Raw genomic sequence first — 56,860 nt, 5'->3', positions numbered from 1 at the left:
ACCCTCGTTCTGGCAGGCTGCTCGGCCTCCGACCCCGAGACGTCCGACGGCCGCGTCCACCTGACCTTCTGGCACGGGTACACCGAGTCCGACGGCGACGTGCTGAACCAGATCGTCGACGACTTCAACGCCTCGCAGGACGACGTCGCCATCTCCACGGAGGTCAACCCGTGGGACGTCATCGACGACACGGTGCTGCCGGCGCTGTCGGCGGGCACCGGGCCGGAGATCGTCGCGATGCCGGCCGAGCGCCTCCCCGTCTACGCCGACCGCCGCGCGCTGGTGAACCTCGACGCCTATTACGCCGACGAGCCCGCCACGCCCGACCTGCAGCCCGGCGCCCTCGACATGGTCACCACGGACGACGGCGCCTACGGCGTGCCCACCGGGTTCGTCCCGCTGACGATGTTCTACAACAAGGCTCTCTTCGACAAGGCCGGCGTCGAGGTCCCGACCACGTGGGACGAGTGGGTGGCCGCGGCGAAGGCGTTGACCGTCGACGCCGACCACGACGGCACCCCCGAGCAGTACGGGCTCGCGCTCGCCGACCACGCCACCGTGGGCAACGGCGTGTGGCCCACCCTCTTCTACGGCAACGGCGGGGGGATCGTCGAGGACGGCAAGGCCGTGATCGACACGCCCCAGAACGCCGAGACGCTCCGGTTCTGGCACGACGCGATCGCCGCGGACTCGATCAGCCCCACGGGGCTCGACGGCGTCAAGGGCGACAGCCTCTTCGCCGGCGGCCGCGTCGGGATGTACGTGGGCGGGCCGTGGATGGCCTCGGTCGCGAAGGAGAACGGCGTGGACTACGGCATCGCCCCGGTCCCGGCCGGTCCCCAGGGGCAGGCGGCCTCGGCGATCGGCGTCGCGATGGCGCTCACCGTCCAGGCCGACGACGAGCAGCGCGCGGCGGCCCAGCAGTTCTTCTCCTACTTCCTCGCCCACGAGCAGGCGGTGACGTGGTCGCTCGGGTCCGGGTGGCCGCCGCTGCGCACCGACGTCGGGCCGGACGACGTCGCGGAGAACCCCGTCGTCGCCGAGCTCACGACTCAGGCGCACCTCGCGCGCCCGCTGCTGCCCGGCGTGGTGAACAACACCGACGTGCTCGAGGAGGTCGACAAGCTCACCCAACGGGCGATGGCCGGTGAGCCGGTCGACGGGCTGCTGGCCGAGGCGCAGCGCGAGATCCAGGCGGCGCTGGACGAATGACCGCCCACGCCCCGCACCCCGCAGGCCCGGCGCGCCCGGGCACCCACCCGACGTCCGAGAGGCATCCGTCATGAGCACTGCGCAGGCCGTCGGCCCCCGCAAGCAGGGCTTCCGGGCGCCCGCCCCGCTGGGCGGGCGCAGGCCGGCACCACGCGGCCGGAGCTCCCGCGGGCGCAGCACCCGCATCGCCTTCACCTTCCTCGCCCCCGCGCTCGTCGTCCTGGGCGTGTTCGTGGTCTGGCCCATGGTCTCGGCGCTGCAGATGTCGTTCACCGACGCCAGCGGGTTCGGGCAGGCCCAGTGGGTCGGCTGGGACAACTACGCCCGGATCTTCACCGACTCCGACGTCCGTGACGCGGTCGTCAACACCGTGGTGTACGCGGTGCTGTTCACCCCCACCGCCGTGGTGGTGGCGCTGGCGCTCGCCCTGCTGCTGAACGACCCGCGGCTGCCGTTCCGCGGCCTGTTCCGCACGGCGCTGTTCCTGCCGTTCATCATCTCGCTGGCCGTCGCCGCCCTGGCCTGGTCGTACCTGATCGACCCGCAGGTGGGGCTGCTGCACTACTGGCTCCGCGGCATGGGGATCGACCTGGGCAACGTGCTGCAGGACCCGACGCTCGCGATGCCGGCCGTCGCCCTGGTGGCCGTGTGGAAGAACTTCGGCTTCTACATGGTGATCTTCCTGGCCGGCCTGCAGGACATCCCCGGCTCGCTGTACGAGGCCGCGAAGATGGACGGCGCCGGCGCCTGGTCCCGGTTGCGGCACATCACGCTGCCGATGCTCTCGAACACCACGGCGTTCGTGCTCATCTTCGCGATGATCGCCGCGCTGCAGGCCTTCGACCAGATCTACGTGATGACCGGCGGCGGCCCGTACGGCAGCACCCAGACCGTGGTCATGGAGATCTACGAGTCCGGCTTCCGCCAGCTCGAGCTCGGCTTCGCCTCCGCACTCTCGTACGTGCTGCTCATCGCCACCCTGCTGCTGAGCGTCGTCCAGTTCGTGTTCTTCGGGCGCCGCGAGGAGGAGTCCTGATGTCCACCGCCACCGTCCGTCCCCCGACGTCGACGCCGCCCGCCCTGCGCGCGCCCGCGCGCCGGCGCCGGGTCCGCGGGTCCACCGTGCTGCTCACGCTCGGCGTCGGCGTCGCGACCCTGGTCGTGCTGCTCCCGCTGTTCATCGTGCTGTTCACGGCGTTCAAGCCCTCGGCCGAGGTCAACGCCTTCCCGCCCACCCTGCTGCCGCAGGAGTGGACGACGGCGAACTTCGACCGGATCTTCTCCGACCTGCCGTTCGCGCGGCTGATCGCCAACAGCTTCGTGTTCGCCGGCGGGGTGACCCTGTTCGCCCTCGTGTTCGACTCGCTGGCGGCCTACGCGCTGGCCCGGATCGACTTCGCCGGGCGCAAGGTGCTGCTCGTGGGCATCGTCGCCACGCTGATGATCCCCTTCCAGGCCACCCTCATCCCCGTGTACCAGATCGTCAGCGACCTGGGCTGGGTCAACACGTTCACCGGGATGATCGCGCCCCGTGCGGCCGACGCGTTCGGGATCTTCTTCCTGCGTCAGTTCTTCCTGTCCCTGCCCCGCGACGTCGACAACGCCGCGCGCATCGACGGCGCCTCGGAGCTGCGCGTCTTCTGGCAGGTCGTGCTGCCGAACGCCCGGCCGGCCCTCATGACCCTGGCGATCTTCGTCTTCGTCAACAACTGGAACGACCTGCTCTGGCCGCTGGTCTTCACCACCGAACAGGAGATGAGCACCATCACCTCTGGACTGACCCTGCTCACCGGCCCCGGGGGCATCGTGCCCTACGGCGTCATGATGGCCGGCGCGCTCGTCGCCGTCGTGCCGCTCGTGCTCGCGTTCATGCTCGTGCAGCGCAAGTTCATCGAGTCCATCGCCACGACGGGGCTCAAGTGACCGCCCCCGCGCGCGCACCGCGCTGGTACGAGGACGGCGCCCTGCACTTCGGCCTCGGCATCGAGGACACCTTCGTGCCGCAGGCCCGGCCGGGCGAGCGGGCCATCGACGAGTACGAGCTCACCGACCACTACCGCCGGTTCCGCGAGGACCTCGGGCTGGCCGTCGACGCCGGCGCGACGTTCCTGCGCTGGGGCGTGCCCTGGTACCGGGTCAGCCCGGCCCCCGGCCAGTGGGACTGGTCGTGGGTGGACCGCGTCGTCGACCGGTTCGGCGAGCTGGGCCTGCGCCCCGTGATCGACCTGCTGCACTACGGCACGCCCCTGTGGCTGGACGACCAGTTCGCGCACCCCGACTACCCGAAGGTGGTGGCCGAGTACGCGGTCGCCTTCGCCGAGCGGTACGGCGACACGGTGACCGACTACACGCCGGTGAACGAGCCGATGATCCACGCACTGTTCAGCGGCGCCTACGGGTACTGGCCGCCGTACCTGAGCGGCGACCAGGGCCTGACCACGATGGTGCGCGCCCTGGCCGAGGGCTTCGTCCGCACGCAGCAGGGCATCGGCGACGTGCTCGGCGACCGTGCGACGTTCCTGCACGTCGACGCGTCGATGCGCTACGCCGGCGACGTCACCGGCGAGCACCGCCCGCAGGTCGAGCAGCTGCGGCACCAGGCACACCTCGTGGAGGACCTGGTGACCGGACGGGTCGACGACGCGCACCCCCTCGTCGGGCTGCTGCGCGCCGAGGGCCTCGACGACGCGACGCTCTCGTGGTTCGCCGAGCAGGCCGTGCGCCCCGACGTCATGGGGATGAACTACTACCCGCGCATCTCGACGGAGGTGTTCGAGGAGGGCGTGCACCACGGCGGCGGATTCGCCGACCCGCGGCCGACGCAGGACGCCGGGGTCGCCGGGCTGGTGGAGGTCCTCACCGAGGCGGAGCGCCGGCACGGCGTGCCCGTGATGCTCACCGAGACGTCCGTGACGGCGCCCGCCGCGGACCGGGTCGCCTGGCTGCACGAGTCCGTCGCGGCGATCCGTCGACTCCGGGCCGACGGCCACCAGGTCGTCGGGTACACCTGGTGGCCGGTGTTCGACATGTACGAGTGGACCTACCGCCACGGCACCGGCCCCCGGGAGGACTACCTCCTCACCATGGGCCTGTGGGACCTGGTCGAGGACGGCTCCGGCGGGCTCGACCGACGCCGCACGCCCGTCGCGGACACGTACCGACAGCTCGCCACCGACCGGGAGGCCAACTCGGTCCCGGCCTGATGACGGTCCGCGTCGAGGCGTGGGCCGTGGCGACAGGTCGGCAGGTCGGCGACCGGAGGCGCGACGGCGCGCGGGCCCCGCACCCTGAGGGTGCGGGGCCCGCGCGTCGTTCAGCGTCGGGTCATTCGGCGTCCGACCCGCGACGCCGGCGGGCGCCCAGCACCAGGCCGGTCCCCGTCAGCACGATGAGCGCGCTCGCCGCGAGCAGCGCCGGGTCGCTCCCGGTCTGCGCCAGCCGCCCGGGGGCGGTTGCCGCCGCCTGGGGTGCCGGTCGCGAGTCCGACGAGCCGAGGTTGGTCGGGTCCTCCGCGTCCTCCGCGGCGACGACGACGCCCTCGTGGCTGACGTACACCGGCGCGGTCGGCGTCGCGGTCGCGGGATCGACCGTGCCCCGCTCAGCGGCCGGGCCGGCCGGGTCCGCCGGGCCGGCCGGGTCCGCCGGGTCCGCCGGGTCCGCCGGGTCCGGCGTGCCCGGCTCGACCGTGGGGTCGGTGGGGTCGGTCGGGTCGGTCGGGTCCGTGGGGTCCGTGGGGTCCGTGGGGTCCGTGGGGTCGGTCGGGTCCGTGGGGTCGGTCGGGTCCGTGGGGTCGGTCGGGTCCGTGGGGTCGGTCGGGTCCGTGGGGTCGGTCGGGTCCGTGGGGTCGGTCGGGTCGGTCGGGTCGGTCGGGCCTTCAGGCTCGTCGGCGAGGGTCACGCCGATCCAGTCCCAGGCCGTCGACGGGCGGTCCAGCTCGCCCAGGCCGATGAACCAGTGCTGGAACTCGGGCTGCTTCCACTCCCCCGTCTCCGGGTCGGTCGTGCCCGTGCCGTTGTTGTTGTGGTCCCAGCCGGTGTAGAAGTGCGGGCTGCCCTGCTCGGTGCCCTCGGCGGAGCCCCACAGCTGGAACGGCGGCAGGTCCGCCACCTTCGTCCCGGCGGGGACGCGCACGAAGACCTTCTGGCCCGGGGTCACGCTGTCGACGACCCGGCCCCTCGCGTCGACGAGGACGACCCCCTCGGGGAGCGGCGCGCCGTCCGCCGTGCGGAGCTCGACGTGGACGTCTCCGGTGCCGCCGACCAGCGAGGCGGTGAAACCGTAGTCGGTCGAACCGTCGGCGTTGCGCACGTAGCCGTTGCTGGTGAAGCCCGGCTGCGGCATGACGACGTTCGTGGTCAGGCCCTGCTCGATCAGCCACGCCGCGGTCTGCAGCGTCGCCTTCCGGTCGCTGTTGTAGCCCTGCTCCCAGTTGCGCGTCCAGTCCTCGTCCGACGCCTCGAACTGCTGCAGCGCCTTCTCGGACACGGTGACGTGGTTGTTCTCGTCCACGTCGAAGAGCATGCCCATGACGTCGTGACCGGTGCTGAAGTACCAGACCGCGAACTGGGTGGCCTCGTACGCGGTGTAGTCCATGCGCCGGTCGCGCTCGGAGTCCGTCTGCTGCTGCCACCAGTCGCGCACCTGGTCCTCGGTGTAGGTGCCGTCGTCGATCGACGCCTGGTACCAGCCGCGGTACGTCTCCCACGTCGTGCTCGGCGTGACCGTCACACCGGCCCGCTCGAACAGTCGCTGGGCGTCGGCCCCGCGCGCGGACATGTCGTTCCCGCCCTTGTACCCGTTGACCAGCACGGTCTGCTGGGCGGACGTGTTCTCCCAGTGGATGCCGTCGGCGTCGGGCGTCACGCTCTCGTCGCCCGACCACGCGTGGTACCAGGAGCCGGCGATGTCCCGGTCGTAGACCATGTGGACGGTGCCGTCGTCGTCCACCAGCGTGTGGTGGAGGATGTGCAGCTGCGGCTGCCCGCCCCACCCGCTCCAGTCCTTGCCGGACCCGCCCTCGGCGGGCTCCAGGAAGTACCAGTAGTCGCAGCCGAAGCCGTCCTGGCCGCCGTCGTGCCAGTGCGGCTCGTAGGCGGGGTCCGGGTACGCGGCGGACGTGCCGGCGAGCAGCGACGCCGACGGGCTCGCGGCAGCGGCCCGGGCGGCCGTCGGGGCCGTCGACCCCTCCTGCGCGCTCTCCTCCGCGGCCGCGACGTCGTCGGCCTGCGCTGCCTCCTCGGCCGGCGCCCCGGACGCCGCGTCGTCGGCGGCCGGCTGGTCCACCGCGGGCTCGGCGTCCTCGACGGAGGGCTCCTCCGGGGTCGCCTCCGCGGCGGCCTCCTCGGGCCCGGCCTCAGCCGTCCCGCCCTGCTCGGCGGGGGAGTCGGTGGCCTCGTCGGGCGCCGGGGCCACGACCGGGTCGACCGGCTCCGGGGCGGGCTCCACGTCGGTGGTCGTGGTCTCGCCGGGCTCCGACGCGCCGCCGGTGGCGGCGGGCTCCTCCGTGTCGTCGGACGTCTCGGCGCCAGACGCCTCGGTGCCGGGCTTCTCGGTGTCGCCGGCCTCCTCGGCGGGCGCGGACTCCACGGCGGGGGCGGCAGGCTCCGGCTGAGCGGCCGTCGAGGTGTCCCCCTCGCCGGCGAAGGCCGCGAGCGGCGCGCCCAGCGCGAGGGCGGCGGAGACGGCGGAGACGGTGGCGGTGCGACGGACCTTCATGATCGTTCCCTCGATGTCGGTGGGCTTCCTGATGCCTCTACCGTCCCGCCGGGAGCAGGTCCTCCGGCACGCCCGAACGATGGCTGTCGATACCGTCGAACGTCGGTATCTGCGGCCGTCGCCCCGGCCGCCGGTCCCGGTCGCCGTCGCGCGCAGGCTGACTACGCTGAGGTCGTGGACCCGGCCCGGACGCGGATCGACGTGCTCGTCGCCTCGGTCTGCGCCGCGGGCGGCCTGCTCCTGGTGCTGCTCCGCGCCAGGTCCGGCGTCGGCTGGGCGCCGACGTGGGCCGAGATCGCCATCCAGGTCGGCGCCGCGGCCCTGCTCCTCGCCCGGTCCCGCCACCCGCTGCTGGTGCTCGCCGGGTGCGCGGCGGCCAGCGTCGTCTCCCCCGTGGTCGCCACGCTCGGCGCGGCCCACGCCGCCGGTCTGTACGTCGCGTCGTCGCGGACGAGCATCGGGGCGATGCTCGTGGCGGTCACCGTCACATGGCCCACCTGGCTGCTCACATCCGAGAGCACCGGGCCGAGCGCGCTGTGGGCCGGGATCGTCGTCCTGCTCTTCGCGTACGCCGCGGGCCGCCTGCAGCGGATCCAGCAGGACGCGGACGCGGAGCACGCCGCCCGGGCGGAGGCCGACGCGAGGACGGCCGAACGCTCGGCGCTCGCGAGGGAGCTGCACGACGTCGTGTCCCACCGGATGAGCTACGCCGTCGTCGAGGCCGAGGTGCTCGGGACGACCACGACGGACGACGGCGCCCGACGCGTCGCGCAGGAGATCGGCGCGAGCTGCCGGGCCGCCCTGGCCGAGATGCGGACCGTGCTCCGCGCCCTGACCGCGGAGGGCGACACGCCGGTCGGCGGTGCCGGCACGACCGACCTCCGGGCCGAGCTGGAGGCCCGCGTTGCCGAGGCGAGGCGAGCGGGACAGCCCGTGCAGGTCGTCGGCACCGTCACGTCGCACACTCCCCCCGACGTCGTCGACCGGACGGTGCTGCGGGTCGTCGGCGAGGGGCTGACGAACGCCCTGCGGCACGCCCCCGGCGCTGCCACGGCGGTCGCGCTCGCCGACGGGGACGGCGAGCTCCGGGTCTCCGTGGAGAACCGGGCGCCGGTCCGCCCGCCGACAGGGCTCACCACCGGCGGCTTCGGGCTCGCCGGGCTGCGCGAGCGGGTGGCGTTGCTCGGCGGCAGCCTGGACGCCGGGCCGACGGCAGAGGGCGGCTACCTGCTCCGTGCCGTCCTGCCGAGGAGGCCAGCATGATCCGCGTGGTGGTCGCCGACGACGAGGCGCTCCTGCGCGCCGGCATCGTGCAGCTGGTGGAGTCGGCGCCGGACCTCGAGGTGGTCGGGCAGGCCGGTGACGGCGCGGAGGCCGTGCGGCTCGTCCGGGCCCACGGCCCGGACGTCCTGCTCGTCGACATGCAGATGCCGGTCATGGACGGCCTCGATGCGACGATCACGGTGCACCGGGAGCACCCCGAGACGGCCGTCGTCGTGCTGACGAGCCACCTGTCCGACGACTACGTGCTCCCCGCCCTGCGTGCCGGCGCGACCGGCTACCTGCTCAAGGACTCGACCCCCGAGGAGCTGCACCACGGCGTCCGGGCCGCCGTGGCGGGCGACGCCATCCTCTCGCCCGCCGTGGCCCGGCACCTGCTCGCCGCCGCGGGGGACGACCTCTCCGGGCGCCGGGCCGAGGCGCGCCGCCGCCTGGCGGGCCTGGCCCCCAAGGAGCGGGAGGTGGTGGAGGCGCTCGCGGAGGGGCTCTCCAACGCCGGGATCGCCGGAAGGCTCTTCCTCGCGGAGTCGACCGTCAAGGCCTACCTCGCCAGCGCGATGGGCAAGCTGGGGACGACGAACCGCACCCAGACCGCGATCCTCGCGCACGAGGCGTCCCACCCGTAGGCTCCGCCGCCCTTCCGCCGCGAGGGACGCGTCAGTCGCCCTGCTCGCCGTCGAGCAGCGTCCCCGCCGCGTGCGCCTCGAACAGCGCGGAGGCGGCGTCCGGGTCGCCGTCGTCGAGGACGTCGAGCAGGCTGCGGTGCCAGTCGGCCACCTGGTGCCAGTCGCCCGTGAACTCGGGGTCGCCGAGCAGGTGCATGGACCGGAGGCTCGGCTCGATGATGTCCCACATGCGCGGCAGGTAGGTGTTGCCGCTGGCCTCGATGACGCCGCGGTGGAAGCCGAAGTCGAGCTCGCGGAACGCGGGCAGGTCCTGGGCGTCGACGGCGCCGTGCATCTCGTCGATGACCTTCTCCAGGGTGGAGCGCGTCTCGGCGGGCAGGCGGCCGCAGGCGAGCCGGCCCGCGAGCGCCTCCAGGGCGACGCGCGCCTGCTTGGCCTGCTGCGCCTCCTCGTCGGAGTACTGCGCGACGAAGTTGCCCTGGTGCCGCACGTGCGTCACGAGGCCCTCGTGCGCGAGCCGCTTGAGCGCGTCGCGCACGGGCGCCTGGCTCACCTGCAGGCGGCGGGCCAGCTGCGACTCGACCAGCTGCTCCCCCGGGGCGAGCTGCGACGTCTTGATCATCGACTTCACGAGGTCGTAGATCTGGTCCGAAAGGAGCCCGCGCTCCAGGCCACCGATCGAGCTGAGCGCGTCCGTCATCCTCGCAGCCTAACGCCATTATCGAGAATCGTTTGTGCGTCGCCCGAGGCGCCCGCGTAGGCGCGCAGCCACGCGTCGGCGATGATCCGCGTGCCCGCGGGGGTGGGGTGCACGCCGTCCGGGGCGAGCGACGCCGCCCCGGCGTCCTCGGCGGCGCGGGTGAGCAGCCCGTGCAGCGGCACCAGCGCCGCCCCGGCCTCGGCCGCGAGCCGCGTCACGACGTCCCGCTTGCCCGCGAGGTCGTCGAGCCAGCCGTGCTGCTCGTCGCGCACCGGCAGCAGGTACGGCTCGACGAGGACGAGGCGCGGGCTGCCGGGTACGCGGTCGAGGAGGCGGCGGTACGTCGCCTCGAAGGACTCCGCGCTCGTCGGGTCGTCCCTGTCGAAGCGCCGCCAGGTGTCGTTGACGCCCACGTACAGGGTGAGGACGTCCGGCGCCGTGCCGGCGACGTCGCGGTCCCACCGGGCCTCGAGGTCGACGGCACGGTCGCCGCCGACGCCGAGGTTGCGCACCTGCGCGTCGGGCAGCTCGCGTGCGACGAGGCCGACGTAGCCGTCGCCGAGCGACGCGGCGTCGTCGCGGTCGCGACCGGCGTCGGTGATGGAGTCCCCGACGAAGACGAGGCGGTCGGGGGTTCCAGGGCTGGTCATGAGCTCTCCTTCGAGTGACGGACGGGTCCGACCGTAGCGGTTCCGCGCCGCTCCCACACCGTTGTCAGCGATTATCGATTAATGTAATGTCGCTCACGCTGCCAGCCGCGGGCCCTCGCGCCCGCCGTCCGTGACCATCACCGAAGAGGTCGGAGCACTCGCAATGAAGCGACATCTGTCAGCCTTGCTCGCCGCCGCCGTCGCCACGTGCGTCGTCGGCGCGGCGGCCACCGGCGCGTCCGCCGCCACGACGCACGACGGGGCGCAGCACGCGTCCGTCACGACCGCGAAGCACGACAAGGGCACGCCCGGCCACTACAAGCCCAAGCCCGGCAAGCACAAGCCGGGGAAGCCCGGCAAGCCGCACAAGCCCGGGAAGCCGGGGAAGGGGAACGAGGTTCCGGGGTCCGACGGCACGCTCTACGTCGCGCCCGACGGCGACGACGGGGCCGCCGGCACCGAGTCCGCGCCGCTCGCCACGCTCGAGGCGGCGCGCGACGCGATCCGCGCCCTCCGGGCCGGCGGCGGGCTGCCCGCGGACGGAGTCACCGTCTACCTGCGGGAGGGGACCTACGAGCGCTCGGCGTCGTTCACCCTCGGCGCGGAGGACTCCGGCACCGCGGACGCCCCGATCACCTACCGCTCCTACCCCGGCGAGACGGCGACGATCTCGGGCGGCACGGAGCTGCCCTACGACGGCTTCTCCCGCGTCACCGACCAGGCGGTGCTCGACCGGATCATCGAGACCTCCGCGCGCGACGACGTCCTGGCGATCGACCTGGGCGCGCTCGGCATCGACGACTACGGGCAGCTCAGCCGGCACGGCTACTGGAAGGCGAACGACGTCTCCGAGACCCCGCCGATGGAGCTCTACGTGGACGGCGAGGACATGACCCTCGCGCGCTGGCCCAACGCCGGCGCGGCGAAGGACACCGTCCAGATGAACAAGATCGTCGACGCCGGCCCCACCAAGGACGACGCCGACCTGCAGGAGCGCGGCGGCACGTTCAGCTACTCCTACGACCGCCCGCAGTACTGGGGCCAGGCCGACGACATCTGGCTGGACGGCATCTTCGGCCAGAGCTGGGAGTGGTCGTACAACAAGATCGAGTCGATCGACACCGACGCGCGCACCATCACGCTGCGCTACGGCGAGATGTCGGGCCTCATGAAGACCTGGTACCCGGACTTCCACTTCGCGCAGAACCTGCTCGAGGAGCTCGACGCGCCCGGCGAGTACTACATCGACCGCGACACGGGGGTGCTCTACCTGGTGCCGAACGCGTCCTTCGAGGCCGAGCGCGGCGCGCCCGTCGTCACGACGCTCGACGAGCCGATGATCCGCACCGACGGCGCGTCGTACGTGACGTTCGACGACCTGGTGCTCGAGTACGGGCGGGCCACCGCCGCCGTGATCCTGGGCGGCAGCCACGTCACGATCGCGCACAGCGACATCCAGAACTTCACCGACGGCGGGGTGCTCATCAACTCCCCGGGCCGCTACACCTACGACGGCATCCCCGTGAACCGCGGCGGCACGGACCACGCCGTCGTGAGCAGCGAGATCCGGCACGTGGGCGGCATCGGCGTCGTGCTGCAGGGCGGGGACAAGACGACCCTCGAGCCCGGCCGCAACCGCGTCGAGGACTCCCACGTCCACGACTTCGCGTACTACCACAAGGCGTACAACCCGGGCGTGATGTTCGACGGGGTCGGCAACATCGCCCGCGGGAACGAGATCAACGACGCCCCGCACCCCGGGATCATCGTGTACGGCAACGACCACCTGTTCGAGCAGAACGAGGTCTACGACGTCTGCAAGACGTTCCAGGACCTCGGCGCGATCTACATGAACTCCGGCGACACGCCGCAGCAGCGCGGGCACGTGTTCCGGCAGAACTACTTCCACGACATCGGGCTGGGCAAGGACGGCGTCGAGGGCATCTACGCCGACAACTTCACGTGGGACCTGGAGATCAGCCAGAACGTCTTCGTGAACATGGGCAACGACGCGATCAAGTCCGGCTCGGCCGACTACATCGACGCCGTGAACAACGTGTTCGTCGACACCAAGGTGCCGTACGACAACTACACGCAGTGGATGGGCGACGGCGAGGGCAACACCGTCGACCGGGTGTACATGCCGAAGTGGGAGAAGGTGTTCGCCGACAACGACGACTTCGTCGGCACGCCGTACCTCACCAAGTACCCGGAGCTGGCGCACTTCTTCGAGGACAACCACTACTTCCCGGACCACAGCACGTTCGCCAGGAACGTCGTGTGGAACCCGCACCGCGCGCGCAACCCCGACGTCAACGCGCAGGGTGCCCTCGACACGAAGAACCTGCTGGGCTACGGCTCCGGTGACGACGCGAACTGGGTGACGGACGCCGACCCTGGGTTCGTCGACGCGGCGAGCGGGGACTACACGCTCACGGCCGACTCCCCCGTCTTCGACCAGGTCCCGGGCTTCGAGGCCATCCCGTTCGACGAGATCGGCGCCGACGGGCACGTCGGCCAGTCGCAGACGCCGGACGCTGTGGCGCTGGAGTCGCTGGCCCTGCCCGCCGACCAGCTCACGATCACCCTGGGCGACGAGGTGTCGGTGGCCGCCCAGGCCGTGCCGTGGGACGCGACGGACCAGGCCGTCGCCTACGCGTCGAGCGACCCCGACGTCGCGACGATCAGCGCGGCCGGCGTCCTCACCGCCGTCGGGCCGGGCGAGCTCGTCGTCACGGTGGAGTCGACGACCGAACCGGGCATCCGCGACGAGATGACGGTCACCGTGGCCGCCGGCGACGGCGTGCTGCACGCGACGGACTTCGAGTCGGGGCCGAACGGCTGGCCCACCGACCCGAACCGCGCGGTCGTCGACGACGGCACGGGCGACCACGTCTACCGCATCGTCAACGGCGCGAACTCCCAGCTGGACCGGCAGCTCTCGGAGTACGCGCTCGACTTCGCGGTCACGACGCCGGCCGTCGTGCCGGAGGGCGGGCAGCTGCTCGTCTACGACCGCACGGGCGCCACGCCCGGCGGGTTCGTCCGGTACCGCCACGCGGCGGCCGGGTCCACGTGGACGATCTTCGACTCCGCCTGGGGCACGGTGAAGCAGGTGACGCTCCCGGCGGGCGAGGGTCTGGCGCCGGGCACCGAGTACGCCGTGCGCGTCGTGGTCACGGCCGGCGGCGTGCGCGTCCTGGTCGACGGCGAGGAGGTCGTGGCGGGCGCCAACCCGGCGCCCGAGGCAGCCGGCAAGGTCGGCTTCTACGTGCAGGGGTTCACGCACCTGGACGTCGACGACGTGTCGTTCTCGCTGGTCGGGGTCGACCCCGACGGCCTGACGCTCGCGCCGTCGGGGGCCACGATCGAGCCGGGCGAGACCCGGGTGGTCGCGCCGTCGTTCACGCCCGCGGACGCCACGCGCACCGGGCTGGAGTGGACCTCGAGCGACGACGCCGTCGCGACCGTCGACGCCGAGGGCACCGTCCGCGGCGTCGCGGCCGGGACGGCGACGATCACCGCGACGTCGGCCGTGGTGCCCGGCCTGGCGGCCTCGTCGACCGTGACGGTGCAGGCGGCGGAGCACCCGGTGACGGCCCTCGGCGCCGAGATCCTCGACCCGGCGGCGTGGGCGCCCGGCGAGGGCGTGACGATCACCGACGGCGCCGTGCACCTGGCGCCGCGCGGCGCCTGGAGCTTCGCGCCCCGGAGGTTCGGGGACGAGCTGCTGCGGTTCGACACCTCCGTCGGCGACTTCAACGGCGGCTGGTTCGGGTTCTCCGTGCGGTCGAAGGCCGCCGGCGACCCCGTGTGGACCAACGGCAGTTCGGGCTACCTCGTCGTCATCAAGGAGGACGTCATCGAGATGCAGCGGTGGGCTCCCGCCGTCTTCATGGTCGACACGTTCCCGAACACCGTGATCGAGCCGAGCTCGACCCACGAGGTGACCTTCGGCGCGGTCGACGTGGCGGGCGGCACCCGCCTGGTGCTGCGCGTGGACGGCGAGCCGGTGTGGAGCTACCTCGACGACACCACCGACAACGCGCTGGCCACCGACGGGTACTTCACCGTCTACCGGCAGGGCCCCGCGGGCGAGATGAGCCTCTCCCCCTCCGCCGGCTGAGCCTGTCGAAACCACCACCGCCGGTTGAGCCTGTCGAAACCCACGAGCGGTATCGACAGGCTCAACCGACGAATCAACCGCGCCAGACGTCCGTCAGCGTGAGCGGCACGACCGGCGGGACCGCGGGCGCGGTGGTCATGGCCACGCGCGCGCCGGACCCCGCGGAGTCGAGCAGGCCGGTCATGACCTCCATGACGTGCAGCGCGACGTCGCCGCCGGCGCGCGGGGAGGCCGGCGCGTCACCCAGGCCGACGGCGCCCACCATCTCGAGCAGCCCGACGCCGCGGCCGGAGCCGACGAACCCCGCGCTCGGCGGCAGCACCTCCCACTCCTTGCCACCGAGCTCCCGCAGCTCGACGTCGCCGTCGAAGTTGTTCGGGTTCGGCACGACCAGCGAGCCCTCGGTGCCGTGCACCTCGATGTGGCGCGCGTGGGACCCGACGGCGTCGAAGCTCACCGTGACGGTCGACAGCGCGCCGCTCGCATGGCCCAGCACGCCGGTGACGTGCGTCGCGACCTCCACCGGCACCCGCTCCCCCGCCCTCGGGCCGGACGCGATCGTGCGCTCGTCGCGCGACCGCGAGGACGCGCCCTGCACCCAGGCCACAGGTCCGAGGATCTGCACAAGGCTCGTGAGGTAGTAGGGACCCATGTCCAGCAGCGGCCCGCCGCCGACGGCGTAGTAGAAGTCGGGGTGCGGGTGCCACGCCTCGTGGCCCGGCGAGACCCAGGTGGCGACGGCGGCGGTCGGCGTGCCGATCCGCCCCTCCGCGACGGCGGCGCGCGCTGTCTGGACGCCCGTGCCGAGCACCGTGTCCGGGGCGCATCCCACGCGGGTGCCCGCGGCCGTCGCCGCGGCCATCACGTCGCGCGACGCGGCCAGGTCCGCCGCGAGCGGCTTCTCCCCGTACCGGTCGACGCCGGCCGCGGCGCACGCCTTCGCCACGTGCGCGTGCACGCCGGGCGTCGTGAGGTCGAGCACCAGGCGCACGTCGTCGTCCGCGACCAGCGCGTCCAGGTCGGCCGCGACGCGGGCACCGGGCAGCTCGGCCGCGACCGCCTCCGCCCGCGATCGGTCCAGGTCCGTGACCGCGGCGACGCGCACCCCGGGGTGCCCGGCGAGCGTGTCCAGGTACTGGCGCGAGATGACGCCCAGCCCCACGATGCCGATCCCTCCCTGGTCGTTCAGCGGCTCGCCCACAGCAGCCCCCTCTCGACGACGGTGCGGACGGTCGGGTTCTCGAGCACGTCCACCGAGTGCCCGGGCGTCGCGACGAACACGCGCCCGGCGCCCCACTGCCGCGTCCACACCGCCGGGGACGTCACCGGGCGGTGCCACGGGTGCCACTCCGGCGCGGGGTGCGTGGTGGTGGCGAGCACGTCGATGAGGTCGTCGTGCAGCACCCAGTACTGCTCGGTCTCCAGCTCGACGTCGTCCAGGCCCGCGGTGATCGGGTGCTCGCGACCGAGGTCCGTGAGCTCGATCGTGTGCCGCAGGAAGTTGTCGGAGCCGTCCCCCTGGCGCAGGTGCGGCTCCTTGCCCGGGTGCGTGGCGAACTGCCCGCCCACGAGCTGCAGGTAGTCGGAGCTCGCGCGGTACGAGTCGGCGATGCCGCCGTGCCAGCCTGCCAGCCCGGTGCCGGCCTCGACCGCCGCCCGCAGCCCGGCGAGCGCCGGGCCACTGATCTGCGACATCGTCACGCACTGCAGCACCAGGTCCGTCGCCGCCATCGCCTCCGCGTCGGCGTAGACCTCGTTGTCCGTCTCGACCCGCACCTCGAACCCCTGCTCGCGCAGGAACGGGATGAACAGGTCCGTCGCTGCCTCGGGGACGTGCCCGTCCCAGCCGCCACGGACCACGAGTGCTCGTCTCGTCGTCGTCATCTGCCCTCTTCTCGTCCTCGTCGACCGTCGTGAGCAGGCACGATCCTACGTGCCGCGGGCGTGCGCCGGGCCACGGACGGGGCTCCGACCGCCTGCCCCGGGCAAGGGTTTTTCCGCAGGTCGGAGGCGGTTTTTCACCCCAGTGGTGGGCATGTGGGATCGGCGTCTAATGAGAGGTGCCCGCCCCCGCCGTCGAGCGGCCGTGGGCCCCGAAAACACAAGGAAGTGTTTCGTATGACCACCTCACGATCGCAAGGGTCGCTGCGCGCAGCGGCCGTCGGCATCATGTGCGTCGCTGGCCTGCTCCTCCCCCTCGGAGCGTCCGCGGCAGTCGGGAACAGCGTCGGAGCGAGTACGTCCGGCGAGCGCCAGCAGAGCAGGTCCACGCACGGGCAGTCGTGGTGGGACGACTCCCGGTCCGCGACACGTCGCGCCCAGGCCCTCCTGGAGCAGATGACCCTCGAGGAGAAGGTCGACATGCTGCACGGGGAGCTCAACAACTCCTACGGCTTCTACAACGCGCCGATCGAGCGGCTCGGCATCCCCGCCCTCACCATGGCCGACGGCCCAGCCGGGGTACGGATCGCCAACCCCGACGTCAACGACCAGCAGTCGACCCAGCTGCCGTCGCCCATCGCGCTGGCCGCCACCTGGAACGCCGACACGGCCGAGGAGTACGGCCTGCGCGCCGGCGACGAGGCGTTCCGCTCGGGTCACAACATGCTCCTCGCCCCGGCGATGGACATCGCCCGGGTCCCCCTCGCCGGCCGCGCCTTCGAGGCGTTCGGCGAAGATCCGCTGATCTCCGGGACGTTCGGCGGCGCGATCTCGCGCGGCATCCAGGAGAACTCCGTCATCGCAGACATCAAGCACTACAACGTCTACACGCAGGAGAAGAACCGGCTCCTCGGCGGCAACGCCGTCATGGACGAGCGGACCCTCCAGGAGATCTACACCCGCCCGTTCGACATCGCGTACGACGAGGGCCACGCCGGCTCGGCGATGTGCTCGTTCAACAAGGTCAACGGCGGGTACGCGTGCGAGAACGACGTCCTGCTGAACCAGATCCTCAAGACGCAGCTCGAGTTCGAGGGCTGGGTCATGAGCGACTACGGGGCGACCCAGAGCACCGAGACGGCCATCGAGGCCGGACTGGACCAGGAGATGCCGGGCGACTTCGGCGCGGCCGACTGCTTCTTCTGCACCCCGCTCCTCGACGCGGTGAATGCGGGCCAGGTGCCCGTGTCGCGGATCGACGACGCGGTCCTGCGCATCCTGCGCCCGATGTTCGGGCTGGGGCTGTTCGACGACCCGCCGACCGTGCAACCGCTGCCCGAGGAGGAGAACGGCGCCTTCGCGCGGGAGGTCTCCGAGCAGGCGACGGTGCTGCTGAAGAACGACGACGCGGCGCTGCCGCTCGGCGACGACGTCGGGTCGGTCGCCGTCATCGGGACGGACGCCGACCACGCCGTCCAGGGCGGTGGCAGCTCGCAGGTGCTGCCCACCTACACCGTGAGCCCGCTCGAGGGCATCACCGACCGCGCCGCCGGCGCGACCGTCACCCACGTCCCGGGGACCGACCCCGTGACCTCGACGGCGCTGCTGGCGGGCCCGGACCCCATCCCGTCCGACGTCCTCACCTCCGCCGGCGACGGTGAACCGGGGCTCCGTGTCGAGTACTTCGCGAACCCGGACCTGTCCGGGGCACCGGCGCTCGACCGGACCGAGCCGTACGCGGGCATCAACGGCGGCTTCTACTTCAACCAGGGCCTCAACTCGGCGTCGCCGCACTTCCCGACCCAGACCAACGACAACACGTCGTCGATCCGGTGGACGGGCACGCTCACGGCCCCGGTGGACGGGACCTACGAGCTCTCCGTCACCTCGAACGGGACCTCGACCCTCTACCTCGACGACGACCCCGTGATCACGACGGAGCCGACGGAGGACCCGCTGTCGGCGAACGTCTCCACCGCCGAGGTGACGCTCGAGGCGGGCACGGAGTACGACGTGCGCGCCGAGTTCGCCATCGGGGCGTCCGGCACCGACTCCGGCGCCGCGTTCAAGCTGGGCTGGGTGCCTCCCGAGGGCTACGTCCAGCAGGGCATCACCGACGCGGCCGAGGCCGCGGCGGACGCGGACGTCGCCGTCGTGGTCGTGCGCGACTACTCGACCGAGGGCGGTGACAAGCCGGCGCTCGACCTGCCCAACGGCCAGGCCGAGCTCATCCGGCAGGTGGCCGCGGCCAACCCGCGCACGGTGGTCGTCCTGACGGCGGGCGCCGCAGTCCAGACGTCCGACTGGGAGGACGACGTGGCGGCCGTCCTGCACAACTGGTTCGGCGGTCAGGAGCAGGGCAACGCGATCGCCCGGATCCTGTTCGGCGACGTCAACCCGTCGGGCAAGCTGCCCGTGACCATCCCCGTCGACGAGGAGTCGACGCCGGTGAGCTCGCCCGAGCAGTACCCGGGCGACGGGCTCGACCAGCACTTCACCGAGGGCATCCTCGTGGGCTATCGCGGCTACGACGCCCTCGGCATCGAACCGGCCTACGCCTTCGGGCACGGCCTGTCCTACACGACGTTCGACTACAGCAGGCTCCGGACGGACGTCGACGACCACGGCAGGAACGACACGAAGGGCGACAGGAAGGGCGACTCGAAGGGCAAGCAGATCGAGGTCACGGTGCGGGTGCGCAACACCGGCGACGTGACGGGCACGGAGACCGTCCAGGCCTACGTGGGCGAGCTGCCGACGACCAGGGTCGACACGGCGCCACTGGCGCTCGCCGGGTGGGAGCAGGTCACGCTCCGCCCGGGCCAGCGGAAGACCGTCACGATCACTCTCGACCCCCGGTCGCTGTCGTACTGGGACGTCGACCGTGATCGCTGGGTGACCCCGCGCGGCGAGGTGACCGTGTCCATCGGGTCCGCCTCTGACGACCTGCGGCTCGACCGCGACGTCCGCGTCGGGGACCAGCGCGGAGGGTGGGGTGGTCGACGCTGACGATCACGCGCAGCCACGTGCGGGCCGGGTCGGGCGACCGACCCGGCCCGCACGCGTCACCGCGCCCGGGCACATCAGCGACGGCGACCCGGCACACCACAGTCCTCCGATCTCTGGAGGCCGGACGTCCCCGGTTCTTGCCCCAAGTGCGCTTCGGCGGCTATCTTGACTGGCAGTCATCGGATGTTTACCGTCCGGATCGCCACGAAGGGGTGCGCATGCCGACCATCACCCACGTCGAGATCACCGACGTCCGCTTCCCCACCTCCCTCGAGGCGGACGGATCCGACGCGATGAACGCCGACGCCGACTACTCCGCCGTCTATGTCGTCCTGCACACCGACGGCACGGACACCGAGGGAGCACCGCTCGCCGGGCACGGCCTGACGTTCACCATCGGCCGCGGCACGGACGTCGTCGCGCTCGCCGCCCGTCATCAGGCCGAGCTGCTCGTCGGCCGGGACGTGGACGACGTCGTCGGCGACATGGGCGCCACGTACCGCGACCTCACCGCCGACAGCCAGCTGCGCTGGCTCGGGCCGGAGAATGGCGTGGTGCACCTGTCGCTCGCCGCCGTGCTCAACGCCGCCTGGGACCTCGCCGGGCGTCGGGCGGGCAAACCGCTGTGGCGGCTGCTCGCCGACATGACGCCCGAGCAGCTCGTCGACGTCGCCGACCTGCGCTACCTCTCCGACGCCCTCACCCGCGACGAGGCGCTGAGGATCCTGCGCGCCGCCTCCCCCGGCAAGGCCGAGCGGATCGCCCACCTCGAGCGCCGCGGCTACCCCGCCTACACGACGTCGGCCGGCTGGCTCGGCTACGACGACGCCAAGCTGCGCCGCCTCACCCAGGAGGCGGTCGACGCGGGGTACCGGCACGTGAAGCTCAAGGTGGGCGCGCGGCTCGAGGACGACGTGCGGCGCCTCGGCATCGCCCGCGAGGTCATCGGGCCGGACCTCACGCTCATGATCGACGCCAACCAGGTGTGGGACGTCCCCGAGGCCATCGAGTGGGTCAAGGCGCTGCAGCAGTTCGACCCGCTGTGGATCGAGGAGCCGACGTCGCCCGACGACGTGCTCGGGCACGCGGCCGTGCGCGAGGGCGTCGCCCCCGTGCGCGTCGCGACGGGCGAGCACTGCCACAACCGCGTGATGTTCAAGCAGCTCTTCCAGGCCGGGGCGATCGACTACTGCCAGCTCGACACCGGCAGGCTCGCCAGCATCAACGAGATCGTCGCCGTGCTGCTGCTCGCCGCGAAGTTCGGCGTCCCCGTGTGCCCGCACGCCGGCGGCGTGGGGCTGTGCGAGATGGTGCAGCACGTGTCCGTGCTCGACTACGTCGCCGTCTCGGGCTCGCTGGACGGGCGGATCACGGAGTTCGTCGACCACCTGCACGAGCACTTCACCGACCCCTGCCTGGTGCAGGACTTCGGCGAGGGCGTGTCGTACGTCGTGCCCACCACGCCCGGGTACTCCACGCAGATGCACCCCGCGTCGGTGGCGGAGTTCCGCTTCCCCGACGGCGCGTACTGGAGCGACAAGCAGCTTCGCTGATCGGAACGCCACGGGTCAATATTCCGAGCACGAGTTCGGACTTGCTCGTGGTCCAGTAGGTTCAGCGGATGAGCATCGGCGACCGATCGCGCATCGACCGTGACCGCTGGGACTCGGTCGCCGCGAAATACGCCACGCTCGTCGGTGGCGAACGAGACCCGTTCTTTCGACGCCTGGCGCCGCTTCTCGACGAAGAGCTCGGCGACCCCGCCGGAATGGACGTCTGGGATCTCGGATGCGGGCACGGCTGGCTGTCAGGATTGCTTGCCGGCGCAGGCGCTCACGTCACCGGTGTCGATGGCAGTGTCGAGCTCGTCAACGCCGCGCGACGCGCCTTCCCGGATGTCGACTTCGACGTCCGCGACCTCGCCATCGAAGTCCCGGTCGAGCGCGACGCCTACGACGCCGTGGTCTGCCACATGGTGCTGATGGATATTCCCACCCTTGATCCAGTCGTCGCAGCGGTGGCGAAGGGCCTCCGGCCGGGCGGACGTTTCATCTTCACCGTCCTGCATCCTGCCTTCTTCCACCAGGAGCCTTCACCCAGCGACAGTCCACCGCCGTGGTCACGGAGAGTCACCGGCTATCTCGAGCCGACGGAATGGTGGATCGAGTCCTTCGGTGGGCACCGCCACTATCATCGTCCGCTCGAACAGTACGTCGAGGCCTTGTTCCGTCACGGGCTGCTCGTCCGGCGACTCGTCGAGCCGCCCAGCCGCACGCATCAAGAGCTCCCCGAAGAGCGGCAGAGCGACTACGAGCGGTGGTTCGCGTCGATCCCGACCATGCTGGCGGTCTCCGCAGTCAAGCCGGCAACGTGAAGCGACACAGCGGATCAACCCACCGCGACAGTGACGGAATGGCCCGGTGCGATATGGCCCAGACGTCCGACCTGGTCGCAGAGGAATTGTCGGAGATCCTGGGCGTCGAGGTCGCCGCGAACCAGCAACACCTTTCCGAGAACCTGCATCTCCGGGCAGACCATCCACGATGGGGGCCACTCTTCATCAAGGTCTACGGCCACTTCCAGCGTTTCTCGCAAGAGGGAGTCGCACTGAAGGCGTTGGCGAGGCAATACGCCTGGGTTCTTGCACCTTTGGCGGAAGGCAGCCTGCCGCGCACCGGATCTTCTTGGCGAGTCTTCCCCGAGATCCCCCTGCACCCGTTTGATTTCACCCTTGAGGGGTGCCGGACGGCGGCACATCTCATGGCCGACGTGCACAGCACCGAGGTAAGATCACTGCACCTATCCACGAAACCCGCTCCCTGGGACCTTGTGCCAGTGCGACTGGAGCGACTATCACCGTGGCCGAGCACACATCAGTTGGCGGCGGGACTGGCGCGCCGAGCCGCGCACCTCCTTGCAGACCTCTCCCACGGCGATGCGTTTCGCCCTCAGATCCGACTCCTCACTGAGGATTTCGGGGCTCGTAATATTCACGTCCGAGAAGACGACGGTTCGACGCTCATGCTCGACTTCGAGCATGCTGCGCTCGGAGATCCCCACTGGGACCTGGGCAAGGTGTGGGACGAAGATCTTGTCGAAGCATCGAAGCGGGACGAGTTCGTGCACGAGTACCGGTCGCGTACCGGTTCGCACGATTGGCCGAACATGAAGGCGCTGTGGGCAACTCGCTTCGCTGCCGCTCTTGCGATCTTCCCGTACGCCAACAGGGTGCGTGACCAGTCCTTCTTCGCTCACGGAGTGGAGAAGCTCCACGTCCTCGACGCCGAGCTCCCAGGATTGGTCCATCGCTGAAGGGTGTGCGGCGGCGCTGGTTGCGACGGTCTCCTGTGGCCCCGCTGTATCGGCTGGCGTGACCTGGGACACGACCGGCGGAACACGTTGACCTCAACGAGGGTTCAGGTCGTAGCGTGGCCAGCAACGACACCAGCACCGTCGAAGGGAACGAGATGTCCGTGTACACCCTGCCCGACCTGCCGTACGACTACAGCGCCCTCGAGCCGCACATCAGCGGCAAGATCATGGAGCTGCACCACGACAAGCACCACGCCACCTACGTGGCGGGCGCCAACACCGCCCTGGACAAGCTCGCCGAGGCCCGCGACTCCGGCGACCTCGCCGCGGTGAACCTGCACGAGAAGAACCTCGCGTTCAACCTCGGCGGCCACACCAACCACACCGTCTTCTGGCACAACCTGTCCCCCGAGGGCGGCGGCGAGCCCGAGGGCGAGCTCGCCGAGGCCATCAAGGACCAGTTCGGCTCCTTCGCCAAGTTCCAGGCCCACTTCACCGCCACCGCCACCGGCATCCAGGGCTCCGGCTGGGCCGTGCTCGGCTGGGACTCCATCGGCCAGCGCCTCGCGATCTTCCAGCTCTTCGACCAGCAGGCCAACGTGCCCGTCGGCATCACCCCGCTGTTCATGCTCGACATGTGGGAGCACGCCTTCTACCTCGACTACCTCAACGTCAAGGCCGACTACGTCAAGGCCGTGTGGAACATCGCCAACTGGCAGGACGTCACCGCCCGCCTGCAGCGCGCCCGCACCCAGACCGCCGGGCTCATCGTCCCCGCCTGATCACTCTTCCGCTGGCTGAGCCTGTCGAGACCTTGTTTCGACAGGCTCAACCAGCGGTGCGCGTCTGGCTGGTACAACGCCGGCCTGGGCACGCCGTCGACCACGCGATAGCGCTCGTCATGAGGGCGCCGTAGAACGCGCCCCCGGTGCTCCGGCGCAGCGCGTCCCACCCCTGGCGCTCCAGGTCCAGCAGCCGGCCGAGAGACAGGTCGTGCATCGGCCCAGGCCAGAGACAGGGCGGGGCGGCCCGCACGCCGGAGACACCGAGAACCACGGCACCCTCGGGGGCTCCTTGCGCCCCCCTCACCCCTGCGGGATCCAGCGGGCGCCGAGCTCCGCCGGCTCCGGCGGCGTCCCGCCGAGCGGACCGTCCTCGGCCGCGCGGGCCCGCAGGCCGCCGAGCTGCACGTCCAGGCAGCGTCGGCGCAGGCCGGCCGTGCGCTCGGCGTTGCCGAGCCGGATCGCGGCGAGCTGCTCGTAGATCAGCGGCAGGTCTGTCTCGGCGAGGTCCGCCCGCACGCGGCCGGCCTCCTGGGCGCGGCGCAGGATCCGGGCCGCGAGCCCGTCGGCCTCCCGCGCGAGCGCGTCGTGCTCGGAGGACGGGGTGAACAGGCCCGCGAGCCGCACCGTCAGGGAGTGCACGTCGGCGTCGACAACGCCGCGCAGGAACGCCTCGAAGGAGTCCCACGGGTCGTCCGTCTCCAGCGCCCGGCGGGCGACCGCGACGAAGCGCTCGAGGCCGTCGAGGCAGAGGGTGGCGAGCAGCGCCTCCTTGCTCGGGTACCGGCGGTACAGGGCGCTGATGCCGACGCCGGCCACCTGGGCGACCGTCGCCACCGGCGCGTCGGGCCGGGCGACGAACACGTCGCGGGCCGCGGCGAGGATGGCGCCGTCGTTGCGGGCCGCCTGGGCGCGGCGGCCGCTCAGCGGCGGAACAGGGTCGGGCATCGAGGCCTCCTCGCGGCATGTCTTGGTCAGTGCCCGGTCCCGGCGCTCGCCGCACGCAGCAGGCGACCCGGACCACCGTCACGACGATACCTCTTGTGCGGAACGGATCGTTCCGCTACGCTCTTCATTAACGGAACGGTTCATTCCGTTCCACTGACACCGAGGAGCAGGCGATGCAGGAGCAGCTCATCACCACCCGGATCGACGTCCCGCAGGCCGACCTGGACGACCTCCGCGAGCGCCTCGCGCGCACCCGGTTCACCGACGAGATCGACACCGAGGGCGCGTACGGCACGCCGGTCGGCTCCGTCCGCGAGCTCGTCCGATACTGGCTGGAGGACTTCGACTGGCGGGCGCTCGAGTCCCGCCTCAACGCGATTCCCCAGGTCGAGACCACCATCGACGGCCAGCGGGTCCATGCGTTCCACGCCCGCTCGGGCCGACCGGACGCCGTCGGGCTCGTCCTCACGCACGGGTGGCCGGGCACGGCGCTGGAGTACCTCGACCTCCTGGAACCGCTCAACGCGGCCGGGTACGACGTCGTGATCCCGTCGATCCCGGGCATCGGATTCTCTGGCCGCACCACCGAGCCGGGCTGGGACGACGGACGCGTCGCAGGGGCGTGGGTCGAGCTCATGCGACGGCTCGGCTACGAGCGCTACGGCGCCGTCGGCAACGACGCCGGGGCGATGATCTCCCCCGAGGTCGGCAGGCTCGACCCGGAGCACGTCGTGGGCGTGCATGTGGCGCAGGTCTTCTCCTTCCCCTCCGGTGCCCCCGGCGAGATGGAGGACCTCACCGACGAGGAGCAGGCGGCGCTGGCGCACCTGGGCTGGTTCTGGGAGAACCTGGGCGCGTTCAACACCCTGCAGTCGCAGCAGCCGCAGACCCTCGCCCACGCGCTCGCCGACTCCCCGTCCGGGCTGCTGGGGTGGCACGCCCAGCTGATGGGCGATCTGGCCACGACCGACCCCGAGTTCGTGGTGGCGAACGCCGCGGTGTACTGGCTCACCGGGACGCAGGGCTCCGCATTGCGGAGGTACCGCGAGAACACGCTCGCCCAGAAGCGGGCGCAGGAGTCGGGCGCCCGCCCGGCGCCGACGACGGTGCCGCTGGCCCTGGCGCAGGCGAAGGGCGACTTCGCGTCGATCCGCCGTTTCGCCGAGCGCGACCACTCCGACATCCGCGCCTGGACGACCTACGAGCGCGGGGGCCACTTCGCCGCCCACCTCGAGCCGGCGCAGACCACGGCGGACGTCACGGCGTTCTTCGACGGCCTCTGACGCCGGCCGTGCCGACCGGGGAATCATCGGAGGAATCGGTGCGCCCGGGGGTGAACTGGGCAATAATCCACGGCATGTCCCGCACCGAAGAGGTCGTCGACGGCGTCCGCCGGATGATCGTCGACGGCGAGCTCGGTCCTGGCGACCGGCTCCCCGTGGAGAAGGACCTCGCCGAGCGCCTCGGCGTCTCGCGAGGCTCGCTGCGCGAGGGCGTGCGCGCGCTCACGGTGCTCGGCGTGCTCGACACCCGTCAGGGCGACGGCACGTACGTGACGAGCCTCGACCCGGCGCGGCTCATGTCGTCGCTGCAGTTCGTCGTGGACCTGCACGGCGACACCAGCGCACGGCCGTTCCACGCCGTGCGCCGGGTGCTGGAGGTCGAGGCGGCGGGTCTCGCGGCCCACCACATCACCCCCGAGGGCGTCGCGGAGGCGCGCGCCGTGCTCGACGGCGTGGCCGACGTCGTCGCCCGGGAGCCCGTGGACCACGAGGCGTTCATGGCCGCCGACGTCGCGTTCCACCGCATCGTCGCCGCGCACGCGGGCAACCCCGTGCTCGAGGCGCTCGTTGAGGCCCTGGAGGGGCGCACCGTGCGCGAGCGGCGCTGGCGCAGCCGCCACGAGGCGGGCGTCGAGGCGCGCACCCTGCGCGACCACGAGGCCGTCTGGCGGGCTCTCGCCGCCGGCGACGCCGAGGCGGCGCGGGTACGCATGGCCGCGCACCTCCTCGACGTCGAGGAGACCCTCCCGGGCCCCGAAGACACCGCGGGCGCCGAGGAGTAGCCCGGGCCGCGCCCCTGCGAGGTAGTCCAGAACCCCGCGAGGTAGTTCGATCCCCCGCGAGGTAGTTCGATCCTCCGCGAGGTAGTTCGATCCTCCGCGAGGTAGTTCGATCCTCCGCGAGGTAGTTCGATCCTCCGCGAGGTAGTGGTCTGGTCCACTACCTCGCGGAGGATCGAACTACCTCGGCGAGAGGTGAACTACCTCGCGGGGGTGCGGACGCCCAGCGTGAGGAGCAGGTTCGCGTAGACGCGCTGGTCGCCGGTGGCCACGAGGACGGCGACGTCGTCGGACCGGGCGGCGTCGTAGAACGCGAACCGGTCCAGCTCCTGCCAGCCGACGTCGGGCCCGAGCAGCGACCGATAGCCGGTGTGTGCGGGGATCTCCTCCCCCGCAGCGACGACGTCACCCTCCACCCCGCCCGGCACCATGACAGCGGCCGACTCGACCGGCACGGCGTCGAGCAGCACCTCGAGCACCTGGTCCACGGTCAGCAGGCCGGGACGCAGGTTGAGGTGCACGCGCTCGACCCCCGGCCGGGCGCCCGTGGAGTGCGGGTAGTTCGCGTCGGCGAGCAGCACCCGCGACCCGTGACCCGCCGCGGCCAGCGCCCCGACCAGGCCCGGGTGCAGCAGCTCGTAGCGCAGCACGGTCAGGCCTGCGCGGACGCCGTCGCGGGCACGGCCGCGGGGATCGCGGCGAACGCGTGCCGCTGCCGGCCGACACCCTCGATCTCCAGCTCGACGACGTCGCCGCCGGCCAGGTACGGGAAGCGCCCGGACAGCGCCACGCCCTCGGGCGTCCCGGTGCAGACCAGGTCGCCCGGCTCGAGCGCCATGTACTGCGACAGGTGGTGCACGATCGCCGCGACGTCGAAGATCATGTCCGCCGTGGACGAGTCCTGGCGCGGCTCGCCGTTGACGAACGAGCGCAGCCGCAGGCCCGCCGGGTCCACCTCGTCGGCCGGGACCAGCGCCGGGCCGGTGGGCAGGAACCCCGGGCCGCACTTGCCCTTGGACCACTGGCCGAGCGAGTCGTCGATCTGCCAGGCGCGCTCGCTCACGTCGTCCACCACCGTGTACCCGGCCACGTGGCCGGCAGCCGCCTCGACCGACGGCAGGTAGCTGGCCCGCCGGCCGATGACGATGGCGAGCTCCACCTCCCAGTCGACCTTCTCGGCGCCGGGCGGGATCGGCACGGTGTCGTCGGGGCCGACCACCGTGTTGGGGTGCTTGAAGAAGATGATCGGCAGGCGCGGCGGCTCGGCGCCGGACTCGCGCGCGTGCGCGGCGTAGTTCTGGCCCACGCAGACGACGGCGGTGGGCCGGGCGATCGGCGCGCCGCGGCGCAGCGCGTCCGCGCCGTCGAGCACGGGCAGCTCGCCCGTCGCGAGGGCGGCGCGGGTGCGCGCGATGCCGTCGGCGGCGAGGAAGGCGCCGTCGACGTCGTTCGTCAGCGGTCGCAGGTCGTAGGTGGTCCCGTCGGCGGTCGTGGCGGCGGGGATCTCCTGGCCCACCGGGCCCAGGCGGAGCAGCTGCATCGATGTTCCTCGTGTTCTCTCAGGGGGGCGGATCGATCATGCGCCCGGCGCGCGGCCGTGGCCACATCCGTCCCGGCATGCGGTCGTGACCTCGCGCACGGCGCGGGGTCCGGTCAGGCGAAGGCGTCGGGGTGGGCCTCGGGGGCGAGCAGGCCGCGGTCGACGAGGTCGGCCCACAGGTCGTGCGGCACGACGGCGGTGTGCCGGGCCGCGGCCGCACGCACCTGGTCGGCGGTGCGCAGCCCGACCACCGTGGACGCGACCGCGGGATGCGTGCGCACATAGCCCAGCGCGGCCTGCGGCAGCGTGACCCCGTGCTCCGCGCACACGGCCGCGACGCGGCGGGTACGGTCCAGCAGCGCGGCCGGCGCCGGGGCGTAGTCGTACGTCGCGTCGTCGGGCACCACCTCGCGGGCCAGCAGCCCCGAGTTGTACACCCCCGCCACCACGACCGCCGCACCCCGCGCGGCCGCGACCGGCAGCAGGTCGCCCAGCGCGGGCTGCTCCAGCAGGGTGAACCGGCCCGCGCACATCACCACGTCCACGTCGCCCTCCGCGACGAACCGGGCCAGCATCGCGGACTGGTTCATCCCCGCCCCGATCGCCCCGACCACGCCCTGCTCGCGCAGCTCCACCAGCGCGGGCAGCGCCTCGGCGAACGCCTGCTCCTCGTGCTCGTCCGGGTCGTGCAGGAACACCACGTCGACCCGGTCCAGGCCCGTGCGCGCCAGGCTCGACTCCAACGACCGCAACACCCCGTCCCGGGAGAAGTCCCACACCCGCCGCGTCGCGGCGGGCACGTCGAACATGTCCGGATCCTTCTCGTGCGCCGTCTCCGGGGAGGGCACCAGCAGCCGCCCCACCTTCGTGGAGACCACGTACTCCTCGCGCGGGCGCCCGGCCAGGCTCGCGCCGAGCCGCCGCTCCGACAGACCCAGCCCGTAGTGCGGCGCCGTGTCGAAGTACCGCACCCCGGCCGCCCACGCGACGTCGAACGCCTCCTGCGTCTCGGCGTCGGTCGTGGGCCGGTACAGGTTGCCCGCCTGCGCCGCCCCGTACCCCAGGCTCGTCAGCCGCACCCCGCTCGCGCGCACCTCCCCCGACGACAGCCCCGACGACAGCGCCGAAGACATCGACGACGACAGCGCCGCCGTGGAGGCCGCCTCCGCGCGGCCGGCCGTGCTCACGGCTGCTCCGGCGGGCGCACCCGCAGCTCGTGCATCCCGCCGTCCACCGCCAACGCGGTACCCGTGGTCGCCACCGCGAGCGGGCTCGCCAGGTAGCACACCGCGTGCGCCACAGCCTCGGGGCTCACCAGCCTCCCCGTCGGCTGACGCGCCTCCAGCGCAGCGCGCTCCGCCGCCGGGTCCGGCGCCGCGTCCAGCAACCGACCCACCCACGGAGTGTCGACCGTGCCCGGGTTCACGCACGTCACCCGGATCCCCTCCCGCACGTGGTCCGCCGCCATCGCCAACGTCAACGCCTGCACCGCACCCTTGCTCGCCGAGTACAACGCCCGCTGCGGCAGCCCCGACCACGACGCGATCGACGCCGTGTTCACCACCGCCGCATGCTCCGAGGCCCGCAAGAACGGCAACGCCGCCCGCGTCACCCGCACGATCCCCAGCACGTTCACGTCCAGCACCCGCAACCACTCCGCGTCCTCGTTGTCCGCGACCGTGCCCTGCGCCCCGATCCCCGCGTTGTTCACCACCACGTCGATCCCGCCCATCGCGGCGGCAGCACCCTCCACCGCCGCGCGCACCGCACCGTCGTCCGTCACGTCCGCGACCTGCGCGCCCGCCCCCTCGGGCACCCCGTCCCGCGTGCGGTCGATCGCGACCACCCGCGCACCACGCGCGAGCAACGCCGTGACGATCGCCGCGCCGATCCCCGACGCACCCCCCGTCACGATCGCGCGGACGCCGGCGAACTCCGGCTGGGTCTCGGTGGAGGTGGTCACAGGTGCTCCTTCTCTCTGGGGACGGGGACCGGCCCGGCGCCGGCCCTGGGGACGACGTCGAGGCCGTAGGTGGCGACGGCCGTGCGGCCGCGCACCGCGGCGCGCTCGGCGGGGCCGAGCCCCGCGAGCAGCTCCTCGGCGGTGGCCAGCCAGCGGCCGTAGCCGGCGGCGAGCAGGCAGACGGGCCAGTCGCTGCCGAGCATGAGGCGGTCGGGCCGAAGACGTCGAGGGCGTGGTCGGCGGCGGGGCGCAGCTCGGCCGTGGTCCACGCGTCCCACCGCGCCTCCGTGACCAGGCCCGACAGCTTCGCGACGACGTTGGGCCGCGCGGCGAGGTCGGCCAGGTCGCGGCGCCAGGCGTCGAGCGCGGCCGGGTCGCCGGGGCGCCCGTCGGGGCCGGGCGCGGCCGCCGCGATCGGCGGCTTGCCGAGGTGGTCGAGCACGAACCGCACGTCGGGCAGGGCCGCGGCGAGCCGGGCGCAGGCAGCGACCTGGTCCGGCCGCACCACGAGGTCGAACGGGAGGCCTGCGGCCCCGACCGCGGCGATGCCGGCGTGCACGTCGGCACGGTCCAGGTAGCCGGGGTCGGGCTCGGCCTGCAGCATGGTGCGGATCCCGACGAGGCGGTGGCCGCCGGGTCGTTCGCGCAGCGCGGCCAGCCGGTCCTCGAGGTCCGGGGCGACGAGGTCGGCCCAGCCCACGACGCCGGCGATGCGGGCGGCCCCGCCCGCGGGCGAAGACGCGGCGTCGAGCAGGTCCTCCGTCTCGCGCCCGCTGCTGACGCTCTGCACGGCGACCGTGGCGTCGACGCCGTGGGCGGCGGCGGGCAGGTCGGCCGGGGTGAAGTCGGCGTCGATCGCCGCCATGGTCGCGGGGTCGATCCAGTCCTGCGGGTTCCGCGCACGGACCCACAGGTGGTGGTGCGCGTCGACGACGACGTCGGACATCCGGACTCCCTCGGCCTGGGCGATTCATCCAATCTATAGCCGGTCCGCGCGCTTGCGCTACCCCCGGGCTCGGCCGCTACCCTCGATCAGCACGCGCGATACGTCATATCTCTATCGGCCCGACGCCCCGGGCCCCGCTCGACGAGGAGTGACCGATCATGACCACGTCCGCCCCGCCCCTGCGCCCCGAGCAGGCGTGGTTCACCGAGGCCCGCTTCGGCCTCTTCGTGCACTTCGGCCTCTACTCGGCCGCCGCGCGTCACGAGTGGGTGATGAGCTTCGAGAAGCAGACCGCCGAGCAGTACGCACGCTACGCCGACGTCTTCGACCCGGACCTGTTCGACGCGCGCGCGATCGCCCGCGCCGCCAAGGCCGCCGGCATGAAGTACGTGGTGCTGACCACGAAGCACCACGACGGCTTCGCCCTGTGGGACACCGCCGTGAGCGACTGGTCGATCGCCCGCACCCGCGGCCGGGACCTGGTGGCAGAGCTCGCCGAGGCCGTGCGAGCCGAGGGCCTGCACCTCGGGCTGTACCACTCGCTCCTCGACTGGCACCACCCGGACTACACGATCGACGCCAACCACCCGCGCCGCGACGACCCCGACGCGCACGCCCTGAACGAGGGCCGCGACATGGCCCGCTACCGCGAGTTCCTGCACGCCCAGGTCCGGGAGCTGCTCACCGGGTACGGGCAGGTCGACTACGTCTTCTTCGACTTCACCGACCCGGAGGACCGCGGCGGCTGGGCCGGCAAGCACGCCGAGGACTGGGACGCCGAGACGCTGCTCGCGATGGTCCGGGAGCTGCAGCCGCAGGCGGTGGTCAACGACCGGCTCGGCATCCCCGGCGACCTCGTCACGCCCGAGCAGTACCAGCCCGACGAGCCCATGCGGGACGACGCCGGCGGCCTCGTCGTCTGGGAGGCCTGCCAGACCCTCAACGGGAGCTGGGGCTACGACCGCGACAACACGCGGTTCAAGGACCACGACCTCCTGGTGCGCATGCTCGTCGACACCGTGTCCAAGGGCGGCAACCTGCTGCTCAACATCGGCCCCGACGGGCGCGGCGCGATCCCCGCCCGCGACGCCGCCTCCCTCGCCGCGCTCGGTGAGTGGACCCGCCTGCACGGGCGGGCGATCACCGGCGCCGGCCCCGCGGACCCCGACCTGGCCGCCGCCCTCGCGCCGGGCCTGCCGCCCGGCGTGGTCCTCACCCAGCGCGACGACCGCCTGTACCTGCACCTGTTTGCCTGGCCCTTCGGGCACGTCCACCTGCGCGGGATCGGCGACCGGGTCCGGTACGCCCAGCTGCTGCACGACGGCTCCGAGCTGCGGACCACCCGCACCGACCCCGACCAGAAGGCGTGGAACACCAACCCGGGCGGCCAGCCGCCCGGCACGCTCACCGTGCACCTCCCGACCGCCCGCCCCGACGTCGCCGTCCCGGTGATCGAGCTGTTCCTCGACCCCGCGAGGTAGTCCAGCTCCCGCCGAGGTAGTCCGGATCCCCGCGAGGTAGTTCGAGACCTGCCGAGGTAGTCCGGATCGCGACGAGGTAGTCCAGATCCCGGCGAGGTAGTTCGAAACCGGGCGAGGTAGTCCACGTCGAGCAGAGCGGTGCGCAGGACGAACGCGCGAGGTGGTGCGGGACGTCTCGTCGCGAGGCTGGTCGGGCCTGGCGGGAGGTCGCGAGGAACGAGCGACCGGATGGCGCGCCTCGCGACGAGACGTCCCGCACCACCTCGCCCCGGCCCGAACTACCTCGGCGAGAGCCGAACTACCTCGGCCGATCTCGGACTACCTCGGCGTCGGCGGCCCTGGGCTATGCTCGCGGACGTCGAGGCGGACTCGTGCCGCCTGCGCTCGAAAAAGGGGCGCGCGGCGGCCCGGTCACCGATGTCCGGCGTCGGGACCGCACGGGACACATACGGACCGCACCACTCATCCGTCACTGTTCCCAGGAGGCCCTCGTGCCCACCGTGTCCGCCCATGTCGCCCGCACCCTCGCCCAGCACGTCGACCACGTCTTCGGCGTGATGGGCAACGGCAACGCGTGGTTCCTCGACGACGTCGAGCGCACGACGACGGCCCGGTTCACCGCCGTCCGGCACGAGGCCGGGGGCGTGGTCGCCGCCGACGCGTACTTCCGCGCGTCGGGCCGCATCGCCGCCGCGACCGTCACGTACGGCGCGGGCTTCACCAACACCCTCACCGCGCTGGCCGAGGCCGCGCAGGCGCGGGTGCCGCTGGTGCTGCTCGCGGGCGACGAGCCGACGTCGGGGCCGCGGCCCTGGGACGTGGACCAGATCGCGCTGGCCGCCGCGGTCGGCGCCCGCACCTATACCGTCGGCCGCGCGGACGCGGCCGCCACCACGGTCATCGCGATCGAGCACTCCCTGACGTACCGCGTGCCCGTGGTGCTGGCGATCCCCTACGACGTCGCGGCCCTGGAGGCCGGGCCCGTCCCGGAGGCGCCGGAGCCGGCGCTGCCCGGCCCCCTCGCCCCGTCCGGCCCCTTCGACGCCGCCGCGATCACCGACCTCGCGCGGCACCTGGCCGGCGCCGAGCGCCCGCTGCTGCTCGCGGGTCGCGGCGCGTGGCTCGCCGGCGCCGGCGAGGCGCTGGGCGAGCTCGCCGAGGCGACGGGGGCGCTCACCGCGACGACGGCGCTGGGCCGCGGCGTCTTTCCTGACAGCCGGTACGACCTCGGCGTCGCGGGCGGGTTCGGCGCGGAGGGCGCGATGGCGCTGGTGCGCGAGGCGGACGTCGCCGTCGTGCTGGGGGCGTCGCTCAACCAGTTCACGATGCGCTTCGGGGACCTCTTCTCCCCCGGCACCCGGGTGGTCCAGGTGGACGTCGCCCCCGCCGCGACGCACCGCCACGTCGGCGGGTTCGTGCGGGGCGACGCGGCGCTCGTGGCCCGCGCCCTCGTGGACGGGCTGCGCACGCTCGGCGCCACGCCGTCCGGGTGGCGCGAGCGGGTGGACGCCGCGGTGGGCGTCGCCGACGCCCGCGCGTACGACGCCGGGCCCGCCGACGGGCTCGCCGCGGACGGCCGCCTCGACCCGCGCGCGGTGGCGCACCGGCTCGGTGCGCTGCTGCCGGCGGACCGGGTGGTCGTCTCCGACGGCGGGCACTTCATCGGCTGGGCCAACATGTACTGGCCCGTCGCGTCGCCCGACCGGATGATGATGGTCGGCACCGCCTTCCAGTCCATCGGCCTCGGCCTCCCGAGCGTCGCCGGCGCCGCCGCGGCCCTGCCCGGCTCCGCCGTCGTCCTCACCACCGGCGACGGCGGCGGGCTCATGGCCCTGGCCGACCTCGAGACCGCGGTGCGCACCGCGGGCGGGCGCGGCGTCGCGGTCGTCTGGAACGACGCCGTCTACGGCGCGGAGGTGCACGTGTACGGGCGGCAGGGCCTCGCCGAGGAGCCCATGCGCATCCCCGAGACCGACTTCGCGGCCCTCGCCGCCGCGGTCGGCGCGGAGGGGGTCGTGGTGCGCTCCCTCACCGACCTCGACCGGCTCGCGTCGTGGGCCGACGAGCCCGTCGACGAGCGGTCGTTCCTCATGCTCGACTGCCGCGTGTCGCCCACCGTCGTCGCGCCGTACCAGGAGGAGATCCTGCGGGCGAACCGCACGCGGTAGGCCGCCCGGCCGTCACGCGCCCGTCAGCACGCGATCCAGTGCCGCCCGGCCGGCCGGTCCCCAGGTCGGCTTGCCGCCGGGGAGGCCGCGGGCCCCGTTCTGCCCCATGAGCATCAGGAACAGGCTCTTCATCGCGGCCAGCCCACGGGCGCGCCGGATCGCCGCCTCGTCCGCCCGCGCGTATGCGTCGAAGAACCGTGCGGCCGTGCCCGCGGGCAGCAGCACCCAGGCGGCAGCGAGGTCCCACGCCGGGTCGCCGGCGAACAGGTCGCCGAAGTCGACGACGCCCGCGAGCGTCCCGTCCGCGACGACGACGTTCGCAGGATGGAGGTCGCCGTGCACCCACACCGCCGGGCCGTCCCACGCGGGGGCCGCGACGGCGTCGTCCCAGACGGCCCGGACGGCGGGCGCGGCGTCGTCGTCGAGGGCGACGGACCGGAGGAAGTGCTCGAAGCCGTCCGTGCAGTCCCGAGGGTGGGCCCCGCGGTCCCTCCCGACCGGCGCATCGGCGGGAGCCGGCAGGTGCAACGCCCGGAGGAAGCCCGCCAGGGTGTCGGCGGCGTGCGCGCCGCGGCTGATCGTGCCGAGGTCCAGCGGCTCGCCGGGGACCCATGTCATCACGGTCCAGTGCTTGGGGAAGCGCTCGGACGGCTCGCCGCACCGCACCGGGGTCGGCACCGGGAGCGGCAGCCGCGGGGCCAGCTCGGGGAGCCACCGCCGCTCCTTGAGCTGGAGCTCGGGGGTGGGGTCCATGCGCTGCATGCGGACGGCCAGCTCGTCACCGAGGCGCCACATCTGGTTGCCCCAGCCGCCCGCCACCTCGCGGACGGTCAGCCCGGCCAGGTCGGGATGCTGCTCCTGCAGCAGGTCGCGGACCAGGTCGGCGGTGATCTCGGTCTCCGTGTCGGTCATGCCGCGTCACTGTACTGAGGCAGCGGTCAGGCGGTCCCCTGCCCGGGCGGCCCGTCGAGGACGCTCGGGGCGTACTCGAGCAGCGTCAGCCGGCCGTCGAGGGTGCGGCTGCTGAGCAGCTCCAGGGCCACGTCCGGCCAGCCGTCGTACAGGCGGTCGCCGCCGGTGGCGCCGTTGACGACCGGGAACACCACGACCCGCACGCGGTCCACGAGCCCCGCCACGAGCAGCGAGCGGCACAGGCTGGGGCTGCCGACCGTGCGGAGGGGGACGTCGTGCTGCTTCATCGCGCGCACGGTCTCGACGGCGTCGCCGGCGACGAGCGTCGTGCCCGCCCACGCCAGCGGCTCACGGAGCGTGCTGGAGAACACGATCTTCCGACGCACGGTGAGCTCCGCCATCTCCTCCTCGCCGGTCTCGGCGAACTCCGCGAAGAGCCGGTAGGTGGTCGCGCCCAGGAGCAGCGTGTAGTCCTCCTTCCCGTCCTCCTCGAGGAACGCGAAGTAGTCCGGGCCGCCCATCCCCCACAGCCCCGGCCATCCCTCGGCGGACCCGAAGCCGTCGAGCGAGGTGATGTAGTCGATCGTCAGGTCGGCCATGGTCGGGCCCTCCTCGGCCGCTGCGCGTTTCCTGGTCGTTCACCAGTATCGGCGCGGCACCGCGCCGTCGCCCGCCGGCCCTCAGCCCGGTACGGCCGCGCAGATCGCGGCCATGAACTCGTCATAGTGGCTGTACCAGACGGAGTGCGCCGCCCCGGCCACGTCGCGCACCACGACCCCGTCCCGCCGCAGGGAGGCCGCGTCGTCGTCCGTCACGAACGTGCTCGGAGCCGCGCGCACCACGACCGCCCCGGGAGGCAGTGGCCACGCCCCGTCTGGGGACGACGCGACGGCCGCCGCCGTGTCCGGGTCGAACGCCTCCGCCGCCGCGACCTCGACGCGCACGTCCTGCTCGCCGTAGTGCGGGCGGGTGCGACGGAGCTCGTCCGCGGTGCGGGCCAGGCGGTCGCGGGCGTAGCGGGCGCGCAGCTCCACCCGGTCGCCCCCGCCGCGGAACCGGGGGACGGCGTCGACCAGGACCGTGCGGCGAGGCCGCAACTCGTCGCGCGCGGCGGCCAGCACCACCCCGCCGTAGGAGTGGCCGACGGCGAGCTCGGGGGCGGGGGCGGACCGGTCGCGCACGGTCGCGACGACGGCCGCGGCCGCGCGGGCCACGGAGAGCGCGGGGTCGCGCGGGGACCCGCCGTGCCCGGGCAGGTCGAGCGCCAGGACCCGCCATCCGCCGGCCGCGAGCGCGGGCCCGACCCGCCACCAGGAGTCCGCGGACCCCATGAACCCGTGCAGCAGCACTGCCGTGCGGTCACCGGCACCCCACTCGCGCACGTGCAGCAGCGACTCGTCCGTCACGAGACCGCGTCGATCCAGTAGCGTCGCTTGGTCTCGTCGCCGCGCGTCCGCACATCCTCCAGCACGCCGCCGCACGCCTCGATGACCGCGACGGAGCCGGCGTTGTCGTCGTCGCACGTGACCAGCACCCGCTCGACCCCGCCCTTGGCGAGAAGCGCGACGGACTGCCGGAGCATCGCCGTCGCGTACCCCCGGCGGCGGTGCTCGGGCGCGACGGCGTACCCGACGTGCCCGCCGACCTCGTACAGGTACTCGTTGAGCTCGTGCCGCACGGACACCCGGCCCACGGGCACGCCGTCCACGTCGGCCACGAGGAACTCGCTCCGCACGCGGCCGGGGGCGAGGTCCTCCCCGAGCGACTCACGACGCACGGCCGCCAGGACCTCGTCCCACGGCCCCTCGTGCTGCAGGAACGTGAAGCCGTCGGCGCGCAGCCGGTCGTGCATCCGGCGCAGGACGGTTTCGTCGTCAGGGCGTGGTGGGCGCAGCGTCAGGGCCATGCGGATGATGATCGCTCACCCGTCAGTCCGGCAGCACCTCGTCGTCCCGGTGCGCGCCGTAGAGCTCCGACTGGCGTCGCATCGTCTCGCGGGCCGGCGTGCCCCGCTCCACCCCGTAGACGGTGCCGGGGAAGTCGAGCTCCCGCTGCACGGCCCAGATCTCGTCGTGGCGGTCCGGCGGCAGGATCCGGGCCGGGTCGCCCACGGCGACCCACCCGATCGGCACGACCGCGCCGGGCGGGACGACGGTGTTGACGTGCACCACGCCGTGGATGCGCACCTCCGCGCCCGCCCCGACACGACTCCCGGGGAACAGGGCCGCACCGGTCGCGACGAACGCCTCGTCCTCGACCACACTGCCGTTGAGGTGGGCGTGCGGCCCGACCATCACGGCCGCGCCGACCCGGGCGTCGTGCCCGGAGCGCCCGCGGATCAGCGCATGCTCCATGACCACCGTGTCGGCGCCCACGACGACGGTGCCGTCCTCCGCCGTCAGGACGGCACCGTGCAGGATCCGGGCCCCGGCGGCCACGTGGACGTCACCGACGAGCACGGCCGTCGGCGCGACCCAGGCGGACGGGTCGACGGCCGGTGCGACACCCCGATGCCGGACGAGCATGGTCCGTTCCTCCGTCCTCTCGTGCTGGTTCAGCGGCGGCCGAGGGCACCGGCGAAGAACTCCCCCAGCTCGCGGGTGGCGGTCAGGGGCAGCACGTGCGCCACGTACTGGTCGGGCCGCACGACGACAACGACGCCGCCGCGGTCGAGGCCGCGCACGTCGAAGATGTCGCCGGGCACCTCCTCGGAGGCGCCGGCCGCGTAGACCTTCTCGTAGTCCACCAGGGAGAACGGCCCGACGCGCGGGAGGAACACCTCGGGCACGCGGCCGATGTCGACCTGCGTGTGGTCCTGCTGGTAGACCACCTTGACGTCGAACCAGGCGTCGGGGTCGAGCCCCTCGGGCGTCGCGGCCAGCGGGGAGTCGGGCGACGTCACCAGCCACTCGGCCCAGCCTGCGAGGGCCGACGGCTCCCCCGCCGCCGGGGCGTCGGCGAAGGCGTAGACCCGCCAGCGGCCGTCGGCCCGGGCGTGGTGGCCGAGGTGGACCGGGTTGGCGTCCGCCACGCGCACGACCGGCGCGGACCGGAACCGCTTGCCCACCGGGAATCCGGTGGCCAGGGCCTGGTGCGTCGAGGCCCCCACGACCATCGACGGCTGGTACTCCGTCATGAACCCGGCGGGGAACTCGGCGGTGCGCACGTAGAAGTCCTCGAGCTCGGACGGCGAGTCGAACTCCTCGGGCTTCTTCGCCATCATCGTCGACCACTCGCGGTCGAAGTCGATGAGGTCCTTCGCCACCACGTGCCGCTCGGCGTTGTACGTGGCGAGCAGCTCGGCGGGCGCACGGCCCTCGAGCACGTGCCCCAGCTTCCAGCCGATGTTGAAGCCGTCCTGCATGGAGACGTTCATCCCCTGCCCGGCCTTGGCGCTGTGGGTGTGGCAGGCGTCGCCGGTGATGAAGACGCGGGGCGCGCGGGTGCCGGCCTCCTCGACGGGCACGTCGTCGAACCGGTCGGTGAGCCGGTGCCCCACCTCGTAGACGCTGTGCCAGGCCACGTCCTTCACGTCGAGGGTGTACGGCGTGAGGATCTCGTTGGCCCTGGCGACGATCTGGTCGATGGTCGTGGCGCGCACCGCGTGGTGGTCGCCCTCGGGCACCTCGCCCAGGTCGACGTACATGCGGAACAGGTAGCCGCCCTCGCGCGGGATGAGCAGGATGTTGCCCGCCTCGGACTGGATCGAGCACTTGGTGCGGATGTCCGGGAAGTCGGTCACCGCCAGCACGTCCATCACGCCCCAGGCGTGGTTGGCCGGGTCGCCCAGGTGCTGCGCGCCGATGGCCTGCCGCACGCCGCTGCGGGCGCCGTCGGACCCGACGACGTACGTGGCCCGCACGGTCCGCTCGAGCCCCTCGTGCTCCCCCGCGCAGCCACGCAGCGTCACGACGACGGGGTGGTCGCCGGTCTTCTCGACCCGCAGGTCGACGAACTCCCAGCCGTAGTCCGGCGTGAGGCGCGCGGGCGAGTGCGCCGCGACCTCGGCGAAGTAGTCCAGCACCCGCGCCTGGTTGACGATGAGGTGCGGGAACTCGCTGACGTGGTGCGGATCGTCCACCGGCCGCGCCGCCCGCACGATGTGGGCCGGGTTCGCGGGGTCCGGCTTCCAGAACGCCATCTCGGTGATCCGGTACGCCTCGGCGATGATCCGCTCGGCGAAGCCGAACGCCTGGAAAGTCTCGACGCTGCGCGCCTGGATGCCGTCGGCCTGGCCGATCTCCAGCCGGCCGGGCCGACGCTCGACGAGGCGCGTCGTGACGCCGGGGAACTGCGCGAGCTGCGCCGCCGTGACCATGCCCGCGGGGCCGGACCCGACGACGAGCACGTCGACCTCGTCCGGCAGCTCGGCGGGACGGTCCACGCCGGTGCCGCCGGGCGGCAGCACCCGCGGGTCGCCGGACACGTAGCCATGGTGGTGGAACTGCACGGGCACTCCTCATCGTCGTCGATGCGCTGCCCGACCTCTCCGTCGGGACCTTGCCGCCTGCCACGTCGTGTTCTATATTCGAACGCGGCGTTCTACTATTGAATGCAGGCTAGCCCACCGACGACGCCGGGCTCAACGCCCGACCCCGGAACCCGCACGACAAAGGACGACGGATGACCGAGCAGGCCCGTGGCGGTGCCGCCTCGCAGACCCTGAGCCGGGGCATCCGGATCCTCGAGATCCTCGCCGACGCCCGCGAGCCCCTGACGATCGACGGCGTCGCCCAGCGCCTCGAGGTGCACCGCTCCATCGCCTACCGGCTGCTGCGCACGCTGGAGCACCACGGGCTCGTGGTCCGCGACGGCCACGGGCACGTCGCGCTCGGCGCCCGGATGGCCGCCCTCGCCGCCGGCGTCGCCCACGACCTGCAGGCCGAGGCCCTCCCGGAGCTCACCGCCGTCGCGAACGAGCTGGGGATGACCTGCTTCCTCGCCGTCCTGGACCACGACGAGTGCGTGACCCTCGTCAGCGTGGAGCCGCGGCACGCCGTCGCCCCTGTGGCGCAACGCCCGGGCACCCGGCACCCCGTGACCGCGGGCGCGCCCGGCAAGGCGATCCTCACGCTGCTCCCGGACGCGCAGTGGCCGGCGGGCGCTCCGGACGCGCTGCACACCACCGTGGCCGAGGCGGCCCGGCGCGGCTGGGCGACCAGCCACGACGAGGTCATCCCCAGCCTGGAGTCCGTCGCCGTGCCGCTCGCGCTGCGCGGGCGCGGGCCCGCCGCCGTCGCCGTCGTGCACGTCGCGAGCCCGCTCGACCACGAGCAGATCGCCGCCCGGCTCGCCCGGTCCGCCGGCGCCGTCCGCGAGGCCCTCGGCGGCTGACCCGCGATGCCCGGGCCGAACGGCCCCCCGCCGTGAGGACCAACGCCCGATGCACGCTCCCCCCGCCCCGGCCGACGATGGTGTCCGAAGGCGTTCCCCGGGTCGGCGTTCGGCCAGGGCTGACGAGGGAGGGTTCCATGCCTGCACGCATCCTGGTCCTCGGCGGCAGCTTCGCCGGGATGACCGCCGCCCTGGACGTGCGCTCCCGGCTGGGCACGGAGGCCGAGGTGACCGTCGTCGCCGCGTCGGACCGGTTCGTCTTCAACCCGTCCCTCATCTGGGTGCCGTTCGGCCGCCGTGGTCGCACCGACGTGACCTTCCCGCTGGCCCCGACGTTCGCGAGGCGCGGCGTCGAGTTCGTGCACGGCTCGGCGACCTACCTCGACCCGGACGCCCACCGGGTGGAGACCACCGAGGGCGACCTCGAGTACGACTACCTCGTCATCGCCACCGGCTACCGCAACGACCTCGACGCCGTCCCCGGCATGTACGAGACACCGACGATCACCACCCTGCGCGACGCGGAGCGCACCGGGGAGGCCTGGCGGCACTTCCTGGACGAGCCCGGGGACGTGGTCGTCGGAGCCACCCAGCGCGCGAGCTGCTTCGGCGCCGCGTACGAGTTCCTGTTCAACGTGTCGTACCAGCTGCGCCGGGCGGGCCTGCACGACCAGGTCCGGCTGACCTACGTGACCGCGGAGCCGTTCGCGGGTCACTTCGGCATCGGCGGGATGCCCGGTGCCAAGGCCCTGATGGGGATGTTCGCCCGCAAGGAGGGCATCTCCGTGATCACCGACCAGGCGATGAGGGAGATCCGGCCGGACGCCGTCGTGCTCGACGACGGGCGTGAGGTGCCGTTCCGGTTCGCGATGGTGGTGCCGCCGTTCCGAGGGCAGGACTTCCTCGCCAAGACGCCCGGGCTCGTCGACGCCGGGGGCTATGTGCCCGTACGCCCGACGTACCAGACCGAGAGCTGGGACGACGTCTACGCCGTCGGCATCGCGTCGGCGGTCCCGGTGCCCTGGGTCACGCCCGTGCCTGTCGGGGTGCCGAAGACCGGCTTCCCGACCGAGCAGCAGGCCCACGTCGCCGCGCGGAACATCGCGGACCAGGTCCGGGGGCAGGCACCGTCGTCCAGCAAGGAGTTCGCCCGGATCCCGGCCCTGTGCATCATGGACGCCGGGAACAACGGTGTCGCGATGATCGCCGACCGCATGCTCCCGCCGCGCCGCGCCGCGGTCATGATCCCGGGGCCGCAGAACCACCTGGCCAAGGTCGCCTTCGAGAAGTACTCGATCGCCAAGATGCGGGCCGGTCGGGTCCGGCTGCCCTGAGGCGTGACGGCGAGCCGAGGCCCCCTGCCCCGGGCGACCGCGCTGGCCGCGGTCGCCCGGTGCGTCGTGGTCAGCGCGGCACTGCTGGCGCGGCGTCGCATCCGGCTGGCCGGCGGGAACGTCGGGCGCGTGATCCGGTTCGACGACGGCACGTCGGCACGCGTCTACCGGGAGACGGTCGCCCTCCGCCAGGCCCAGGAGCCCTGCGTCCTCGTGGTCACGTTCCGGCTGCGAGGGGTTCGCGGGCGGCGCGGGCACACGCTCTTCCGGCGGGAGAGCCTCCTGAACACGCCGCTCTTCGTGGGCTTCCCGGGGTTCGTCTCCAAGCTCTGGCTCGCGGACGACGACCTGGGCCGCTACCGGGGCCTGTACGAGTGGGACGGCGCACAGCGCGCGGAGCGTTACGCCCGCTCCCTGTGGCGCGTGCTGGAGCTCGTCAGCGAGAAGGGCTCGATCGACTACCGCGTGGTTCCCGGGGCGAGACGCGACCAGGTGCTCGTGCAGCCGCGCCTCCTGGCCGGCTCCGGTCCTGCGGCGGAGCGATGGTGGCGGGTCGGTCAGGCCCGCCCCACGCCGTAGATCGGGCTGCGGCCCTGCTCGTCCTCGTGCTCGGGCCCGAGCGGGATGCCGGTGCGGTCGCGCAGCAGGAGCGTGGCGGCGAAGGCGACCACCATGACGCCGGCGATGTAGAACGCGACGGAGGTCGCGGTCCCCGTGGTCTGCACCAGCCACGCGGCGACGGTCGGGGCGAACGCGCCGCCCAGGATCGCACCGATGGCGTAGGTGATCGACACGCCGGAGTAGCGGATCGACGCGGGGAACAGCTCCGCGAAGTAGGCGGCCTGCTGGCCGTAGGTGAAGCCGTTGCCGACGGCGAACAGGGAGACGCCCAGGAACAGCAGCCACGGGTTCCCGGTGTTCACCAGCGGGAACAGCAGGAACACGGTGGCGAGGAAGGCGACCCAGCCGATGATGTACGTGTTCCGACGGCCGATCCGGTCCGAGACCGCGCCCGCGGCGAACGTGCACGCGAGCCAGACGACGGAGGCACCGGCGACGGCGAGCAGCACCGGCGTGAGGTCCATGCCGACGTGCCCGCCCTCGGAGAGCGGCGTCGTCGCGTAGTTCTGCAGGTAGCCGCCGGTGGTCATGTAGCCGGCGGCGTTGTTGCCCGCGAAGGTGAGCGCGGCGAGCAGCACGAGCAGCCAGTGCCTGCGGAACAGGGTGAGGATCGGCGTCTTGGCGGCCGCCTTCTTCTCGGCGATCTCGAGGAACACCGGGCTCTCCTCGACCGACCGCCGCACGATGATCCCGACGCCGATGAGCACGACGCTCAGCAGGAACGGGACGCGCCAGCCCCAGGCGAGGAACGCGTCACCGGGCGAGATCACGCCCGTCATGAGGGCGAGCACCCCGGAGGCCAGGAGCAGGCCGATGGGCACGCCGATCTGGGGGAACGCGCCCATGCGGCCGCGGCGGCCGTCGGGGGCGTGCTCGACCGCCATGAGCACGGCCCCGCCCCACTCGCCGCCCGTGGACAGGCCCTGCACGATGCGCAGCAGGACGAGCAGCACCGGCGCCATGATGCCGATCTGGTCGTAGGTGGGCAGCACGCCGATGAGGGTGGTCGCGCCGCCCATGAGCATGAGCGTGATCACGAGCATGGCCTTGCGGCCGATCTTGTCGCCGAAGTGCCCGGCCAGGAACGCGCCGAGCGGGCGGAAGAGGAAGCTGATCCCGACGGTGGCGAACGCGAGGAGCGTGCCGATCGAGGAGCCGGCCGGCTCGAAGAAGAGGGACGCGAAGACGAGGCCGGCGGCGCTCGCGTACAGGAAGAAGTCGTACCACTCGATGGTGGTACCGATGACGGTCGCGAAGGCGACCCGACGAAGCTCGCGACGTTCGGTGTCACGGGGCGTGGCTGCTGTGCCGACGGTCATGGCGGGGCGACCTCTCTGTCAGTCCGCTAGGTTGGGAGGGATCGTATATCATCTGGGATACGACACGACAGCTTCTACCTGACAGTGGGGTGCCCGTGGTCATCGACGACCAGCAGAAGCCCGGCAAGATCATCGCCGTCCACCTCAACTACCCGTCCCGCGCGGCGCAGCGGGGCCGGACGCCGAGCCAGCCGTCCTACTTCCTCAAGCCCGCCTCGTCGCTCGGCGCGACCGGCGGCACGATCGAGCGCCCCCTGGGCACGGAGCTGCTCGCGTTCGAGGGCGAGGTCGCGGTCCGCATCGGGACGCCGGCGCGCTGGGTCTCCCCCGCCGACGGCTGGTCGCACGTCGACGCCGTCACCGCGGCGAACGACTTCGGCCTCTACGACCTGCGCGCCGCCGACAAGGGCTCCAACCTGCGCAACAAGGGCGGCGACGGCTACACGCCGCTCGGCCCCGCGTGGATCCCGGCCTCCGAGGTCGACCCCGCGGGCCTGCGCCTGCGCACCTGGGTGGACGGCGAGCTGGTGCAGGACGACTCGACGGGCACGCTGCTCTTCGGCGTCGGCCGCCTCGTCGCCGACCTCTCGCAGCACCTCACGCTCGAGCCCGGCGACGTGATCCTCACCGGCACCCCGGCGGGCTCGTCGGTGGTGGGGCCGGGGCAGGTCGTGGAGGTCGAGGTGGACGCCCCCGACGCGCCCGGCGCCCCGACGAGCGGCCGCCTGGTCACCACCGTCACCGCCGGCACCCGCGCGTTCGGCGACTTCGGGTCCAAGCCTTCCGTCGACGACACACAGCGTGCCGAGGCCTGGGGCCGGTCGTCGGTCGAGACCACCCCGCCGGTCGAGACCACCCCGCCGGTCGAGCCTGTCGAGACCACCCCGCCGGTCGAGCCTGTCGAGACCACCCCGTCGTTCGAGCTCACCGACGCGATGCGCGAGCGGTTCGCCGGGGTCGCCGTCGCCACGCTGTCGGCGGCGCTGCGCAAGCGCGGCTACACCGACGTGTTCGTCGAAGGCGTGCACGGCAACCACCCCGGCGACCGGTTCGTCGGCACCGCCCGCACGCTGCGGCTCGTCCCGTTCCGGCCGGACCTGTTCGCCTCCCACGGCGGCGGCTTCAACGCGCAGAAGCGCGCGTTCGACGCCGTCGGACCGGGCGAGGTGATCGTGGTCGAGGCGCGCGGCGAGCGCGGCACCGGCACCGTCGGCGACGTGCTCGCCCTGCGCGCCCACGTCCGCGGCGCGGCCGCGATCGTCACCGACGGCGGCGTCCGCGACGCGGACGCCGTCGCCGAGATCGGCATCCCCGTCTTCTCCCAGGGCCCGCACCCGTCGGTCCTCGGCCGCAAGCACGTGCCGTGGGAGACCGACGTGACCGTCGCCTGCGGCGGCGCCGCGGTGCAGCCGGGGGACGTGGTCGTGGGCGACGGCGACGGCGTCCTCGTCGTCCCGCCCGCGCTGGTCGACGAGGTGCTCGCCGAGGCCGAGGCCCAGGAGTCCGCCGACGCGTGGATCGCCCAGCAGGTCGCCGCCGGCGCGCCGGTGGACGGGCTGTTCCCCATGAACGCCGAGTGGCGGGCGCGCTACGAGCGCGAGACGGGCGGCGAGCGATGAGCGTCGCCGCCGGGGTCTCGACAGGCTCGACCAGCGTCAGCAAGTCGCAGCGCGCGTACGCGTTCCTGCGCGAGCGGATCGAGGACGGCCGGTACGTCCCCGGCTTCCGGCTGGTGCTCGGGCAGATCGCCGGCGAGCTCGACATGTCCGTGGTGCCGGTCCGCGAGGCGATCCGCCGCCTCGAGGCGGAGGGCCTGGTGACGTTCGAGCGCAACGTCGGCGCGCAGGTCGCCCTCATCCAGGAGACCGAGTACCAGCACACGATGGAGACGCTGGCGCTCGTCGAGGGCTTCGCCACCGCGCTGTCCGCCCCGCACCTGACGCGCGCCCAGCTCGATGCGGCCCGCGAGGTCAACGAGCGCATGCGCGGCTGCCTCGACGACTTCGACCCGCACCGCTTCACGGAGCTCAACCTCGAGTTCCACGCGGTGCTGTTCGAGCCCTGCCCCAACCCGCACGTGCTCGACCTCGTGCACCGCGGCTGGCGGCGCATGACCGTGCTGCGCGACTCGTCGTTCTCGTTCGTCCCGGGCCGCGCCAAGGAGTCGGTCGCGGAGCACGACCGGATCCTCGACCTCGTCGCCGAGCTGCAGGCCGGCCGCGCGACGACCACCGACGTCGAGCTCGCCGCGCGCCACCACCGCACCCACACCCTCGACGCGGTGCTCGCCTACCAGGCCGAGCACCGCCCCCACGCGAAGGAGATCCGATGACCGCCCACCGCCCGGACGACCTGCCCACCGTCGTCCAGCACTACATCGACGGACGGTTCGTCGACAGCGTCGACGGCGCCACCTTCGACGTGCTGGACCCGGTGAGCAACGAGACCTACCTCCAGGCCGCGGCCGGCAAGCAGGCCGACGTCGACGCCGCCATCGCCGCCGCCCGCCGCGCGTTCACCGAGGGCCCGTGGCCGAGGATGCTGCCTCGCGAGCGCTCGCGCGTGCTGCACCGGATCGCCGACATCGTCGAGTCGCGCGACGCCCGCCTCGCCGAGCTGGAGTCGTTCGACTCCGGCCTGCCGATCACGCAGGCCCTGGGCCAGGCGCGTCGCGCGGCAGAGAACTTCCGCTTCTTCGCGGACCTGGTCGTGGCGCAGGCCGACGACACCTACAAGGTGCCCGGCCGCCAGATCAACTACGTCAACCGCAAGCCGATCGGCGTCGCCGGCCTGATCACGCCGTGGAACACGCCGTTCATGCTCGAGTCGTGGAAGCTCGCGCCCGCCCTCGCCACCGGCAACACCGTGGTGCTCAAGCCGGCCGAGTTCACGCCGCTGTCCGCGTCGCTGTGGGCCGGCATCTTCGAGGAGGCCGGGCTGCCCCAGGGCGTGTTCAACCTCGTGAACGGCCTCGGCGAGGAGGCCGGCGACGCGCTGGTCAAGCACCCCGACGTCCCGCTCATCTCGTTCACGGGCGAGAGCAGCACCGGGCAGCTCATCTTCGGCAACGCCGCCCCGCACCTCAAGGGCCTGTCGATGGAGCTCGGCGGCAAGTCCCCCGCCGTCGTCTTCGCGGACGCCGACCTGGACGCCGCGATCGACGCGACGATCTTCGGCGTCTTCTCCCTCAACGGGGAGCGCTGCACGGCGGGCTCGCGCATCCTCGTCGAGCGCGCCGTCTACGACGAGTTCGTCGAGCGGTACGCGGCGCAGGCGAAGCGCGTGCGGGTCGGCTACCCGCACGAGGAGGCCACCGAGGTGGGCGCCCTCGTGCACCCGGAGCACTTCGAGAAGGTGATGGGCTACGTCGAGCTCGGCAAGGCCGAGGGCCGGCTCGTCGCCGGCGGCGGCCGCCCCGAGGGCTTCGAGACGGGGAACTTCGTGGCCCCCACCGTGTTCGCCGACGTGAAGCCCGACGCCCGGATCTTCCAGGAGGAGATCTTCGGCCCCGTCGTCGCGATCACGCCGTTCGACACCGAGGCCGAGGCGCTCGAGCTGGCCAACGGCGTGAAGTACGGCCTTGCGGCGTACGTCTGGACCAACGACCTCAAGCGGGCCCACAACTTCTCCCAGGCCGTCGAGGCCGGGATGGTCTGGCTGAACTCGAACAACGTGCGCGACCTGCGCACCCCGTTCGGCGGCGTCAAGGCGTCGGGCCTCGGGCACGAGGGCGGCTACCGCTCCATCGACTTCTACACCGACCAGCAGGCCGTGCACATCACGCTCGGCAAGGTCCACAACCCGACCTTCGGCAAGAACTGACCGGCCCGACACGACCGGCCACCGCGACCCAGCAAGGACGCTGACATGACCCACCTGAACGACCGGACCATGACCTCCTCGGGCTTCTATGTCTCCCAGGAGGCCCCCATCCACTCCGACAACCCGGTGGCGACCCCGACGAGCCCCGCGCCCGACATCCTGCGCTGCGCGTACATGGAGCTCGTGGTGACCGACCTCGCGGCCTCCCGCGCGTTCTACGTCGACGTGCTCGGGCTCTACGTCACGGAGGAGGACGACGGATGCGTCTACCTCCGGTCGACCGAGGAGTTCATCCACCACAACCTGGTGCTACGCCAGGGCGACGTCGCGGCCGTCGCGGCGTTCTCGTACCGGGTGCGCACGCCCGAGGACCTCGACCGGGCCGTCGCCTTCTACGGCGAGCTCGGCTGCGAGGTGCGGCGCGCCCCCGAGGGGTTCACGCAGGGCATCGGCGACTCGGTGCGCGTGGTCGACCCCCTCGGGTTCCCGTACGAGTTCTTCCACGACGTGCAGCACGTCGAGCGCCTGTCGTGGCGCTACGACCTGCACACGCCCGGCGAGCTGGTGCGGCTGGACCACTTCAACCAGGTGACGCCGGACGTGCCGCGGGCCGTGAAGTTCATGCAGGACCTGGGCTTCCGCGTCACCGAGGACATCCAGGACGACGAGGGCACCGTCTACGCCGCGTGGATGCGCCGCAAGCCCACCGTGCACGACACGGCCATGACCGGCGGCGACGGCCCGCGCATGCACCACATGGCGTGGTCGACGCACGAGAAGCACAACATCCTCGCCATCTGCGACAAGCTCGGCGCCCTGCGGATCTCCGACTGCATCGAGCGCGGGCCCGGCCGGCACGGCGTGTCGAACGCGTTCTACCTGTACCTGCGCGACCCCGACGGGCACCGCGTCGAGATCTACACGCAGGACTACTACACCGGCGACCCGGACAACCCCGTGGTCACCTGGGACGTGCACGACAACCAGCGCCGCGACTGGTGGGGCAACCCCGTGGTGCCGAGCTGGTACACCGAGGCATCCCTGGTGCTGGACCTGGACGGCAACCCGCAGCCTGTGGTCGCCCGCACCGACGACTCCGAGATGGAGGTGACCGTGGGCGCCGACGGGTTCTCCTACACCCGCCGGGACGACGCCGACGGCGGCGGCGTGCAGGGCTTCAAGCTCGGAGCGACCCTGTGAGCGCGACGCCGGACGGGGAGCGCACGCTCGACGACGACGCCGTCGTCGCCATCGCCGACGAGCTGGCCGAGGCGGACCGCACCCGCACCCCGGTCCCGCTGCTCACCGCCCGGCACGAGGGCATGACGGTGGCCGACGCGTACGCCGTGCAGCGCACGTGGCGCGACCGCGGAGAGGCGCGCGGCCGCCGCGTCGTGGGGCACAAGATCGGCCTGACGTCGAAGGCCATGCAGGCGGCCACCGGCATCACCGAGCCCGACTACGGGGTCATCTTCGACGACATGGTGCTCGAGTCGGGCAGCGTCGTGGAGCACGCCGCGTACTCGAACGTGCGCGTCGAGGTGGAGCTGGCGTTCGTGCTCGCCGAGCCGCTCGCCGGGCCGGGCGTCACCGTGACCGACGTGCTGCGGGCCACCGACCGGGTCGTGCCCGCCCTCGAGATCCTCGACGCCCGCGTGGAGATGCCGGGCCGCACCATCGTCGACACCATCAGCGACAACGCCGCGATGGGCGCGATGGTCGTGGGCGGCCGGCCCGTGCGGGTCGACGACGTCGACCTGCGCTGGGTGTCCGCCCTGCTGTACCGCAACGAGACCATCGAGGAGACCGGCGTGGCCGCCGGCGTGCTGGGGCACCCCGCGGCCGGCGTCGCGTGGCTCGCGAACAAGCTGGCCGCCCACGGCGATACGCTCGCCGCCGGGGAGACCGTCCTGGCCGGGTCGTTCACCCGCCCCACGTGGGTGCACCCCGGCGACACCGTGCACGCCGACTACGGAGACCTGGGGGCCGTGACATGCCGGTTCGTCTGACCACCGACCGATCGCTCGCCGCGCTGCTGGCGGGGGCCGCCGAGGAGGGCCGCCCGCTCGTCGGGGCGTGGTCGTCCATGGGCAGCCCGGTGGCGGCGGAGATCCTCGCCGGCAGCGGCCTCGACGTCGTGCTGGTGGACGGCGAGCACGGGCCCAACGACCTCACGACCGTGCTCGCCCAGCTCCAGGCGACGGCCGCGTACCCCGTCGCGACGCTCGTGCGGGTGCCGTCCGGCGACCCGGTGGGCCTCAAGCGGGTGCTCGACCTGGGCGCCACCAACGTGCTGGTGCCCATGGTCGACTCCGCCGCCGAGGCCGAGGCCGCCGTGCGCGCCGTCCGCTACCCGCCCGCCGGCGTGCGTGGCGTGGGGAGCGCGCTGGCGCGGTCGTCGCGGTGGAACGGCGTGCCCGGCTACGTCGGCGACGCCGACGAGGGCATCACGCTCGTCGTGCAGCTCGAGACCCGCGCCGCGATCGACGCCGCCGCGGCCATCGCCGGGACGGACGGCGTCGGCGCCGTGCTGATCGGCCCCGCGGACCTCGCCGCGTCGCTCGGCCACCTCGGGCAGCAGGACCACCCGGAGGTCGTGGACGCCGTGCTCGGCGCGATCGCCGCGTGCCGCTCTGTCGGCACCCCGGTCGGCGTCAACGCCTTCGACCCGGCCATGGCCGACCGCTACCTCGACGCCGGGGCGGCGTACGTCGTCGTCGGCGCCGACGTCACCCTGATCGCCCGCGGCGCGGAGCGGCTCGCCGCGCGCGTCGCCTCCCGCAACGACACCAAGGACGGTGAGAACCGATGACGACGGTCTCGACAGGCCCGATCTCGACGGGCTCGGTCTCGACAGGCTCGACCAGCGTGGACGTCCCGACCGGGCTGCTGATCGGCGGCACGTGGCGCGACGCGGCCGACGGCGGCACGTTCGCCGTCGAGAACCCCGCCACCGGGGAGACGCTCACGCACGTCGCGTCCGCGACGGGCGACGACGCCCGGGCCGCGCTCGACGCCGCGGCCGCCGCGCAGGCGTCGTGGGGCGCGACCCCGGCGCGCGAGCGCGCCGAGATCCTGCGCCGCGCGTTCGCCCTCGTGCAGGAGCGCCGCGAGGACCTGGCGCTGCTCATGACGCTCGAGATGGGCAAGCCGCTGGCGGAGGCGCGCGGCGAGGTCACGTACGGCGGCGAGTTCCTGCGCTGGTTCGCCGAGCAGGCCACCCACGACGACAGCCGGTACGCGCGCACCCCCGAGGGGTCGCTGCGGATGCTGGTGCAGCGCCGCCCGGTGGGCCCGTGCCTGCTCATCACGCCGTGGAACTTCCCCCTCGCGATGGCCACCCGCAAGGTGGCGCCCGCCGTCGCCGCCGGCTGCACCATGGTGCTCAAGCCGGCCCGGCTCACCCCGCTGACGTCGATGCTGTTCGCGCAGCTCATGGTCGAGGCCGGGCTGCCCGACGGCGTGCTCAACGTGGTGCCGTCGGCCTCCGCGTCGGCGGTCAGCGAGCCGCTGATGGCCGACCCGCGGCTGCGCAAGGTGTCGTTCACCGGGTCGACCCCGGTGGGCCGGTCCCTGCTGCGGTCGGCCGCCGACAACGTGCTGCGCACCTCCATGGAGCTGGGCGGCAACGCCCCGCTCGTCGTCCTCGAGGACGCCGACCTCGACGCCGCCGTCGACGGCGCGATGGCCGCGAAGCTGCGCAACGGCGGCGAGGCGTGCACCGCGGCCAACCGGTTCTACGTGCACGAGTCCGTGGCCGACGAGTTCGTCGCCCGCCTCGCCGAGCGGTTCCGCGCCGTCGTCACCGGGAACGGCCTCGACGAGGGCACCACGCTGGGCCCGCTCGTCGAGGCCAAGGCCGTGGACTCCGTCGCCTCGCTCGTGGACGACGCCGTCGCCCGCGGTGCGCAGGTGGTCGTGGGCGGCTCCCGCGTCGACGGGCCAGGCCACTTCTTCCAGCCCACCCTGCTGCGCGACGTCCCCGCCGACGCCCGATGCATGACGGAGGAGATCTTCGGCCCCGTGGCCCCGGTCGCGACGTTCCGCACCGAGGACGAGGCCGTGGAGCTCGCCAACTCCACCGAGTACGGGCTGGCGTCGTACCTGTTCACCGGCGACGTGCGGCGCGGGCTGGCCTTCGCCGAGCGCCTCGAGTTCGGCCTGCTGGGCCTCAACGCGGGGGTCATCTCCAACGCGGCCGCCCCGTTCGGCGGCATGAAGCAGTCCGGCAACGGCCGCGAGGGCGGCTTCGAGGGCATCGCCGAGTACCAGGAGACGCAGTACGTCGGGATGCCCCTGTAGCCCCGACGGCTCACGGGCGACGGGGCCTCAGACCTCGACCCGGGGCAACGGTCGCGTGGCGGAACTGCCAGCGGGCGTGCATGGTGTCGGAGGTGAGCCGGTCGTTCCACCGGCCGGTTCACCTCCGTGACGCCGAACCCCCCGAGGTCCCCCATGAGCTCACGACCGAACGCTCCCGAGCGTGCCCCGCGACGCCGGTGGCCCGCGGTCGCGGGGGCTGCCGTCCTCGCGCTGTGCCTCGGCCCGGCACCCGCCCTCGCGGACGGACCCGTGGCCGCGTCGCCGGCGCCGGTGACCGCGGCGCCCGCAGTCCCGGCGACCGACGTCGCGACCCTCCCTCTGCCCGCGGGGCTCGGCAAGCAGATGAGCTCGTCCAGCACCCTCGAGCACTTCCTGGCCTGGGCGCGCGCCTACGGGTTCCGGATCTCCGGGCACCCGAAGTACGGAGGTGTGAAGAGCGGGACGCACGCCGCCGGCTCCTGGCACTACGACGGGCTGGCCGCCGACCTCAACTGGGGCCCCGCCGGCGCGCCGGCGTCGGAACGCGCCCGGGTGAAGTACGCGATCAAGGTGGCCGACTCGATGGGTATCGGCGTGATCTACGCCCGCGACGGCACGGTCGGGTCGGCCGCCCACCACCGCGACCACCTGCACGTCGACGCCGGGTCGACCTCGAACTACGGCAGGGGCCTCGTCTCGGTCTCCGCAGGCCAGCGCAAGACCCAGCGGCTGCAGGCCGCCACCCACTTCGCGGTGCGGGACCGCGACAACCTCTGGGGCAGCAACACCGACCAGCGCCTGCAGGCCGTCCGTGCCGCCTCGCGGATGCACGGCGGGAAGTTCCCGTACGGCGTGAAGGTCGCCCAGCGAGCCGTGGGTGTCACGGCCGACGGCAAGTGGGGCCCCAAGTCGCGCGCGGCGCACGACAAGACCGTGGCGTCGATCCAGCGCACGCTGGGCGTCAGGGCCGACAGCGTCTGGGGCGCCGGCACGGAGCGCACGTACCTGGCCCTCCGCAAGAAGCTGCGCTGACCGCAGACCGCCGGCCACCAGGGGGCGAGCCCTGGTGGCCGGCGTCGGCGCTCAGCCGACAGAGACCCGCTCGGGCACGCGCGGCTCCCAGCACTCGATGCCGGTGAGGTCGGGGACCTTGTCGCGGGAGAACTGCGGGTCGAGGCCCTGCTTGCGCTGCGCGGTGAAGTCGCGCAGGAGGCGGAACACGATCGGGCTCAGCGGCGCGATCGCGGCGAGATTGACCAACGCCATCACCGCCATGGTGGTGTCCGCGAGCGTCCAGATCAGCTGCACCGAGCCGATCGACCCGAGGAAGCAGATCACCAGGAAGACGACCCGGAACCCGGTGAGCGCAGCGGGCCGGCGGGTGAGGAACGCGACGTTCGACTCGCCGTAGTAGTAGTTGCCCAGCACGGAGGTGAACGCGAGGAGCAGGAGGATCACCGTGAGCAGGTGCAGCGACCAGGTCCCCAGGCTCGACTGCAGCGCCTCCTGAGTCATGGTCGGTCCGGAGTTCTCGCCGTAGGTCGGGTCGGACACCAGGACGATGAACGCGGTGACCGAGCAGACCAGCAGGGTGTCGATGTAGACCCCGAGGGTCTGGACGAGGCCCTGCTTCACCGGGTGGCTGACGTTCGCGGTGGCTGCGGCGTTGGGCGCGGACCCGAGGCCGCCCTCGTTGGAGAACATCCCGCGGCGCACCCCCTGGGAGATGGCGGTGCCGATGCCCGCGGCGGCGAACTCCTGGAAGCCCAGGGCCTGCCCCACGATGCTCGCGACGACCTCGGGCACGCGCTCCACGTTGAGCGCCACCACGAGCACGCCGAGGCCCAGGTAGAGCACGACCATCAGCGGCACGAGCAGCTGCGCGGTGTTCGCGATCCGGTGCAGCCCGCCGAAGACGACGGCGGCGACGATCGCGGTGAGCAGGACGCCGACGACGGGCGCCAGCCACCCCGGCGTGTGACCGAGGACCTGCTCGGCCGACGTGCCGATCGCGCCGGCGATCGTGTTCGCCTGCACCGAGTTGAAGACGAAGCTGAACGTCACGATGATCACGACGGAGAACAGCAGCCCCATCCACCGCTTGCCGAGCCCGCGCTCCATGTAATAGGCGGGCCCGCCACGGAAGTCCTTGCCGTCCCTGACCTTGTAGAGCTGGGCGAGGGTCGACTCGACGAAGCTCGCGGCCCCCACCACGAGGGCCATCACCCACATCCAGAAGACCGCGCCCGCGCCGCCGAGCGCGACCGCCGTCGCCACGCCCACGATGTTGCCCGTGCCGATGCGGGCGGCGGCGGAGATCGCGAACGCCTGGAACGACGAGACGGGCTTCTCCCCCGGCGCGGCCGGCGCCTTCGCCACCATCGCCCGGAGCATGTCGGGGATCAGGCGGATCTGCACCGCGCGGGAGCGGACCGTGAAGTAGATGCACAGTGCCGCGAGCACCGGGACGACGAGGTAGAGCCACAGTCCGTCGTTGAACGTGGCGAGACCTTCGTTGAAGCTCTCCATGGTCGGGACGGATCCTTCCGGTAGCCGGTCGGCCCCGCCTTCGACGGCGGAACCGACCGGCCACGGTAACGAATCACCCCGACGAGGTCACATCTTGTCCTGGAATTGTCCGCATCTTGGTATCGAGGACGCGGGCGGTCAGCCCCAGACGAGGCCGCGGGCCGGGTCCTCCAGCACCTTCGCGACGTCGGCCAGGTAGCGCGCGGCGAGCTCGCCGTCGACGAGCCGGTGGTCGACCGACAGCGCGAGCTGGGTGACCCACCGCGCCTTGATCTTGCCCTTGTGCACCCACGGCTGCTTCCGGATCGCGCCGAACGCGAGGATGCCCGCCTCCCCCGGGTTGAGGATCGGGGTGCCCGTGTCGGTGCCGAAGATGCCGACGTTCGTGATGGTGATCGAGCCGCCCGACATGTCCGCCGGCGAGGTGCGCCCGGCCCGCGCGGTCGCGGTGAGACCGGCGATCGCCTTCGCGAGCCCGAGCAGGTCGAGGGTGTGCGCGTCCTTGATGTTCGGCACGACGAGCCCGCGCGGGGTCGCGGCGGCGATCCCCAGGTTCACGTAGTGCTTGTAGACGATCTCCTGCGCGGCGTCGTCCCAGCTCGCGTTGATCTCGGGGTGCCGGTTGACGGCCAGCATCATGGCCTTGGCCGCGACGAGCAGGGGCGTCACGCGCACGTCGGCGAAGTCGCGGTCTTCCTTCAGCGCGGCCACGAGCTTCATCGTCTTCGTGACGTCGACGGTCTGGAAGACGGTCACGTGCGGGGCCGTGAACGCGCTGGCCACCATCGCCTCGGCGGTCCGCTTGCGCACCGACTTCACCGGCACGCGCGTCTGGCGGCCGTCCTGGGTGACGGCGCCCGAGGCGAGCCACGGCCGGTCGTCGTCGGGGTAGGTGGCGAGGGCCTTCGGCGCCGCGCCCTCGTGGTGCGCGACGACGTCCTCGCGCGTGACGATCCCGCCCGGGCCCGTGGGGTGCACGGACGCGAGATCGACGCCGAGGTCCTTGGCCAGCTTGCGCACCGGCGGCTTGGCCAGCACGCGCGTGGCCTGCGCGCCCGGGGCCGACGACGCCGGCACGCTCGCCAGCGGCTTCTCGATCCCCCCGCCGCCGCTGGTCGAGCCTGTCGACACCCCGCTGGTCGAGCCTGTCGACACCCCGCCGCTGGTCGAGCCTGTCGAAACCCCGCCGCTGGTCGAGCCTGTCGACACCCCGCCGCTGGTTGAGCTTGTCGAAACCCCGCCGCTGGTTGAGCTTGTCGAAACCCGGCTCGTGGTCTCGACAGGCTCGACCGACGAGGACGTGGTCTCGACAGGCTCGACCGACGAGGACGTGGTCTCGACAGGCTCGACCGACGAAGGCGTGGTCTCGACAGGCTCGACCGACGCGGTGGCGGGTCGCCGGCGCCGACGACGACCCGACGCCGCGCCGTCGCCGGTGCCGTAGCCGACGAGCACGGAGCCGGAGCCCTCGCCGTCGCCCGAGGTCCCGGCGGGGGCGTCGGGCGACGCGTCCGCAGGCGCGTCGGTGGTGATCTCGATGATCGCCGTGCCGACGTCGACGGTGGTGCCCTCCTCGGCGAGCAGCGCGGTGACGGTGCCGGCCCACGGCGACGGCAGCTCGACGAGCGACTTGGCGCTCTCGATCTCCACGATCACCTGGTTGACGGCGACGGTGTCGCCGACGGCGACTCGCCACTCGACGATCTCCGCCTCGGTGAGGCCCTCACCCACGTCGGGCAGCGGGAAACGCTGGGTCGTCATCGTTCTCCTCCGGTCCGCGAGTCGCGGCGGTCAGTGGCAGTCAGTGGGCGAGAACGCGGTCGACGGCGTCCACGACGCGGTCCACGCTCGGCAGGTACTCGTGCTCGAGCTTCGCGACGGGGTACGGCGCGTGGAAGCCGCCGACCCGCAGGACGGGGGCCTCCAGCGAGTAGAAGCACTCCTCGCTGACGCGGGCGGCGACCTCGGCGCCGGAGCCGAGGAACGTCGGCGCCTCGTGCACGACGACGCAGCGCCCGGTGCGCCGCACGGAGTCGGCGACGGCGGTGACGTCGAGCGGCGAGATCGAGCGCAGGTCGACGACCTCCGCGCTCGTGCCCTCGGCGGCCAGCGAGTCGGCGGCCTTGAGCGCCGTCGCGACGGTCGGCCCGTAGGCGACGAGCGTGACGTCGCTGCCCTGCCGGGCGACGCGCGCCCGGTTGAGCACGTCCGCCGTCCCGGCGTCCTGCACGGAGGGGTACGGGCCGGTCGTGACCTCACCCTTGGACCAGTACCGGCCCTTGGGC

At 72.9% G+C, this 56,860-nt stretch carries 48 protein-coding genes and 1 pseudogene (2 of these 49 only partly in view); 27 read left to right on the top strand and 22 right to left on the bottom strand.

Annotation, left to right across the window (positions count from 1 at the left end; translation table 11 throughout):
• The 4 genes from ACQFYA_RS02590 to ACQFYA_RS02575 form a co-directional block, all read left to right on the top strand.
• Nucleotides 1–1,212, top strand: partial view of an ABC transporter substrate-binding protein gene (locus ACQFYA_RS02590; protein WP_499121360.1) — the 3' portion only. 42 nt of this gene lie to the left of the window's left edge; the window shows 1,212 of its 1,254 coding nt (coding positions 43–1,254); its start codon lies off the left edge, out of view; its stop codon occupies nt 1,210–1,212.
• A 70-nt stretch (nt 1,213–1,282) separates the two neighbouring features.
• Nucleotides 1,283–2,248: a carbohydrate ABC transporter permease gene (locus ACQFYA_RS02585; protein ID WP_499121358.1), complete on the top strand. Its 966-nt coding sequence runs from the start codon at nt 1,283–1,285 to the stop codon at nt 2,246–2,248.
• Nucleotides 2,248–3,135 (top strand): carbohydrate ABC transporter permease, encoded by an 888-nt coding sequence (locus tag ACQFYA_RS02580; RefSeq protein WP_499121356.1) that lies wholly within the window; start codon nt 2,248–2,250, stop codon nt 3,133–3,135. The genes ACQFYA_RS02585 and ACQFYA_RS02580 overlap by 1 nt, the downstream gene beginning before the upstream one ends.
• Entirely contained in the window at nt 3,132–4,415 is a 1,284-nt protein-coding gene (locus ACQFYA_RS02575) for a family 1 glycosylhydrolase (RefSeq protein WP_499121354.1), read from the top strand. The genes ACQFYA_RS02580 and ACQFYA_RS02575 overlap by 4 nt, the downstream gene beginning before the upstream one ends.
• 121 nt (nt 4,416–4,536) lie before the next feature.
• Here the strand turns inward: ACQFYA_RS02575 and ACQFYA_RS02570 are convergent, their stop codons facing one another.
• Nucleotides 4,537–6,927, bottom strand: a complete 2,391-nt coding sequence (locus ACQFYA_RS02570) for a hypothetical protein (protein WP_499121352.1) — start codon at nt 6,925–6,927, stop codon at nt 4,537–4,539.
• A gap of 174 nt (nt 6,928–7,101) precedes the next feature.
• Here ACQFYA_RS02570 and ACQFYA_RS02565 point away from each other — a divergent pair, with 174 nt between their 5' ends.
• Both ACQFYA_RS02565 and ACQFYA_RS02560 read left to right on the top strand, forming a co-directional pair.
• On the top strand, nt 7,102–8,190 hold the full coding sequence (locus ACQFYA_RS02565) for a sensor histidine kinase (RefSeq protein WP_499121350.1): 1,089 nt from the start codon (nt 7,102–7,104) through the stop codon (nt 8,188–8,190).
• Nucleotides 8,187–8,834, top strand: coding sequence for a response regulator (locus ACQFYA_RS02560; protein WP_499121347.1), 648 nt, complete (start codon nt 8,187–8,189; stop codon nt 8,832–8,834). The genes ACQFYA_RS02565 and ACQFYA_RS02560 overlap by 4 nt, the downstream gene beginning before the upstream one ends.
• A gap of 31 nt (nt 8,835–8,865) precedes the next feature.
• Here the strand turns inward: ACQFYA_RS02560 and ACQFYA_RS02555 are convergent, their stop codons facing one another.
• Together ACQFYA_RS02555 and ACQFYA_RS02550 are read right to left on the bottom strand one after the other, a co-directional pair.
• Nucleotides 8,866–9,534: a GntR family transcriptional regulator gene (locus ACQFYA_RS02555; RefSeq protein ID WP_499121345.1), complete on the bottom strand. Its 669-nt coding sequence runs from the start codon at nt 9,532–9,534 to the stop codon at nt 8,866–8,868.
• Nucleotides 9,531–10,184, bottom strand: coding sequence for an SGNH/GDSL hydrolase family protein (locus ACQFYA_RS02550; protein ID WP_499121342.1), 654 nt, complete (start codon nt 10,182–10,184; stop codon nt 9,531–9,533). Before ACQFYA_RS02550 ends, ACQFYA_RS02555 begins: the two co-directional genes overlap by 4 nt.
• A 163-nt stretch (nt 10,185–10,347) precedes the next feature.
• On the opposite strand from ACQFYA_RS02550, the gene ACQFYA_RS02545 reads away from it, so the two are divergent.
• Complete coding sequence (locus tag ACQFYA_RS02545; RefSeq protein ID WP_499121340.1) at nt 10,348–14,310, top strand: Ig-like domain-containing protein; 3,963 nt, start codon at nt 10,348–10,350, stop codon at nt 14,308–14,310.
• A gap of 73 nt (nt 14,311–14,383) precedes the next feature.
• On the opposite strand, the gene ACQFYA_RS02540 is transcribed toward ACQFYA_RS02545, so the two are convergent.
• Both ACQFYA_RS02540 and ACQFYA_RS02535 read right to left on the bottom strand, forming a co-directional pair.
• Complete coding sequence (locus tag ACQFYA_RS02540; protein ID WP_499121336.1) at nt 14,384–15,511, bottom strand: Gfo/Idh/MocA family protein; 1,128 nt, start codon at nt 15,509–15,511, stop codon at nt 14,384–14,386.
• Nucleotides 15,496–16,194: a ThuA domain-containing protein gene (locus tag ACQFYA_RS02535; RefSeq protein WP_499121335.1), complete on the bottom strand. Its 699-nt coding sequence runs from the start codon at nt 16,192–16,194 to the stop codon at nt 15,496–15,498. The genes ACQFYA_RS02540 and ACQFYA_RS02535 overlap by 16 nt, the downstream gene beginning before the upstream one ends.
• A 234-nt stretch (nt 16,195–16,428) precedes the next feature.
• Between ACQFYA_RS02535 and ACQFYA_RS02530 the strand changes: the two genes are divergently transcribed.
• From ACQFYA_RS02530 to ACQFYA_RS02510, 5 genes are all read left to right on the top strand, one after another.
• On the top strand, nt 16,429–19,200 hold the full coding sequence (locus tag ACQFYA_RS02530; protein WP_499121332.1) for a beta-glucosidase: 2,772 nt from the start codon (nt 16,429–16,431) through the stop codon (nt 19,198–19,200).
• 218 nt (nt 19,201–19,418) lie between these two features.
• On the top strand, nt 19,419–20,753 hold the full coding sequence (locus ACQFYA_RS02525) for an enolase C-terminal domain-like protein (RefSeq protein WP_499121329.1): 1,335 nt from the start codon (nt 19,419–19,421) through the stop codon (nt 20,751–20,753).
• Between the two features lie 68 nt (nt 20,754–20,821).
• Complete coding sequence (locus tag ACQFYA_RS02520; RefSeq protein ID WP_499121327.1) at nt 20,822–21,574, top strand: class I SAM-dependent methyltransferase; 753 nt, start codon at nt 20,822–20,824, stop codon at nt 21,572–21,574.
• A 53-nt stretch (nt 21,575–21,627) separates the two neighbouring features.
• Nucleotides 21,628–22,512: a phosphotransferase family protein gene (locus ACQFYA_RS02515; protein WP_499121325.1), complete on the top strand. Its 885-nt coding sequence runs from the start codon at nt 21,628–21,630 to the stop codon at nt 22,510–22,512.
• A gap of 155 nt (nt 22,513–22,667) precedes the next feature.
• Complete coding sequence (locus ACQFYA_RS02510) at nt 22,668–23,294, top strand: superoxide dismutase (protein ID WP_499127406.1); 627 nt, start codon at nt 22,668–22,670, stop codon at nt 23,292–23,294.
• Nucleotides 23,295–23,340: 46 nt separating this feature from the next.
• Here ACQFYA_RS02510 and ACQFYA_RS02505 read toward each other — a convergent pair whose 3' ends face one another.
• Together ACQFYA_RS02505 and ACQFYA_RS02500 are read right to left on the bottom strand one after the other, a co-directional pair.
• Complete coding sequence (locus ACQFYA_RS02505; RefSeq protein WP_499121322.1) at nt 23,341–23,511, bottom strand: hypothetical protein; 171 nt, start codon at nt 23,509–23,511, stop codon at nt 23,341–23,343.
• Nucleotides 23,512–23,597: 86 nt separating this feature from the next.
• A complete protein-coding gene (locus tag ACQFYA_RS02500; RefSeq protein WP_499121320.1) occupies nt 23,598–24,242 on the bottom strand; it encodes a TetR/AcrR family transcriptional regulator in 645 nt (214 codons plus the stop codon).
• 173 nt (nt 24,243–24,415) lie between these two features.
• Between ACQFYA_RS02500 and ACQFYA_RS02495 the strand changes: the two genes are divergently transcribed.
• Together ACQFYA_RS02495 and ACQFYA_RS02490 are read left to right on the top strand one after the other, a co-directional pair.
• Nucleotides 24,416–25,525 (top strand): epoxide hydrolase family protein, encoded by a 1,110-nt coding sequence (locus tag ACQFYA_RS02495; protein WP_499121317.1) that lies wholly within the window; start codon nt 24,416–24,418, stop codon nt 25,523–25,525.
• 74 nt (nt 25,526–25,599) lie between these two features.
• Complete coding sequence (locus ACQFYA_RS02490) at nt 25,600–26,307, top strand: FadR/GntR family transcriptional regulator (protein ID WP_499121314.1); 708 nt, start codon at nt 25,600–25,602, stop codon at nt 26,305–26,307.
• Between the two features lie 197 nt (nt 26,308–26,504).
• On the opposite strand, the gene ACQFYA_RS02485 is transcribed toward ACQFYA_RS02490, so the two are convergent.
• From ACQFYA_RS02485 to ACQFYA_RS02465, 5 genes and pseudogenes are all read right to left on the bottom strand, one after another.
• Nucleotides 26,505–26,954 carry an RbsD/FucU family protein gene (locus ACQFYA_RS02485; RefSeq protein WP_499121311.1) on the bottom strand — a complete coding sequence of 150 codons (450 nt, stop codon included), beginning with the start codon at nt 26,952–26,954 and terminating at the stop codon, nt 26,505–26,507.
• A 2-nt stretch (nt 26,955–26,956) separates the two neighbouring features.
• Entirely contained in the window at nt 26,957–27,844 is an 888-nt protein-coding gene (locus tag ACQFYA_RS02480) for a fumarylacetoacetate hydrolase family protein (protein ID WP_499121309.1), read from the bottom strand.
• A 113-nt stretch (nt 27,845–27,957) separates the two neighbouring features.
• The gene (locus ACQFYA_RS02475; protein WP_499127404.1) at nt 27,958–28,977 is read right to left on the bottom strand and encodes an aldo/keto reductase; all 1,020 of its coding nucleotides are present in this window, start codon (nt 28,975–28,977) and stop codon (nt 27,958–27,960) included.
• A gap of 50 nt (nt 28,978–29,027) precedes the next feature.
• Nucleotides 29,028–29,807 carry an SDR family NAD(P)-dependent oxidoreductase gene (locus tag ACQFYA_RS02470; protein ID WP_499121306.1) on the bottom strand — a complete coding sequence of 260 codons (780 nt, stop codon included), beginning with the start codon at nt 29,805–29,807 and terminating at the stop codon, nt 29,028–29,030.
• Nucleotides 29,804–30,753: pseudogene (locus tag ACQFYA_RS02465) on the bottom strand (amidohydrolase family protein). Before ACQFYA_RS02465 ends, ACQFYA_RS02470 begins: the two are co-directional and overlap by 4 nt.
• Nucleotides 30,754–30,911: 158 nt before the next feature.
• Between ACQFYA_RS02465 and ACQFYA_RS02460 the strand changes: the two are divergent.
• The gene (locus tag ACQFYA_RS02460) at nt 30,912–32,234 is read left to right on the top strand and encodes an alpha-L-fucosidase (protein ID WP_499121304.1); all 1,323 of its coding nucleotides are present in this window, start codon (nt 30,912–30,914) and stop codon (nt 32,232–32,234) included.
• A gap of 491 nt (nt 32,235–32,725) precedes the next feature.
• Complete coding sequence (locus ACQFYA_RS02455) at nt 32,726–34,402, top strand: thiamine pyrophosphate-binding protein (protein WP_499121302.1); 1,677 nt, start codon at nt 32,726–32,728, stop codon at nt 34,400–34,402.
• Nucleotides 34,403–34,414: 12 nt separating this feature from the next.
• On the opposite strand, the gene ACQFYA_RS02450 is transcribed toward ACQFYA_RS02455, so the two are convergent.
• The 6 genes from ACQFYA_RS02450 to ACQFYA_RS02425 all read right to left on the bottom strand — a co-directional run bounded on the left by ACQFYA_RS02450 (nt 34,415) and on the right by ACQFYA_RS02425 (nt 39,764).
• A complete protein-coding gene (locus ACQFYA_RS02450) occupies nt 34,415–35,314 on the bottom strand; it encodes an aminoglycoside phosphotransferase family protein (RefSeq protein WP_499121300.1) in 900 nt (299 codons plus the stop codon).
• A 26-nt stretch (nt 35,315–35,340) separates the two neighbouring features.
• Nucleotides 35,341–35,913, bottom strand: a complete 573-nt coding sequence (locus ACQFYA_RS02445) for a dihydrofolate reductase family protein (protein ID WP_499121298.1) — start codon at nt 35,911–35,913, stop codon at nt 35,341–35,343.
• A gap of 81 nt (nt 35,914–35,994) precedes the next feature.
• A complete protein-coding gene (locus ACQFYA_RS02440) occupies nt 35,995–36,720 on the bottom strand; it encodes an alpha/beta fold hydrolase (RefSeq protein ID WP_499121296.1) in 726 nt (241 codons plus the stop codon).
• Nucleotides 36,717–37,220 (bottom strand): GNAT family N-acetyltransferase, encoded by a 504-nt coding sequence (locus ACQFYA_RS02435; RefSeq protein ID WP_499121294.1) that lies wholly within the window; start codon nt 37,218–37,220, stop codon nt 36,717–36,719. Before ACQFYA_RS02435 ends, ACQFYA_RS02440 begins: the two co-directional genes overlap by 4 nt.
• Before the next feature lie 22 nt (nt 37,221–37,242).
• Entirely contained in the window at nt 37,243–37,839 is a 597-nt protein-coding gene (locus ACQFYA_RS02430; RefSeq protein WP_499121292.1) for a gamma carbonic anhydrase family protein, read from the bottom strand.
• A 29-nt stretch (nt 37,840–37,868) separates the two neighbouring features.
• On the bottom strand, nt 37,869–39,764 hold the full coding sequence (locus tag ACQFYA_RS02425; protein ID WP_499121290.1) for an FAD-binding monooxygenase: 1,896 nt from the start codon (nt 39,762–39,764) through the stop codon (nt 37,869–37,871).
• 173 nt (nt 39,765–39,937) lie between these two features.
• Between ACQFYA_RS02425 and ACQFYA_RS02420 the strand changes: the two genes are divergently transcribed.
• From ACQFYA_RS02420 to ACQFYA_RS02410, 3 genes are all read left to right on the top strand, one after another.
• Nucleotides 39,938–40,648 (top strand): IclR family transcriptional regulator, encoded by a 711-nt coding sequence (locus ACQFYA_RS02420; protein ID WP_499121288.1) that lies wholly within the window; start codon nt 39,938–39,940, stop codon nt 40,646–40,648.
• A 137-nt stretch (nt 40,649–40,785) separates the two neighbouring features.
• Entirely contained in the window at nt 40,786–41,982 is a 1,197-nt protein-coding gene (locus tag ACQFYA_RS02415; RefSeq protein WP_499121285.1) for an NAD(P)/FAD-dependent oxidoreductase, read from the top strand.
• 3 nt (nt 41,983–41,985) lie between these two features.
• The gene (locus ACQFYA_RS02410) at nt 41,986–42,561 is read left to right on the top strand and encodes a hypothetical protein (RefSeq protein ID WP_499121283.1); all 576 of its coding nucleotides are present in this window, start codon (nt 41,986–41,988) and stop codon (nt 42,559–42,561) included.
• On the opposite strand, the gene ACQFYA_RS02405 is transcribed toward ACQFYA_RS02410, so the two are convergent.
• Nucleotides 42,540–43,922, bottom strand: coding sequence for an MFS transporter (locus ACQFYA_RS02405; RefSeq protein WP_499121280.1), 1,383 nt, complete (start codon nt 43,920–43,922; stop codon nt 42,540–42,542). The genes ACQFYA_RS02410 and ACQFYA_RS02405 overlap by 22 nt on opposite strands.
• Before the next feature lie 95 nt (nt 43,923–44,017).
• Here ACQFYA_RS02405 and ACQFYA_RS02400 point away from each other — a divergent pair, with 95 nt between their 5' ends.
• The 8 genes from ACQFYA_RS02400 (at nt 44,018) to ACQFYA_RS02365 (ending at nt 53,078) form a co-directional block, all read left to right on the top strand.
• Complete coding sequence (locus tag ACQFYA_RS02400) at nt 44,018–45,541, top strand: fumarylacetoacetate hydrolase family protein (RefSeq protein ID WP_499121278.1); 1,524 nt, start codon at nt 44,018–44,020, stop codon at nt 45,539–45,541.
• Nucleotides 45,538–46,254, top strand: coding sequence for a GntR family transcriptional regulator (locus ACQFYA_RS02395; protein WP_499121275.1), 717 nt, complete (start codon nt 45,538–45,540; stop codon nt 46,252–46,254). Before ACQFYA_RS02400 ends, ACQFYA_RS02395 begins: the two co-directional genes overlap by 4 nt.
• On the top strand, nt 46,251–47,744 hold the full coding sequence (hpaE, locus tag ACQFYA_RS02390) for a 5-carboxymethyl-2-hydroxymuconate semialdehyde dehydrogenase (protein ID WP_499121273.1): 1,494 nt from the start codon (nt 46,251–46,253) through the stop codon (nt 47,742–47,744). Before ACQFYA_RS02395 ends, hpaE begins: the two co-directional genes overlap by 4 nt.
• Before the next feature lie 45 nt (nt 47,745–47,789).
• Nucleotides 47,790–48,944: a 3,4-dihydroxyphenylacetate 2,3-dioxygenase gene (hpaD, locus tag ACQFYA_RS02385; RefSeq protein WP_499121270.1), complete on the top strand. Its 1,155-nt coding sequence runs from the start codon at nt 47,790–47,792 to the stop codon at nt 48,942–48,944.
• Nucleotides 48,941–49,753, top strand: a complete 813-nt coding sequence (gene hpaH / locus ACQFYA_RS02380) for a 2-oxo-hept-4-ene-1,7-dioate hydratase (protein WP_499121267.1) — start codon at nt 48,941–48,943, stop codon at nt 49,751–49,753. The genes hpaD and hpaH overlap by 4 nt, the downstream gene beginning before the upstream one ends.
• On the top strand, nt 49,738–50,556 hold the full coding sequence (locus tag ACQFYA_RS02375; RefSeq protein WP_499121264.1) for an aldolase/citrate lyase family protein: 819 nt from the start codon (nt 49,738–49,740) through the stop codon (nt 50,554–50,556). The genes hpaH and ACQFYA_RS02375 overlap by 16 nt, the downstream gene beginning before the upstream one ends.
• On the top strand, nt 50,553–52,046 hold the full coding sequence (locus ACQFYA_RS02370) for an NAD-dependent succinate-semialdehyde dehydrogenase (protein ID WP_499121262.1): 1,494 nt from the start codon (nt 50,553–50,555) through the stop codon (nt 52,044–52,046). Before ACQFYA_RS02375 ends, ACQFYA_RS02370 begins: the two co-directional genes overlap by 4 nt.
• 153 nt (nt 52,047–52,199) lie before the next feature.
• Nucleotides 52,200–53,078, top strand: a complete 879-nt coding sequence (locus ACQFYA_RS02365) for a hypothetical protein (protein WP_499121260.1) — start codon at nt 52,200–52,202, stop codon at nt 53,076–53,078.
• 51 nt (nt 53,079–53,129) lie between these two features.
• On the opposite strand, the gene ACQFYA_RS02360 is transcribed toward ACQFYA_RS02365, so the two are convergent.
• From ACQFYA_RS02360 to ACQFYA_RS02350, 3 genes are all read right to left on the bottom strand, one after another.
• The gene (locus ACQFYA_RS02360; protein ID WP_499121257.1) at nt 53,130–54,575 is read right to left on the bottom strand and encodes an alanine/glycine:cation symporter family protein; all 1,446 of its coding nucleotides are present in this window, start codon (nt 54,573–54,575) and stop codon (nt 53,130–53,132) included.
• Between the two features lie 138 nt (nt 54,576–54,713).
• Nucleotides 54,714–56,336, bottom strand: a complete 1,623-nt coding sequence (locus ACQFYA_RS02355; protein ID WP_499121255.1) for a dihydrolipoamide acetyltransferase family protein — start codon at nt 56,334–56,336, stop codon at nt 54,714–54,716.
• 40 nt (nt 56,337–56,376) lie between these two features.
• Nucleotides 56,377–56,860, bottom strand: the end of a protein-coding gene (locus ACQFYA_RS02350) for an alpha-ketoacid dehydrogenase subunit beta (RefSeq protein WP_499121253.1). The gene runs 518 nt beyond the window's last position; 484 of the gene's 1,002 nt are visible here — the last part of the coding sequence; its start codon lies beyond the right edge, outside the window — the gene reads right to left on this strand; it ends in the stop codon at nt 56,377–56,379.

Source organism: Promicromonospora sp. Marseille-Q5078 (assembly GCF_050315395.1).
Taxonomy (GTDB): domain Bacteria; phylum Actinomycetota; class Actinomycetes; order Actinomycetales; family Cellulomonadaceae; genus Isoptericola.
The sequence above is the reverse complement of the archived record's forward strand: the minus strand, read 5'-3'. Positions and strand labels throughout refer to the sequence as shown.

Bases quoted from the DNA above. Each gene is read 5' to 3' on its own strand.
- ACQFYA_RS02585 (WP_499121358.1), top strand. From the start codon at position 1,283: ATGAGCACTGCGCAGGCCGTCGGCCCCCGCAAGCAGGGCTTCCGGGCG.
- ACQFYA_RS02580 (WP_499121356.1), top strand. From the start codon at position 2,248: ATGTCCACCGCCACCGTCCGTCCCCCGACGTCGACGCCGCCCGCCCTG.
- ACQFYA_RS02570 (WP_499121352.1), bottom strand. From the start codon at position 6,927: ATGAAGGTCCGTCGCACCGCCACCGTCTCCGCCGTCTCCGCCGCCCTC.
- ACQFYA_RS02560 (WP_499121347.1), top strand. From the start codon at position 8,187: ATGATCCGCGTGGTGGTCGCCGACGACGAGGCGCTCCTGCGCGCCGGC.
- ACQFYA_RS02555 (WP_499121345.1), bottom strand. From the start codon at position 9,534: ATGACGGACGCGCTCAGCTCGATCGGTGGCCTGGAGCGCGGGCTCCTT.
- ACQFYA_RS02550 (WP_499121342.1), bottom strand. From the start codon at position 10,184: ATGACCAGCCCTGGAACCCCCGACCGCCTCGTCTTCGTCGGGGACTCC.
- ACQFYA_RS02545 (WP_499121340.1), top strand. From the start codon at position 10,348: ATGAAGCGACATCTGTCAGCCTTGCTCGCCGCCGCCGTCGCCACGTGC.
- ACQFYA_RS02535 (WP_499121335.1), bottom strand. From the start codon at position 16,194: ATGACGACGACGAGACGAGCACTCGTGGTCCGTGGCGGCTGGGACGGG.
- ACQFYA_RS02530 (WP_499121332.1), top strand. From the start codon at position 16,429: ATGACCACCTCACGATCGCAAGGGTCGCTGCGCGCAGCGGCCGTCGGC.
- ACQFYA_RS02525 (WP_499121329.1), top strand. From the start codon at position 19,419: ATGCCGACCATCACCCACGTCGAGATCACCGACGTCCGCTTCCCCACC.
- ACQFYA_RS02520 (WP_499121327.1), top strand. From the start codon at position 20,822: ATGAGCATCGGCGACCGATCGCGCATCGACCGTGACCGCTGGGACTCG.
- ACQFYA_RS02515 (WP_499121325.1), top strand. From the start codon at position 21,628: ATGGCCCAGACGTCCGACCTGGTCGCAGAGGAATTGTCGGAGATCCTG.
- ACQFYA_RS02510 (WP_499127406.1), top strand. From the start codon at position 22,668: ATGTCCGTGTACACCCTGCCCGACCTGCCGTACGACTACAGCGCCCTC.
- ACQFYA_RS02505 (WP_499121322.1), bottom strand. From the start codon at position 23,511: ATGCACGACCTGTCTCTCGGCCGGCTGCTGGACCTGGAGCGCCAGGGG.
- ACQFYA_RS02500 (WP_499121320.1), bottom strand. From the start codon at position 24,242: ATGCCCGACCCTGTTCCGCCGCTGAGCGGCCGCCGCGCCCAGGCGGCC.
- ACQFYA_RS02495 (WP_499121317.1), top strand. From the start codon at position 24,416: ATGCAGGAGCAGCTCATCACCACCCGGATCGACGTCCCGCAGGCCGAC.
- ACQFYA_RS02490 (WP_499121314.1), top strand. From the start codon at position 25,600: ATGTCCCGCACCGAAGAGGTCGTCGACGGCGTCCGCCGGATGATCGTC.
- ACQFYA_RS02480 (WP_499121309.1), bottom strand. From the start codon at position 27,844: ATGCAGCTGCTCCGCCTGGGCCCGGTGGGCCAGGAGATCCCCGCCGCC.
- ACQFYA_RS02475 (WP_499127404.1), bottom strand. From the start codon at position 28,977: ATGTCTTCGGCGCTGTCGTCGGGGCTGTCGTCGGGGGAGGTGCGCGCG.
- ACQFYA_RS02460 (WP_499121304.1), top strand. From the start codon at position 30,912: ATGACCACGTCCGCCCCGCCCCTGCGCCCCGAGCAGGCGTGGTTCACC.
- ACQFYA_RS02450 (WP_499121300.1), bottom strand. From the start codon at position 35,314: ATGACCGACACGGAGACCGAGATCACCGCCGACCTGGTCCGCGACCTG.
- ACQFYA_RS02445 (WP_499121298.1), bottom strand. From the start codon at position 35,913: ATGGCCGACCTGACGATCGACTACATCACCTCGCTCGACGGCTTCGGG.
- ACQFYA_RS02435 (WP_499121294.1), bottom strand. From the start codon at position 37,220: ATGGCCCTGACGCTGCGCCCACCACGCCCTGACGACGAAACCGTCCTG.
- ACQFYA_RS02430 (WP_499121292.1), bottom strand. From the start codon at position 37,839: ATGCTCGTCCGGCATCGGGGTGTCGCACCGGCCGTCGACCCGTCCGCC.
- ACQFYA_RS02420 (WP_499121288.1), top strand. From the start codon at position 39,938: ATGACCGAGCAGGCCCGTGGCGGTGCCGCCTCGCAGACCCTGAGCCGG.
- ACQFYA_RS02415 (WP_499121285.1), top strand. From the start codon at position 40,786: ATGCCTGCACGCATCCTGGTCCTCGGCGGCAGCTTCGCCGGGATGACC.
- ACQFYA_RS02405 (WP_499121280.1), bottom strand. From the start codon at position 43,922: ATGACCGTCGGCACAGCAGCCACGCCCCGTGACACCGAACGTCGCGAG.
- ACQFYA_RS02395 (WP_499121275.1), top strand. From the start codon at position 45,538: ATGAGCGTCGCCGCCGGGGTCTCGACAGGCTCGACCAGCGTCAGCAAG.
- hpaE (WP_499121273.1), top strand. From the start codon at position 46,251: ATGACCGCCCACCGCCCGGACGACCTGCCCACCGTCGTCCAGCACTAC.
- hpaD (WP_499121270.1), top strand. From the start codon at position 47,790: ATGACCCACCTGAACGACCGGACCATGACCTCCTCGGGCTTCTATGTC.
- ACQFYA_RS02375 (WP_499121264.1), top strand. From the start codon at position 49,738: ATGCCGGTTCGTCTGACCACCGACCGATCGCTCGCCGCGCTGCTGGCG.
- ACQFYA_RS02370 (WP_499121262.1), top strand. From the start codon at position 50,553: ATGACGACGGTCTCGACAGGCCCGATCTCGACGGGCTCGGTCTCGACA.
- ACQFYA_RS02365 (WP_499121260.1), top strand. From the start codon at position 52,200: ATGAGCTCACGACCGAACGCTCCCGAGCGTGCCCCGCGACGCCGGTGG.
- ACQFYA_RS02360 (WP_499121257.1), bottom strand. From the start codon at position 54,575: ATGGAGAGCTTCAACGAAGGTCTCGCCACGTTCAACGACGGACTGTGG.
- ACQFYA_RS02355 (WP_499121255.1), bottom strand. From the start codon at position 56,336: ATGACGACCCAGCGTTTCCCGCTGCCCGACGTGGGTGAGGGCCTCACC.